This window comes from Nonomuraea sp. NPDC051941, from assembly GCF_044593615.1.
On the sequence record NZ_JBIUCF010000014.1, the window covers coordinates 169672 to 224359 of the forward strand.

General features: G+C 70.3%; 59 protein-coding genes, 1 tRNA gene and 1 riboswitch (2 of these 61 running past the window's edge). Of the genes, 27 read left to right on the forward strand and 33 right to left on the reverse strand.

Going from position 1 to position 54688, the window contains the following annotated elements; translation table 11 throughout:
• On the reverse strand, window positions 1–232 hold the 5' end (the start) of the coding sequence (locus ACIHFD_RS24315) for a FadR/GntR family transcriptional regulator (RefSeq protein WP_397368816.1). Its footprint begins 473 nt before the window's first position; the window shows 232 of its 705 coding nt (coding positions 1–232); its start codon is at window positions 230–232; its stop codon lies off the left edge, out of view.
• 124 nt (window positions 233–356) lie between these two features.
• Between ACIHFD_RS24315 and ACIHFD_RS24320 the strand changes: the two genes are divergently transcribed.
• The 4 genes from ACIHFD_RS24320 to ACIHFD_RS24335 are packed head-to-tail and all read left to right on the forward strand — an operon-like array spanning window position 357 to window position 4571.
• On the forward strand, window positions 357–1727 hold the full coding sequence (locus tag ACIHFD_RS24320; RefSeq protein WP_397368817.1) for a glutamine synthetase family protein: 1371 nt from the start codon (window positions 357–359) through the stop codon (window positions 1725–1727).
• A gap of 9 nt (window positions 1728–1736) precedes the next feature.
• Window positions 1737–3080, forward strand: a complete 1344-nt coding sequence (locus ACIHFD_RS24325; protein WP_397368818.1) for an aldehyde dehydrogenase family protein — start codon at window positions 1737–1739, stop codon at window positions 3078–3080.
• 2 nt (window positions 3081–3082) lie between these two features.
• Window positions 3083–3847 carry a 3-oxoacyl-ACP reductase gene (locus ACIHFD_RS24330; RefSeq protein ID WP_397368819.1) on the forward strand — a complete coding sequence of 255 codons (765 nt, stop codon included), beginning with the start codon at window positions 3083–3085 and terminating at the stop codon, window positions 3845–3847.
• A gap of 34 nt (window positions 3848–3881) precedes the next feature.
• Window positions 3882–4571: a gamma-glutamyl-gamma-aminobutyrate hydrolase family protein gene (locus ACIHFD_RS24335; RefSeq protein WP_397368820.1), complete on the forward strand. Its 690-nt coding sequence runs from the start codon at window positions 3882–3884 to the stop codon at window positions 4569–4571.
• Window positions 4572–4585: 14 nt separating this feature from the next.
• Here the strand turns inward: ACIHFD_RS24335 and ACIHFD_RS24340 are convergent, their stop codons facing one another.
• Window positions 4586–5416: a hypothetical protein gene (locus ACIHFD_RS24340; protein ID WP_397368821.1), complete on the reverse strand. Its 831-nt coding sequence runs from the start codon at window positions 5414–5416 to the stop codon at window positions 4586–4588.
• 94 nt (window positions 5417–5510) lie between these two features.
• A riboswitch (glycine riboswitch) is annotated at window positions 5511–5608 on the forward strand.
• Window positions 5609–5740: 132 nt separating this feature from the next.
• On the opposite strand from ACIHFD_RS24340, the gene gcvT reads away from it, so the two are divergent.
• From gcvT to ACIHFD_RS24355, 3 genes are read left to right on the forward strand one after another with little or no spacing between them, the layout of a single operon-like run.
• On the forward strand, window positions 5741–6826 hold the full coding sequence (gcvT, locus tag ACIHFD_RS24345) for a glycine cleavage system aminomethyltransferase GcvT (RefSeq protein WP_397368822.1): 1086 nt from the start codon (window positions 5741–5743) through the stop codon (window positions 6824–6826).
• Window positions 6823–7212 carry a glycine cleavage system protein GcvH gene (gcvH, locus tag ACIHFD_RS24350; protein ID WP_397368823.1) on the forward strand — a complete coding sequence of 130 codons (390 nt, stop codon included), beginning with the start codon at window positions 6823–6825 and terminating at the stop codon, window positions 7210–7212. Before gcvT ends, gcvH begins: the two co-directional genes overlap by 4 nt.
• Window positions 7213–7266: 54 nt before the next feature.
• The gene (locus ACIHFD_RS24355) at window positions 7267–8643 is read left to right on the forward strand and encodes an L-serine ammonia-lyase (RefSeq protein ID WP_397368824.1); all 1377 of its coding nucleotides are present in this window, start codon (window positions 7267–7269) and stop codon (window positions 8641–8643) included.
• A gap of 22 nt (window positions 8644–8665) precedes the next feature.
• Here the strand turns inward: ACIHFD_RS24355 and ACIHFD_RS24360 are convergent, their stop codons facing one another.
• Together ACIHFD_RS24360 and ACIHFD_RS24365 are read right to left on the reverse strand one after the other, a co-directional pair.
• Window positions 8666–9214, reverse strand: a complete 549-nt coding sequence (locus ACIHFD_RS24360) for a hypothetical protein (protein WP_350730146.1) — start codon at window positions 9212–9214, stop codon at window positions 8666–8668.
• Window positions 9215–9260: 46 nt separating this feature from the next.
• Complete coding sequence (locus tag ACIHFD_RS24365; protein WP_350730145.1) at window positions 9261–9860, reverse strand: DUF6286 domain-containing protein; 600 nt, start codon at window positions 9858–9860, stop codon at window positions 9261–9263.
• 136 nt (window positions 9861–9996) lie between these two features.
• Here ACIHFD_RS24365 and ACIHFD_RS24370 point away from each other — a divergent pair, with 136 nt between their 5' ends.
• Complete coding sequence (locus ACIHFD_RS24370; RefSeq protein ID WP_363962843.1) at window positions 9997–11190, forward strand: amino acid deaminase/aldolase; 1194 nt, start codon at window positions 9997–9999, stop codon at window positions 11188–11190.
• Window positions 11191–11214: 24 nt separating this feature from the next.
• On the opposite strand, the gene ACIHFD_RS24375 is transcribed toward ACIHFD_RS24370, so the two are convergent.
• The gene (locus ACIHFD_RS24375) at window positions 11215–11544 is read right to left on the reverse strand and encodes a DUF3618 domain-containing protein (RefSeq protein ID WP_364250990.1); all 330 of its coding nucleotides are present in this window, start codon (window positions 11542–11544) and stop codon (window positions 11215–11217) included.
• Window positions 11545–11696: 152 nt separating this feature from the next.
• Here ACIHFD_RS24375 and bcp point away from each other — a divergent pair, with 152 nt between their 5' ends.
• The 3 genes from bcp (at window position 11697) to ACIHFD_RS24390 (ending at window position 12835) form a co-directional block, all read left to right on the forward strand.
• Window positions 11697–12170 (forward strand): thioredoxin-dependent thiol peroxidase, encoded by a 474-nt coding sequence (gene bcp / locus ACIHFD_RS24380; protein ID WP_355207238.1) that lies wholly within the window; start codon window positions 11697–11699, stop codon window positions 12168–12170.
• A 342-nt stretch (window positions 12171–12512) separates the two neighbouring features.
• A complete protein-coding gene (locus ACIHFD_RS24385; RefSeq protein WP_397368879.1) occupies window positions 12513–12806 on the forward strand; it encodes an HNH endonuclease in 294 nt (97 codons plus the stop codon).
• Window positions 12760–12835: transfer RNA gene (locus tag ACIHFD_RS24390), tRNA-Leu, on the forward strand. The genes ACIHFD_RS24385 and ACIHFD_RS24390 overlap by 47 nt, the downstream gene beginning before the upstream one ends.
• A gap of 226 nt (window positions 12836–13061) precedes the next feature.
• On the opposite strand, the gene ACIHFD_RS24395 is transcribed toward ACIHFD_RS24390, so the two are convergent.
• The 4 genes from ACIHFD_RS24395 to ACIHFD_RS24410 form a co-directional block, all read right to left on the reverse strand.
• Window positions 13062–15551, reverse strand: coding sequence for an ABC transporter permease (locus tag ACIHFD_RS24395; RefSeq protein ID WP_397368826.1), 2490 nt, complete (start codon window positions 15549–15551; stop codon window positions 13062–13064).
• A gap of 4 nt (window positions 15552–15555) precedes the next feature.
• Entirely contained in the window at window positions 15556–16311 is a 756-nt protein-coding gene (locus ACIHFD_RS24400) for an ABC transporter ATP-binding protein (protein ID WP_350730133.1), read from the reverse strand.
• 91 nt (window positions 16312–16402) lie between these two features.
• A complete protein-coding gene (locus ACIHFD_RS24405) occupies window positions 16403–17098 on the reverse strand; it encodes a response regulator transcription factor (RefSeq protein WP_397368828.1) in 696 nt (231 codons plus the stop codon).
• Window positions 17099–17111: 13 nt separating this feature from the next.
• Window positions 17112–18284: a sensor histidine kinase gene (locus tag ACIHFD_RS24410; protein WP_397368829.1), complete on the reverse strand. Its 1173-nt coding sequence runs from the start codon at window positions 18282–18284 to the stop codon at window positions 17112–17114.
• A 176-nt stretch (window positions 18285–18460) separates the two neighbouring features.
• On the opposite strand from ACIHFD_RS24410, the gene ACIHFD_RS24415 reads away from it, so the two are divergent.
• Window positions 18461–18943 (forward strand): hypothetical protein, encoded by a 483-nt coding sequence (locus tag ACIHFD_RS24415; protein ID WP_397368830.1) that lies wholly within the window; start codon window positions 18461–18463, stop codon window positions 18941–18943.
• Window positions 18944–18948: 5 nt separating this feature from the next.
• On the opposite strand, the gene ACIHFD_RS24420 is transcribed toward ACIHFD_RS24415, so the two are convergent.
• The 5 genes from ACIHFD_RS24420 to rph form a co-directional block, all read right to left on the reverse strand.
• Window positions 18949–19218 (reverse strand): hypothetical protein, encoded by a 270-nt coding sequence (locus ACIHFD_RS24420; protein ID WP_350730129.1) that lies wholly within the window; start codon window positions 19216–19218, stop codon window positions 18949–18951.
• Window positions 19215–19865, reverse strand: coding sequence for a toxin glutamine deamidase domain-containing protein (locus ACIHFD_RS24425; protein ID WP_397368831.1), 651 nt, complete (start codon window positions 19863–19865; stop codon window positions 19215–19217). Before ACIHFD_RS24425 ends, ACIHFD_RS24420 begins: the two co-directional genes overlap by 4 nt.
• Before the next feature lie 495 nt (window positions 19866–20360).
• Window positions 20361–22127 carry a molybdopterin-dependent oxidoreductase gene (locus ACIHFD_RS24430; protein WP_397368832.1) on the reverse strand — a complete coding sequence of 589 codons (1767 nt, stop codon included), beginning with the start codon at window positions 22125–22127 and terminating at the stop codon, window positions 20361–20363.
• A 46-nt stretch (window positions 22128–22173) separates the two neighbouring features.
• Window positions 22174–22764, reverse strand: coding sequence for an RdgB/HAM1 family non-canonical purine NTP pyrophosphatase (gene rdgB, locus ACIHFD_RS24435; RefSeq protein ID WP_350730123.1), 591 nt, complete (start codon window positions 22762–22764; stop codon window positions 22174–22176).
• Window positions 22761–23480: a ribonuclease PH gene (rph, locus tag ACIHFD_RS24440; RefSeq protein WP_397368880.1), complete on the reverse strand. Its 720-nt coding sequence runs from the start codon at window positions 23478–23480 to the stop codon at window positions 22761–22763. Before rph ends, rdgB begins: the two co-directional genes overlap by 4 nt.
• Before the next feature lie 68 nt (window positions 23481–23548).
• Here rph and ACIHFD_RS24445 point away from each other — a divergent pair, with 68 nt between their 5' ends.
• On the forward strand, window positions 23549–24787 hold the full coding sequence (locus tag ACIHFD_RS24445; protein WP_364251015.1) for an MFS transporter: 1239 nt from the start codon (window positions 23549–23551) through the stop codon (window positions 24785–24787).
• On the opposite strand, the gene ACIHFD_RS24450 is transcribed toward ACIHFD_RS24445, so the two are convergent.
• The 3 genes from ACIHFD_RS24450 to ACIHFD_RS24460 form a co-directional block, all read right to left on the reverse strand.
• Entirely contained in the window at window positions 24772–25524 is a 753-nt protein-coding gene (locus ACIHFD_RS24450) for an MBL fold metallo-hydrolase (RefSeq protein WP_397368834.1), read from the reverse strand. The two genes, ACIHFD_RS24445 and ACIHFD_RS24450, sit on opposite strands and share 16 nt — an antisense overlap.
• Window positions 25521–26432, reverse strand: coding sequence for a glutamate racemase (murI, locus tag ACIHFD_RS24455; protein ID WP_397368835.1), 912 nt, complete (start codon window positions 26430–26432; stop codon window positions 25521–25523). The genes ACIHFD_RS24450 and murI overlap by 4 nt, the downstream gene beginning before the upstream one ends.
• A 104-nt stretch (window positions 26433–26536) precedes the next feature.
• On the reverse strand, window positions 26537–27328 hold the full coding sequence (locus ACIHFD_RS24460) for a thioesterase family protein (protein WP_364251024.1): 792 nt from the start codon (window positions 27326–27328) through the stop codon (window positions 26537–26539).
• A gap of 110 nt (window positions 27329–27438) precedes the next feature.
• Here ACIHFD_RS24460 and ACIHFD_RS24465 point away from each other — a divergent pair, with 110 nt between their 5' ends.
• Together ACIHFD_RS24465 and ACIHFD_RS24470 are read left to right on the forward strand one after the other, a co-directional pair.
• The gene (locus ACIHFD_RS24465; protein WP_397368837.1) at window positions 27439–27765 is read left to right on the forward strand and encodes a hypothetical protein; all 327 of its coding nucleotides are present in this window, start codon (window positions 27439–27441) and stop codon (window positions 27763–27765) included.
• A gap of 178 nt (window positions 27766–27943) precedes the next feature.
• Window positions 27944–29782 (forward strand): hypothetical protein, encoded by a 1839-nt coding sequence (locus ACIHFD_RS24470; protein ID WP_397368838.1) that lies wholly within the window; start codon window positions 27944–27946, stop codon window positions 29780–29782.
• 58 nt (window positions 29783–29840) lie between these two features.
• Here ACIHFD_RS24470 and ACIHFD_RS24475 read toward each other — a convergent pair whose 3' ends face one another.
• From ACIHFD_RS24475 to clpS, 5 genes are all read right to left on the reverse strand, one after another.
• Window positions 29841–30788, reverse strand: coding sequence for a PLP-dependent cysteine synthase family protein (locus ACIHFD_RS24475; RefSeq protein ID WP_397368839.1), 948 nt, complete (start codon window positions 30786–30788; stop codon window positions 29841–29843).
• A gap of 1 nt (window position 30789) precedes the next feature.
• Window positions 30790–31062 carry a MoaD/ThiS family protein gene (locus ACIHFD_RS24480; RefSeq protein WP_185071430.1) on the reverse strand — a complete coding sequence of 91 codons (273 nt, stop codon included), beginning with the start codon at window positions 31060–31062 and terminating at the stop codon, window positions 30790–30792.
• A gap of 207 nt (window positions 31063–31269) precedes the next feature.
• Window positions 31270–31680: a Mov34/MPN/PAD-1 family protein gene (locus ACIHFD_RS24485; RefSeq protein ID WP_397368840.1), complete on the reverse strand. Its 411-nt coding sequence runs from the start codon at window positions 31678–31680 to the stop codon at window positions 31270–31272.
• Window positions 31681–31689: 9 nt separating this feature from the next.
• Window positions 31690–32214: a DUF2017 domain-containing protein gene (locus tag ACIHFD_RS24490; RefSeq protein ID WP_185071428.1), complete on the reverse strand. Its 525-nt coding sequence runs from the start codon at window positions 32212–32214 to the stop codon at window positions 31690–31692.
• A 28-nt stretch (window positions 32215–32242) separates the two neighbouring features.
• Window positions 32243–32536, reverse strand: a complete 294-nt coding sequence (clpS, locus tag ACIHFD_RS24495; protein WP_185071427.1) for an ATP-dependent Clp protease adapter ClpS — start codon at window positions 32534–32536, stop codon at window positions 32243–32245.
• 46 nt (window positions 32537–32582) lie between these two features.
• On the opposite strand from clpS, the gene ACIHFD_RS24500 reads away from it, so the two are divergent.
• The 3 genes from ACIHFD_RS24500 to ACIHFD_RS24510 all read left to right on the forward strand — a co-directional run bounded on the left by ACIHFD_RS24500 (window position 32583) and on the right by ACIHFD_RS24510 (window position 35143).
• Complete coding sequence (locus ACIHFD_RS24500; RefSeq protein WP_397368841.1) at window positions 32583–33866, forward strand: nicotinate phosphoribosyltransferase; 1284 nt, start codon at window positions 32583–32585, stop codon at window positions 33864–33866.
• Between the two features lie 61 nt (window positions 33867–33927).
• The gene (locus tag ACIHFD_RS24505) at window positions 33928–34497 is read left to right on the forward strand and encodes a nicotinamidase (protein ID WP_397368842.1); all 570 of its coding nucleotides are present in this window, start codon (window positions 33928–33930) and stop codon (window positions 34495–34497) included.
• 133 nt (window positions 34498–34630) lie between these two features.
• Window positions 34631–35143: a hypothetical protein gene (locus tag ACIHFD_RS24510; RefSeq protein WP_397368843.1), complete on the forward strand. Its 513-nt coding sequence runs from the start codon at window positions 34631–34633 to the stop codon at window positions 35141–35143.
• Here the strand turns inward: ACIHFD_RS24510 and ACIHFD_RS24515 are convergent, their stop codons facing one another.
• Together ACIHFD_RS24515 and ACIHFD_RS24520 are read right to left on the reverse strand one after the other, a co-directional pair.
• A complete protein-coding gene (locus tag ACIHFD_RS24515; protein ID WP_350730101.1) occupies window positions 35144–35521 on the reverse strand; it encodes an STAS domain-containing protein in 378 nt (125 codons plus the stop codon). It lies immediately after the preceding gene.
• A 174-nt stretch (window positions 35522–35695) separates the two neighbouring features.
• The gene (locus ACIHFD_RS24520; RefSeq protein WP_357754735.1) at window positions 35696–35836 is read right to left on the reverse strand and encodes a hypothetical protein; all 141 of its coding nucleotides are present in this window, start codon (window positions 35834–35836) and stop codon (window positions 35696–35698) included.
• 478 nt (window positions 35837–36314) lie between these two features.
• Between ACIHFD_RS24520 and ACIHFD_RS24525 the strand changes: the two genes are divergently transcribed.
• The 3 genes from ACIHFD_RS24525 to ACIHFD_RS24535 all read left to right on the forward strand — a co-directional run bounded on the left by ACIHFD_RS24525 (window position 36315) and on the right by ACIHFD_RS24535 (window position 39065).
• A complete protein-coding gene (locus tag ACIHFD_RS24525) occupies window positions 36315–37409 on the forward strand; it encodes a helix-turn-helix domain-containing protein (RefSeq protein ID WP_363962824.1) in 1095 nt (364 codons plus the stop codon).
• Complete coding sequence (locus ACIHFD_RS24530) at window positions 37399–38538, forward strand: hypothetical protein (RefSeq protein WP_397368844.1); 1140 nt, start codon at window positions 37399–37401, stop codon at window positions 38536–38538. Before ACIHFD_RS24525 ends, ACIHFD_RS24530 begins: the two co-directional genes overlap by 11 nt.
• A 74-nt stretch (window positions 38539–38612) precedes the next feature.
• Window positions 38613–39065: a GNAT family N-acetyltransferase gene (locus ACIHFD_RS24535; RefSeq protein WP_397368845.1), complete on the forward strand. Its 453-nt coding sequence runs from the start codon at window positions 38613–38615 to the stop codon at window positions 39063–39065.
• Between the two features lie 9 nt (window positions 39066–39074).
• Here the strand turns inward: ACIHFD_RS24535 and ACIHFD_RS24540 are convergent, their stop codons facing one another.
• The 6 genes from ACIHFD_RS24540 to ACIHFD_RS24565 all read right to left on the reverse strand — a co-directional run bounded on the left by ACIHFD_RS24540 (window position 39075) and on the right by ACIHFD_RS24565 (window position 46266).
• Window positions 39075–40826, reverse strand: a complete 1752-nt coding sequence (locus tag ACIHFD_RS24540) for a DEAD/DEAH box helicase (RefSeq protein WP_364266342.1) — start codon at window positions 40824–40826, stop codon at window positions 39075–39077.
• A gap of 124 nt (window positions 40827–40950) precedes the next feature.
• Window positions 40951–41865 carry a hypothetical protein gene (locus tag ACIHFD_RS24545; protein ID WP_397368846.1) on the reverse strand — a complete coding sequence of 305 codons (915 nt, stop codon included), beginning with the start codon at window positions 41863–41865 and terminating at the stop codon, window positions 40951–40953.
• 82 nt (window positions 41866–41947) lie between these two features.
• Window positions 41948–43330 (reverse strand): MFS transporter, encoded by a 1383-nt coding sequence (locus ACIHFD_RS24550; protein WP_355207294.1) that lies wholly within the window; start codon window positions 43328–43330, stop codon window positions 41948–41950.
• Window positions 43331–43355: 25 nt separating this feature from the next.
• On the reverse strand, window positions 43356–44228 hold the full coding sequence (locus ACIHFD_RS24555; RefSeq protein WP_397368847.1) for a zinc metalloprotease: 873 nt from the start codon (window positions 44226–44228) through the stop codon (window positions 43356–43358).
• A gap of 89 nt (window positions 44229–44317) precedes the next feature.
• On the reverse strand, window positions 44318–44581 hold the full coding sequence (locus ACIHFD_RS24560) for a DUF3039 domain-containing protein (RefSeq protein ID WP_364840022.1): 264 nt from the start codon (window positions 44579–44581) through the stop codon (window positions 44318–44320).
• Between the two features lie 89 nt (window positions 44582–44670).
• Entirely contained in the window at window positions 44671–46266 is a 1596-nt protein-coding gene (locus ACIHFD_RS24565; RefSeq protein WP_350730085.1) for a DHA2 family efflux MFS transporter permease subunit, read from the reverse strand.
• 159 nt (window positions 46267–46425) lie between these two features.
• Here ACIHFD_RS24565 and ACIHFD_RS24570 point away from each other — a divergent pair, with 159 nt between their 5' ends.
• Window positions 46426–47034: a TetR family transcriptional regulator gene (locus ACIHFD_RS24570; RefSeq protein ID WP_350730083.1), complete on the forward strand. Its 609-nt coding sequence runs from the start codon at window positions 46426–46428 to the stop codon at window positions 47032–47034.
• On the opposite strand, the gene ACIHFD_RS24575 is transcribed toward ACIHFD_RS24570, so the two are convergent.
• Window positions 47035–47613: a YqgE/AlgH family protein gene (locus ACIHFD_RS24575; protein ID WP_350730081.1), complete on the reverse strand. Its 579-nt coding sequence runs from the start codon at window positions 47611–47613 to the stop codon at window positions 47035–47037.
• A 111-nt stretch (window positions 47614–47724) separates the two neighbouring features.
• Here ACIHFD_RS24575 and ACIHFD_RS24580 point away from each other — a divergent pair, with 111 nt between their 5' ends.
• Window positions 47725–48234: a hypothetical protein gene (locus ACIHFD_RS24580; protein WP_397368848.1), complete on the forward strand. Its 510-nt coding sequence runs from the start codon at window positions 47725–47727 to the stop codon at window positions 48232–48234.
• Between the two features lies 1 nt (window position 48235).
• On the opposite strand, the gene ACIHFD_RS24585 is transcribed toward ACIHFD_RS24580, so the two are convergent.
• Window positions 48236–48856 carry a TetR/AcrR family transcriptional regulator gene (locus ACIHFD_RS24585; protein ID WP_350730078.1) on the reverse strand — a complete coding sequence of 207 codons (621 nt, stop codon included), beginning with the start codon at window positions 48854–48856 and terminating at the stop codon, window positions 48236–48238.
• A gap of 159 nt (window positions 48857–49015) precedes the next feature.
• On the opposite strand from ACIHFD_RS24585, the gene ACIHFD_RS24590 reads away from it, so the two are divergent.
• Genes ACIHFD_RS24590 through ACIHFD_RS24605 form a run of 4 tightly spaced genes read left to right on the forward strand, consistent with a single transcriptional unit; the run spans window position 49016 to window position 53399 of the window.
• Window positions 49016–49768: an IclR family transcriptional regulator gene (locus tag ACIHFD_RS24590; RefSeq protein ID WP_397368849.1), complete on the forward strand. Its 753-nt coding sequence runs from the start codon at window positions 49016–49018 to the stop codon at window positions 49766–49768.
• 56 nt (window positions 49769–49824) lie between these two features.
• Window positions 49825–51297, forward strand: a complete 1473-nt coding sequence (gene glpK, locus ACIHFD_RS24595) for a glycerol kinase GlpK (RefSeq protein ID WP_363962816.1) — start codon at window positions 49825–49827, stop codon at window positions 51295–51297.
• Between the two features lie 17 nt (window positions 51298–51314).
• A complete protein-coding gene (locus ACIHFD_RS24600) occupies window positions 51315–52871 on the forward strand; it encodes a glycerol-3-phosphate dehydrogenase/oxidase (protein ID WP_397368850.1) in 1557 nt (518 codons plus the stop codon).
• A 36-nt stretch (window positions 52872–52907) separates the two neighbouring features.
• Window positions 52908–53399, forward strand: a complete 492-nt coding sequence (locus tag ACIHFD_RS24605) for a hypothetical protein (protein ID WP_397368851.1) — start codon at window positions 52908–52910, stop codon at window positions 53397–53399.
• Window positions 53400–53643: 244 nt separating this feature from the next.
• On the opposite strand, the gene ACIHFD_RS24610 is transcribed toward ACIHFD_RS24605, so the two are convergent.
• A protein-coding gene (locus ACIHFD_RS24610) for an allophanate hydrolase (protein ID WP_397368852.1) crosses the window boundary here: on the reverse strand, window positions 53644–54688 show its 3' portion. 647 nt of this gene lie beyond the right edge of the window; only the last 1045 of its 1692 coding nucleotides appear in the window; its start codon lies off the right edge, out of view; the stop codon is at window positions 53644–53646.

Sequence of the window (54688 nt, forward strand, 5' to 3'; positions counted from 1 at the left end):
TGACGAAGGCTCCCCCGTAGCGGCCCCTCCGCACGTCGAGGTAGCCCGCGTCCGACAGCGCGCGGATCGCCTCGCGCAGCGTGACCCGGCTGATGCCGAGCCGCACGGCCAGCTCGCGCTCCGGCGGGAGCTTGTCGCCGGGCGGGACCACACCGAGCTTGATGGCCTGGAGCAGCCGTTCCACCGTCTCCTCGAAGGCGTTGCCGGCCCGCACCGGGCGCAACACCGTCATCAAACGCGCCGACTCGTCCAACGTGTCCTCAGGTCTTGACAACGGATCCCGCGTACACATCAATGGTCTAAGACTAGCCCAATCAACGGGAAAGCGCCTCTGACCAGATCGGAGCGGGGATAGCGTGAGCGAGCGATCGAGCACCGGGTTCCTTTCCGTCAGCGAGCTGCGCGACGAGGTGGCGCTCGGGCGCATCGACACCGTGCTCCTCGCGATCGCCGACATGCAGGGCAGGCTGCAGGGCAAGAGGCTGTCCGCCCGCTATTTCCTCGAAGAGGTGCTGCACCACGGCTCCGAGGGGTGCAACTACCTGCTCGCCGTCGACGTGGACATGAACACCGTCGGCGGCTACGCGATGTCGTCCTGGGAGCGGGGCTACGGCGACTTCGTGATGAAGCCGGACCTCGCGACGCTGCGCAGGGTGCCGTGGCACGACGGGACCGCCATGCTGATGGCCGACCTCGCCTGGGAGGGCGGCGGCGACGTGACCGCCTCGCCCCGGCAGATCCTGCGCAGGCAGCTCGCCCGCCTCGCCGAGCGGGGGCTGGCCGCGTACGTCGGCACCGAGCTGGAGTTCATCGTCTACGAGGACAGCTACGAGGACGCCTGGAAGCGCGGCTACCGGGACATGTCACCGTCCAACCTCTACAACGTGGACTATTCGCTGCTCGGCACCGCCCGCATCGAGCCGCTGCTGCGGCGGATCCGCCAGAACATGGAAGGCTCCGGCCTGTACGTCGAGTCCGCCAAGGGCGAGTGCAACCTGGGCCAGCACGAGATCGCCTTCCGCTACGACGAGGCGCTCAGGACCTGCGACCACCACGTCATCTACAAGAACGGCGCGAAGGAGATCGCCGCCCAGGAGGGCAGGTCGATCACCTTCATGGCCAAGCCCAACCAGCGCGAGGGCAACTCCTGCCACATCCACATCTCGCTGCGCGGCGGCGACGGAGATCCGGTGATGGCGGGCGACGGGCCGTACGGGCTCTCCCCACTCGGCGCCCGCTTCATCGCCGGGCAGCTCGCCTGCCTGCGCGAGCTCACCCTCCTGTACGCCCCCAACATCAACTCCTACAAGCGCTACGTCCCCGGCAGCTTCGCGCCCACGGCCGTCAAGTGGGGTGTGGACAACCGCACCTGCTCGCTCCGGCTCGTCGGCCACGGCCCGTCGCTGCGCGTGGAGAACCGGGTGCCGGGCGGCGACGTCAACCCGTACCTCGCGGTGTCCGCGCTGATCGCGGCCGGGCTGCACGGCATCGACAACGAGCTGCCGCTGGAGAGCGCGTTCGAGGGCAACGCCTACGACTCCGGCGCCGAGAGCGTGCCCCACACGCTGCGGGACGCGCTGGCGCTGTTCGAGGGGTCGAAACTGGCCCGCGAGACGTTCGGCGAGGACGTGGTCGAGCACTACGCGAACAACGCGCGCGTGGAGCTGGCCGCGTTCGACGCGGCGGTGACGGATTGGGAGCTGTTCCGTGGTTTCGAGCGGATGTGAAAGAAGCACATGAAGATCGTTAATCCGGCGACGGAGGACGTCCTGGCCGACGTCGAACTGGCCGACGCCGCCGAGGTGGACCGGGCGGTGGAGCGTGCCAGGGCCGCGTACGCGACCTGGCGCGAGGTGTCGCCCGGGGACCGGGCGCGGCTGCTGCGCAGGTTCGCCGGCCTGGTGGACGAGCACGGCGAGGAGCTGGCGCGGCTGGAGCTGGCCAACTCCGGGCACCCGATCGGGAACGCCCGGTGGGAGGCCGGCAACGTCCGCGACGTGCTGCACTTCTACGCCGGCGCCCCCGAGCGCAACCACGGCAAGCAGATCCCGGTGCCGGGCGGCGTGGACATCACGTTCCAGGAGCCGCTGGGCGTCGTCGGCGTCATCGTGCCGTGGAACTTCCCCATGGTGATCATGACCTGGGGCGTGGCCCCGGCGCTCGCGGCCGGCAACACGGTGATCGTCAAGCCGGCCGAATGGACCCCGCTGACCGCGCTGAGGCTGGCGGAGCTGGCCCTCGCCGCGGGCCTCCCCGAGGGGGTGCTCCAGGTGCTGCCTGGGGCAGGGGAGGTCGCGGGGGCCCGGCTCGTCGAGCATCCCGGCGTGGCGAAGATCGTGTTCACCGGCTCGACCGAGGTGGGCAAGGAGATCGCCGCCAAGGCGGCCCGGCAGGTCAAGCGGGTCACGCTGGAGCTGGGCGGCAAGTCCGCCAACATCGTCTTCGCCGACGCGGACCTCGACAGGGCCGCGAGGACCGCGCCGTACGCGGTCTTCGACAACTCGGGCCAGGACTGCTGCGCCCGCTCCCGCCTCCTCGTCCAGGCCGAGGTGTACGACGAGTTCATGGAGCGCCTGACGGCGGCCGTGCGGGGCGTCACGGTCGGCGACCCGCTCGACGAGGGCACCGACATGGGCCCGCTGATCAGCGCCGAACACCTCGACCGGGTGCGCGGTTTCGTCCAGGGCACCCCCTACCTGCAGGGATCCTGCCCCGAGGGCAAGGGCTTCTGGTTCCCGCCGACCGTGCTGACGCCGGAGCTCACCGACCCGGCCTTCACCGAGGAGATCTTCGGTCCTGTCATGTCCGTGGTGCGCTTCGAGGACGAGGCGGAGGCCGTACGCATCGCGAACGACACCCCGTACGGCCTGAGCGGCTCCATCTGGACCCGCGACGTCGGGCGGGCGCTACGCGTGGCCAGGGCCGTCGAGTCGGGCGCGCTCTCGGTCAACTCGCACTCGTCGGTCCGCTACTGGACCCCCTTCGGCGGCTTCAAGCAGTCCGGTCTCGGCAGGGAGCTCGGCCCTGACGCCCTGGCGGCGTTCACCGAGACCAAGAACGTCTTCATCTCCTGGGAGTGAAAGTGCAGCGTTTGCAGGATCGGGTGGCCGTCATCACCGGCGCGGGCAGCGGCATCGGGCTGGCCACGGCACGCAGGTTCGCCGAGGAGGGCGCCAAGGTCGTCTGCGTGGACGTCGACGAGGAGGCCGGCGTCAAGGCCGCGAACGAGGTCGGCGGCCTCTTCGTCAAGGCCGACGTCACCGACGAGGACGACGTCGTCAGGATGTTCCGGACAGCCTTCGACACCTACGGCAGCGTGGACATCGCCTTCAACAACGCCGGCATCTCGCCGCCCGACGACGACTCGATCCTGGAGACCGGCATCGACGCCTGGCGCCGGGTCCAGGAGGTGAACCTGACCAGCGCCTACCTCTGCTGCAAGCACGCCATCCCGTACATGCGACGGCAGGGCAAGGGCTCGATCATCAACACCGCGTCGTTCGTGGCCGTCATGGGGTCGGCGACCTCGCAGATCTCGTACACGGCGTCCAAGGGCGGCGTGCTGGCGATGTCACGCGAGCTGGGCGTGCAGTTCGCCCGGGAGGGCATCAGGGTGAACGCGCTGTGCCCCGGGCCGGTGAACACGCCGCTGCTGCAGGAGCTGTTCGCCAAGGACCCGGAGCGGGCGCAGCGGCGGCTGGTGCACATCCCCGTCGGGCGCTTCGCCGAGGCCTCGGAGATCGCGGCGGCGGTGGCGTTCCTGGCCAGCGACGACGCGTCGTTCATCACCGGTAGTGAGTTCCTGGTGGACGGGGGCATCTCCGGCGCCTACGTCACGCCGCTCTAGCTCTGGTCCGGTCTGGTTTCTCGGGGGTCATATCGTGCAGCGTCCCGTCATCGGCATCACGTCGTACGTGGAGCCGGCGAAGTTCACGGTCTGGGACATGACCGTGGCGCTCCTGCCGTACATGTACGTGGAGCAGGTCGTACGCGCCGGCGGGCAGCCGATCGTGCTGCCGCCGGCCGGCGAACCCGCGCAGGTCGTCGGCCGCCTGGACGGCCTGATCCTGGCCGGTGGCGGGGACGTCGACCCGGCCCGGTACGGGCAGGAGCCTGGAGATCAAACCGGCTATATCCGCAAATTTCGGGATGAGGCGGAGTTTGGGCTGATCGCGGCGGCCCTCGACGCCGGCCTGCCGTACCTCGGCATCTGCCGTGGCCTCCAGGTGCTCAACGTCGCCCTCGGAGGCAGCCTCCACCAGCACCTCCCCGAGGTCGTGGGGCACACCGGCCACTCCCCCGCCCCCGGCCGGTTCGGCCCGCTGCCCGTCACGCCCGTCCCCGGCAGCCGCCTGGCCAAGGCGCTGGGCACGGAGCCCGTGACCGTCCCCCACTACCACCACCAGGCCATCGACCGGCTCGCACCCGGCCTCACGGTCACCGCCACCGCCGGCGACGGCACGATCGAGGCGGTCGAGCTGAACTCGGCCCCCTTCGCCGTGGCCGTGCAGTGGCACCCCGAGGCGGCCGAGGACGGCGCCCTCTTCGAGGCACTCGTCGAGGCCTGCTGATCAGCCGGAGCGCCTCACGCCACCGGTTTGAGCACGCCGTCCAGCGCCACGGCTCCGGCGCCGTGCTTGGCCTCGATGCCGCGGCGCTGCTCGTCGGTGGCCACCCAGACCAGCACGTCCACCTGGTTGCGCAGCACGTTGGTCGAGGCCGAGACGAGAGCGCCGCCCAGCTCGGCCTCGACCTCCCGCTGGATCTCCCGCAACTCGCTCTCGCTGCGCGCCGCGCCGCTGACGCACAGCGCGCCGCCCCACACCTCGCGGATCCACGCCTCACGACCGGACAGGTCGCCGGTGAACTTCAGGTTGAGCACCAGCCGCAGCGGGTCGTTGGCCTCGGGTGACTCCGCGGGCTTGCCCTCCATGTAGCTCTGGTCGATCCAGGCGCCCGCGAACTCCTCGACCGCGCCGGCCCGCGACATCGCCTGTTCCATCGCCTGCTGCGTGGCCCTGGCGGGATCGACGGGCCGCCAGCCGCCCTCCGGCGCCGGGCACGGGCTGGTGAAGTCCACCTGACGAGCAGGGGCCGCCTTCGCGGACGGGCCGGGCGGCTCGGTGAGCGTCAGCCGGGCGCCGTCCCAGGTGCCTACGACGCGGTAGTCGCCCCACTTCACGCCGCCCTGCGACTCGTGATCCACCTTGTTCCAGTCCCAGCCGACGACGTCCGGACCGCCGCACTGCGGTGGCAGCGACTCCATGATCATCATGCACAGCTGCGGCCCGTGACCGCCGCCTTCGAGCACCGTCAGGCTGGCCTCGTACCGGGGTGGGGCCGCCGCCTCCGACGCGCCGCAGCCCGCCAGGGCCAGGGTGGTCAGCAGGCCGAGGGCCGCCGTTCGCCGATTCATACCCCTTCGACGTCGGCGACCCCCGGAGTGGTTCATGAGTCCTCAGAACGCGACAACAACCCCATCGCGGCACTAGGCTGACGGACATCACCGGCGAAACCGTGCGGGAGAGTGCCCTGACAGCCGGTCAGGGTCCCTGAAGGAGCAAGCCCTCCCCGCAAACCTCTCAAGGCAAAGGACCGCACGGCCTATGGTGACCTCTGGAAAGCAGGCCCGCGGGGCCTCGCCGAAGGTGAAAGTCCGGCAAAACTCGGGCGAAGCTCTCAGGCATCGATGACAGAGGGGGAGGATGCTGGCATCCAATCCTGTCCAGAGGTGCGACAAATGTCCCGACCAACACCGCTACGAGACGTTCACGAGAGCCTCGGCGCCACGCTCACCGACTTCGCCGGGTGGCTCATGCCGCTCCGGTACGGGAGCGAGTCCGCGGAGCACAACGCCGTTCGCCAGGCGGCCGGGCTGTTCGACCTCTCCCACATGGGCGAAATCTTCCTGACCGGGCCGCAGGCCGGGCAGGCGCTCGACTACGCGCTGGTCGGCCACCTGTCGGCGCTGGCGACCGGGCGGGCCAGATACACGATGATCGTCAACGAGCGGGGCGGGGTGCTCGACGACCTCATCGTCTACCGGCTCGACGACGACGAGTTCATGGTCGTGGCAAACGCCTCGAACTACGAAAAAGTGGCAAAAGAGCTGATTGAGCGGTCGAAGGCGTATGACGTGCTGGTCGAGGACCGGTCGGACCAGTACGCGCTGATCGCCGTACAGGGGCCCCGGTCCCAGGAGATCCTCGCCACGCTCACCGACGCCGACCTCGACGGGCTCAAGTACTACGCGGGCCTGCCCGACCTGGTCGACGGGCGGCAGGCGCTGATCGCCCGCACCGGCTACACCGGCGAGGACGGGTTCGAGCTGTTCGTCGCCAACCAGGACGCGGTTCCGCTCTGGCACGCGCTCATGGCGGCGGGCGAGCCGCACGGCCTCAAGCCCGCCGGCCTGTCCAGCCGCGACACCCTCAGGCTCGAAGCCGGCATGCCGCTCTACGGCAACGAACTGAGCGTCGAACTGACCCCGTTCGACGCGGGGCTGGGCAGAGTGGTGAAATTCGACAAGCCGGGCGACTTCGTCGGCCGGTCGGCGCTCGAGGCGATCAAGGACGACCCGCCCCGGCGCCGGCTCGTCGGCCTGGTCGCGCGGGGACGCCGGGTGCCGCGCCACGGCTACCCGGTCACCAAAGACGGCGCCGTCGTCGGCGAGGTCACCAGCGGTGCGCCCTCCCAGAGCCTGGGCAGGCCCATCGCGATGGCCTACGTGGACACCGAGGCCGAGTCAGGCCTGGCCGTGGACATCCGGGGCAGCCATGAACCTATGGACCTGGTAGAGCTGCCCTTCTACAGGAGGAACAAGTGAGCAACATCCCTGACGACCTGAGCTACACCAAGGAGCACGAGTGGGTGGCCGGCCTCGACGACGGCCTCACCGTGACCATCGGCGTCACGGCCTTCGCCGCCGAATCTCTTGGTGACGTCGTCTTTGTGCAGCTCCCCGACGTCGGCTCGACCGTCGAGCCGGGCGACTCCATCGGCGAGGTGGAGTCGACCAAGTCGGTGAACGAGATCTACACCCCCGTCGGGGGTGAGATCGTCGAGGTGAACCAGGCCGTGGTCGACGACCCGAGCCTGGTCAACAGTGACCCGTACGGCGACGGTTGGATGTTCCGGGTGCGCGTCGAGGGCGACGCCGAGGACGTGCTCTCCGCCGAGGAGTACAAGGCACTCACCTCAGGCGATTCCTGACCTTTTGCCGGGGCCCTGCGACGGGCCCCGGCACCAGCATGAAAGGCGCCATCAATGGCGATCAGCGTCTTCGACCTCTTCAAGATCGGCATCGGCCCGTCGAGCTCCCACACGGGAGGCCCGATGGCGGCCGCGCACAAGTTCGCCCGCGGGCTGCACGACGACGGCCTGCTCTCCCGGGTCGCGCGGGTCGAGGCCATCCTGTACGGCTCGCTCGGCCTGACCGGCAAGGGCCACGGCAGCGACAAGGCGGTCCTGCTCGGCCTGTCCGGCGAGAAGCCCGAGCTCGTCGACGTCGACTCCATCGACGGCCGCCTGGCCGAGATGCGCGAGTCGGGCACGGTCAAGCTGTACGGGACGCACGAGATCCGCTTCGTCGTGGGCGAGCACCTCGTCTTCGAGCGCAAGATCTCGCTGCCCGAGCACCCGAACGGCATGCGCTTCACCGCGTACGACGCCGACGGCGGGCAGCTGAGGGAGAAGGTCTACTTCTCGGTGGGTGGCGGCTTCGTCGTCGACGAGAAGGCCACGGGCGCCGACCGCATCAAGCCGGACGACACCGTCCTGCCCTACCCGTTCACCACGGGCGAGGAGCTGCTCAAGCACTGCTCCAACACGGGCCTGTCGATCTCGGCGCTGATGCTGGAGAACGAGAAGGCGTTCGGCCGCACCGAGGAGGAGATCCGCTCGGGCCTGCTGCGGCTCTGGGCGGTCATGTCGGAGTGCGTGCGCCGGGGCATCTCCAAGGAGGGCGTCCTGCCCGGCGGTCTCAAGGTCAAGCGCCGCGCCAACCAGCTCCACCGCCGCCTGCAGTCGGAGCCCGCGGAGAAGGACCCGCTGCAGGCCATGGACTGGGTCGCGCTGTTCGCGCTGGCGGTCAACGAGGAGAACGCCGCCGGGGGCCGCATCGTCACCGCCCCCACCAACGGCGCCGCCGGCATCATCCCGGCCGTCCTGACGTACTACACCCGCTTCGTCCCGCACGCGGACGAGGAGGGCGTGGTCCGCTTCCTGCTGACGGCGGGCGCGATCGGCGTGCTGTTCAAGGAGAACGCCTCGATCTCGGGCGCCGAGGTGGGCTGCCAGGGCGAGGTCGGCTCCGCCTGCTCGATGGCCTCGGCCGGCCTCACGGAGGCCCTCGGCGGCACGCCCGAGCAGGTCGAGAACGCGGCCGAGATCGGCATCGAGCACAACCTGGGCCTGACCTGCGACCCGATCGGCGGCCTGGTCCAGATCCCGTGCATCGAGCGGAACGCGGTGGCCTCCAACAAGGCCATCACGGCCGCCCGGATCGCCCTGCGCGGCGACGGCCGCCACTTCGTGCCGCTGGATCGTGCCATCAAGACGATGCGGGACACCGGGCGGGACATGCTGGACAAGTACAAGGAGACCTCACGCGGCGGCCTGGCCGTCAACGTGATCGAGTGCTGACCTCACCCTGATGGCCGCCGGGTCAGCGGCGGACGTGCAGGCGGACGACGGTGCTCGCCTCGTCGTCGCGGACCTCGCGGCGGATCCTGCCGACGATGTCGTGGTCCAGCTTGCTCACCACCGCGCCGACGTCCGCGGTGGACGGGCACGTCAGGGTGACGCGCAGGCCGTTCTCGGTGACCCGCACCGCCGACCGGCCCAGCCCTTCCACGCCCTTCAGCCCGACGAAGAGCATCGCGGTGCCCGTGCCGTTGCGGGCGCCGCGGCGGCCCCAGCCGAGGCTGAGCAGGAGCCAGCGGAGCGAGACCAGCGACAGGAGCAGGAAGCTCAGGGCCAGCACCCACAGGGGCCAGGGCTCGTCGGCCAGCACCCGGCGGACCTGGTTCGGGAGGACCTTGGCGGTGGCGGGCAGGTCGAAGAAGCGGCCGTGGCCGCGGAGCCAGGCGTACACGCCCAGGCCCAGCAGGGTGCCGCCCACGATGGCCAGGCCGACGCGGTTGCCCGCGTACTGCCGCATCGCGGCCCCCTTGCCGCGCGGGGGTGTCCGTTGCGCGTCCGTACGTTCGGGCATCAGGCCCCCTCTCCGCGTGGCCGGGGCCTCTCGGCGCGTTCGGGCATCAGGCCCCCTTTCTGCGCAGCCGGACCACGACCTCGCCCGTGCCCAGCGTGCCCACGCCCGCCAGCCGGTCGCCCACCGCCGTGCCGACCTGCCTGAGCATCGTGCCGGAGCTCTCCGTCCCCGTCATGACCGTGACCTCGATGGTGCTCCTGCGCAGCCGTACCCGGGCCCGGTCCACCCCCGGCACCTGCTGGGCGGCCGCGCGGAGCGTGCGGCGCAGGCCCGAGCGGGTGATGCCGATGACGGTCCGCGGGTCGGACGTCTCCACCGGCACCAGCCTCGACTGGCCGGGCACGATCGCCAGCAGCAGCATGAACGTGCCCGCGCCCACCATGCCCGCGGCGGCGGTGGCCAGCTCGGGCCAGGTGGTCCTGCTTGCGAGCTCGACCAGTCTGTTCACGGGGACCCAGCCGAGCCGGTGGCCGAGCAGCCCTGACACGATCTCGGCCGCCGTCGCCCCCAGCCCGGCGGCCAGCGTGAGCGCGACGAGGGCTCCAGGGAGGGTTCGCGCCGGCCTGAGCGCCCTGCTCGCCCGGCGCAGCCCGGTGTGCCGCGCGGGGACGGCGGCGCCGGGGACTGTCTGCTGAAGCGTGGTCATCACAACGACACACGTACACGGGTCCCCCGGGGCCGGAACCGCGCCCCCGCCGCCCGTTTGCCCGAACATTACGGGGCGGCCAACAAGGTGAACAACACTCATATTCATTTGCCCGATATGCCGTTACGCTGCCCATATGGACGACCGCCAGCGCTATGACCGCGCCACAGCGGTCCTCGAGCCGCCGTTCGCGATCCTCGATCTGGCGGCCATGCGGGCCAACGCGGCGGACCTCGTACGGCGGGCGGCGGGCAAGCCGATCCGGGTGGCCAGCAAGTCGGTCCGCAGCCGCCCCGTGCTCGAACGCATCCTGGCCATGGACGGCTTCCGCGGCATCATGGCCTTCACGCTCCCCGAGGCGCTGTGGCTGGCCTCCCACGGGTTCACGGACATCCTGGTGGCCTACCCGACGGCCGACCGGCACGCGCTGGCCGAACTGGCCGGGGACGAGAACGCGGCCAGGCACATCACCCTGGCCATCGACTCGACCGCCCACCTGGACTTCACCGAGGCGGCCGTGGCCGGGGTGAGCCCCCGGGCCGAGATCCGGACCTGCATCGACATAGACGCCGGATATATCGCCTTTGGCGGGAAATTTCGGGCTGGGGTGCTCCGCTCGCCGATCCGCGAGCCCGACGAGGCCGCCGACCTGGCCGCCGCCGTCGCCAAGCGCCCCGGGTTCCGGGTGGCCGGGCTGATGGCGTACGAGGCCCAGATCGCCGGGCTCGGCGACGACCCGCCCGCGAACGCCGCCTACACCCGCGCCGTCCGCATCATGCAGGCCCGCTCGGCCAGGGACCTCATCCTCAGGCGCGGCCGCATCGTGAACGCCGTCCGCCAGATCACCGACCTGGAGTTCGTCAACGGCGGCGGCACCGGGTCCGTCGAGCGCACCGTACGCGAGAAGGCCATCACGGAGGTGGCGGCCGGATCCGGCTTCTTCCACCCGAGGTTGTTCGACTTCTACCGCCGCTTCACCGGGCACCCGGCCGCGCTCTTCGCATTGCCGGTGGTGCGCCGCCCGAGCGTGGACACCGTGACCGTGCTCGGCGGCGGTTATCTGGCCTCGGGCACGCCGGGCCAGAGCCGCCTGCCGCAGCCGTACCTGCCGGCCGGGCTGCGCTACGCCCGGGACGAGGGGGCGGGCGAGGTGCAGACCCCGCTGCTCGGCCAGGCGGCCCAGGACCTGCGGATCGGGGACCGGGTGTGGTTCAGGCATGCCAAGGCGGGCGAGATGTGCGAGCGCTTCGACGCGCTCCACCTCATCGACGGCGACACGCTGGTGGAGTCGGTGCCCACGTACCGGGGCGAGGGCCGGACCTTCCTCTGAGGGCCCCCGGCGAGCCCCTGCGGGTCAGCGGCGCCTGCGGCGGCGCCAGAGCATGACGGCCGCCCCCACGACCAGCACCGCGCCGATCCCGATCAGCACCGGCGCCAGGTCGGGCCGCTCCTCCTCCCACATCTCATCGGGATGCTCGCCGGCTTCGACCGGCCGCGACGTCACCCCCAGCGCGTCGCCCACGGACGCCACGAAGTGCGTGGCCCTGCTCTTGACGTCGGACACCGTGCGCTCGGCGACCCGCTTGGGGCTCACCCGGTCGGCTATGGCGTCGACCGTCTGCGCCAACTCCGCGCGTGTCCGCGCGATCCGCCGCTCCAACTCGTCCGGATCGGTGTCAGCCATGGCTCTCCTCTCGGCCTCATGCGTGGCCGCGCCCGCTCCGCGTGCCGTGCGAGCTCCGTCGTTCGTGGTGCTGATCAGTCTGTCAGGTCGGCGCGCCGTACGGCACGGCGGCCAGGCCGGTAGGTTGGCGGGAAGGAACTCAGGAGGGCCCATTGACCGAAACCAAGCTCGCGCCCGGCGACGCCGCGCCCGAGTTCACGCTACCCACCGCCGACGGCGAGGCCGTCTCGCTTGACGCCTACCGCGGCAAGCGGGTGATCCTCTATTTCTACCCTGCCGCGATGACGCCCGGCTGCACCAAGCAGGCCTGCGACTTCCGCGACAACCTCGGCCAGTTGACGGCCGAAGGTTTCGTCGTTCTCGGCGTGTCTAAGGACAAACCGGAAAAACTTGCCAAATTCGCCGAACGTGACGCCCTGACCTTCCCCTTGTTGTCCGACCCCGACCTGACCGTGCATCAGGCCTACGGCGCGTACGGCCCGAAGAAGCTGTACGGCAAGGAGGTCGTGGGGGTCATCCGCTCGACGTTCGTCATCGACGCGGACGGAAAGGTGGAGCAGGCGCTCTACAACGTGAAGGCCACGGGCCACGTGGCCGGGCTCAAGAAGAAGCTCGGCCTCAGCTGACCACCCGGCGGGCCCTCCAGGAGGGCCCGTTCCACAATAAATGTGGCAATTGCCCAGATATGACATCTCTTTAGGTCGCCAAAAAATGTCGGTCGCGTTTTCCAGGCTTGCGCCGTGGCAGCTTATATCAAGCATTCCCACGAGTTGCTCGCGGAGGCGGCGGCGAAGTCTCGCAGCGTCGCCGATGTGCTCCGCCGCCTCGGCATCAAGTGGACGGGCGGCAGCCATGCCCACATCAGCAGGCGACTGAGACACTTCGGCATCGATACGTCTCCCTTCGTCGGTCAGGCCCACGGCAAGGGACGTCGCTCCCCTACCCTGCGCCCCTACCAGCAGGTGCTCGTGCTTCGCCCACCCGGGTCCATCCGCGAGAAGGCACCCGTACTTCGCCGCGCATTGCGCGAAGCCGGGGTCTCGTACGCGTGCGCAAGCTGTAGAATCGAGGGTACGTGGCAGGGAAGGCCGCTGACGCTCCACGTTGACCACGTCAACGGCGATTGGCTCGACAATCGAAGGGAGAATCTGCGCTTCCTGTGCCCGAATTGCCATTCTCAGACCGGGAACTACGCAGGAAAGGGAAAGGCGAAAAGGGGTCGTAGCCCAATGGCAGAGGCGCAGTCTTTAGGTGGCTGTTAGTGTGGGTTCGAATCCCACCGGCCCTACCAGTGTGATGTCTCATTGCATCGAAAACCCTCGAACCTACGGGCTCGAGGGTTTTCTCTTGTTCTGGAGCCGGCAGTCGCGGATGGGGTTCGACAGTCAGCTCGCGGAAGAGTTCTTCGTGGCATCGACGACGCCACGCAGGTCGGCACCCAGGGGCATGACGTGCTTCGTCCGTCACCGATGCGGTGAAGCCCCTGGGCACGAGACCAAGACTCTTGATCGTCAGGGTCAGCCGGCGGCGAGCGAGCCGACGATCGAGGCGCGTGCCGCGCGGCGGGCCGGGAGCACGGCGGCCAGCACGCCGGCCGCCCCGGACAGCAGCACGAACAGCGCGATCTGCCCGGTGGGCACCGACAGGACGGCCCCGTCCAGCATCACCCTGATCGCGGCCCAGCCGAAGACCCCGCCGAGCACCACCCCCACCAGCGCTCCGATCAGCCCGAGCACCAGCGCCTCGACGGACAGCATCCGGCGCAGCTGCGGCCGGGTCAGGCCCAGGGCGCGCAGCAGCGCCGACTCCCGGGTGCGCTCGTGGACCGACAGGGAGAGCGTGTTGGCGATGCCCAGGAGCGAGATCAGGATCGCCAGCCCCAGCAGCCCGGTGATGATCATGAGCAGCATGTCCAGCGTCTCGTCGAACTGGCCGCGTACCTCCGTCGAGCTGGACACCTGCACGGTCGGGTAGGCCGCGACGGCGGCGTCCACCACCTTGCGGGCCCGCTCGGGCGCCACGCCGTCCTTGATGTTGATCAGGACGCGGGAGTCGGGCAGAGCGCCGAAGTACGTGTCGAACGCCGCCTCCGCGACCATGACCGACGGCAGCGTCGACTGGGCCCCGTCGAGCAGCGCCACCACCTTCAGCGAGACGACCCCGGCCTCCCTGGTCTTCATCGAGACCGAGTCGCCGAGCCGCACACCCCGCTCCGTGGCCACGTTGTCGGCCACCGCCGCCTGCCCGGGGCCGAAGCCCTTCATGGAGCCGGCGGTCACGGACGGGTCGATCGCCCCGCTGAACGTGCCGACCTCGAGCCGCCGGTCCGAGAATTCGGCCTTGGTGGCGCGCACCTGCGCCACGGAGGCCAGCTCCGGCCTGCCGCGCAGCTCCGTGGCCACGGACCGGGGGATGACCGCCTCGCGCTGCTGGCCGGCCAGCATGTAGTCGATCGGGAACTGGTCGTCCAGCTTGGCCGTCAACGTCAGCCTGGTGGACGCGGTGACCACCGAGATCAGCGTCATGAGCGTCACGCCGATGGTCAGCGCGACCGTGGTGGTCGCGGCCCGCTTGGGGTTGCGGCCCGAGTTGTCCACCGCGAGCCGTCCCGGGACCCCGAAGAGCCTGCCGGGGATCCAGCCGACCAGCGTGCTCAGCGGCTTGACCATCACCGGGCCCAGGATCAGCACGGCCAGGAACGTCAGCGCGCCCCCGGCCATGACGACGAAGAGCGAGATCTGCTGGCCGGGCGTGAGCGCGAAGACGCCGACGGCCGTCGTGCCGAGCCCCGCCACCAGGAAGAGCGCGGCGAAGACACCGCGTACGAGGCTCGCGCGGAACGTCTGCTCCTCGGCCTGGCTCCGCAGCGCCGCGATCGGCGCGACCCGGGTGGCCGACCTGGCGGGTAGCAGGGCCGCGCACATCGTGACCGCCAGGCCGACGGCCAGGCCGATCCCGATCGTGGCGGGGCTGAGGGTGACGGCCGCGTCCGTGGGCAGCGGGGCGTCGAACGAGGCCAGGACCATCAGGGTGAGCGAGGCCAGGCCGTACCCGATGACCAGGCCGAGCGCGGAGGCGATCAGCCCCACCACCGTGGACTCCAGCACGATCGAGCCGAACACCTGCCCGCGCGTGGCCCCGATGCACCGCAGCAGCGCCATCTCCCTGGTGCGCTGCGCGACGAGGATGTTGAAGGTGTTGTAGATGACCAGCGCGGCCACCATCATCGCCACGACGCCGAACATCAGCAGGCCCAGCGTGAACATGCGGGTCTCCACCCCGGCCGCCCTGGCCAGGTCGTCGGCCAGCTCGCCGCCGGTCTTGACCACGTACGCGCCGCCCACGGCCGCCGCGACGGCCTGCTTCAGCCCGGGGACCCGGCCCGCCACGTCGATCTCGCGGTAGCCCTCCGCGCCCGTCATCCGCTGCGCGGTGGCGGTGGTGAAGCCGACCGCGCCGGTGTAGGAGAGCTCCTGGTCCACGCCGGGGTCGAGCAGTCCGACCAGCCTGAACTGGTGCTTGCGCTGCTTGGCGTCGAGCACCGTGAGCGTGTCGCCGAGCTTGAAGCCCTGGGCCTTGGCGGTGTTCTTGTCGAGCACGGCGGCCTGGTCGTCGGTGCCGGGGCCGGTGCCCGAGACGATGTCGGTGCGGTCGAGCGGCCCCTGGACGATGGACAGGGCCGTGGTGGGGGCGTTCCCGACGGTCTTGCCGTCCTTGCCGAGCACGGGCGCGGCGGCGCGGATCAGGCCCTGCGCCTCGGTGACGCCGTCCAGGGCGCGCACCTGTTCCAGGACGCGCTCCGGCAGCACCGCGCCGGGGCCTTTGACCAGCACGACCACGTCCACCTTGCCCGCGTCGGCCGTGACGCGCTGCGCGAACCCGGCCTGCACGGTGTCGTTCAGCACGAACGTGCCCGCGATGAACCCCACGCCCAGCGTGATCGCCAGCGCGGTGAGCAGCAGCCGGAGCTTGTGTGCGCGCAGCCCGGCCAGTGCCGTCTTCAGCACCTCGTCACGCCCTTTCCAGCTGTACGAGCGTGTCCAGCACGGACTGCGGCGTCGGCGCGCCGATCTCGGTGACCAGCTCGCCATCGCGCAGGAACACCACGCGGTCGGCGTACGAGGCGGCCACCGGGTCGTGCGTGACCATGACGATGGTCTGGCCCAGCTCGCGTACGGAGGTGCGCAGGAAGGACAGGACCTCGGCGCCGCTGCGGGAGTCCAGGTTCCCCGTGGGCTCGTCGGCGAAGATCACCTGCGGCTTGCTGATCAGCGCCCTGGCCACGGCCACGCGCTGCTGCTGGCCGCCGGACAGCTCGCTCGGCCGGTGCCCGAGCCGGTCCTTCAGCCCGACGGTCTCGATCACCCGGTCGAACAGCTGCTGGTCCGCCTGGCGGGCGGCGATGTCCAGCGGCAGGCGGATGTTCTGCTCGGCGGTGAGCGTGGGCAGCAGGTTGAAGGCCTGGAAGACGAAACCGATCCGCTCGCGGCGCAGCAGCGTGAGCTGCCGGTCGGTCAGCCCGGTCAGCTCCACGTCGCCGATGTGCACGGTACCCGAGGTGGCGGCGTCGAGCCCGGCCAGGCAGTGCATCAGCGTGGACTTGCCGGAGCCCGACGGGCCCATGATCGCGGTGAAGGCCCCGGTGGCGAAGGACACGTTCACCGCGCGGAGGGCGTGCACCTGGGCGTCGCCTTCGCCGTACACCTTGGTCAGATCTCTGGCCACCACCGCGGGCGGGGCCTGGCGCCGGGTATCGGTGAGCGTCACTTTCACTCCTTGTCGCGGTTTTTCAACGCGAACCACGCTAGGAGTGGAAAGTTCAGGATTCGTGGGACCTGCGGATGGACTTCGTGTAGGACTACAGATGACTCCGGTCAGACTTTCGGCCGATGACTTCCGGCCGATGACTTTCGGGTCGATGCGACGGCACGATCAGCCCGGCCTCGTACGCGTACACCACGACCTGGGCCCGATCCCGCAGCCCCAGCTTGGCCAGCACCCGCCCCAGGTGCGTCTTCACCGTCGCCTCCGCCACCTGCAGGCGGCCGGCGATCTCCATGTTGGACAGGCCGCGGGCCACCATGAGCAGCACCTCCCGCTCGCGCGGTGTCAGGTCGGCCGTCGCCACCGGGTCGTCCGTCGGGAGCTGCGCGGCGAACCTGTCCAGCATCCGCCGTAACGTGCTCGGCGACACCACCGAGTCGCCCGCGTGCACGATCTTGATCGCGTCGACCAGGTCGGCCGGCGGCACGTCCTTCAGCAGGAACCCGGCCGCGCCCGCCTTGACCGCGGCGAACGCGTACTCGTCGAGGTCGAACGTGGTCAGGATCAGCACCTTCGGCCCCTGGATGCGGCTGGTGGCCTCGACGCCGTCCATGACCGGCATGCGCACGTCCATGAGCACGACGTCCACCTCGGTGGTCTCCAGCCGCTCCAGCGCCGCGGCGCCGTCGCCGGCCTCGGCCACCACCTCGATGTCCGGCTGGGCCGCGAGCACCATCCTGAACCCGGCGCGCAGCAACTCCTGATCGTCGACCAGCATCACGCGGATCACCCGGCCACCTCCTCTATGCCGCCTTGACCATGGGCAACCTGGCCAGCACCTCGAACCCGCCGCCCCGCAGGGGCTCCGCCGACACGGCGCCGCCGTACATGCCGACCCGCTCGCGCATGCCGATCAGGCCGTGACCGTCGGCGCTCCTGGGAGCCGCCGCGCCCCTGCCGTCGTCGGTCACGCGTACGACGAGCTCGGGGCCGCTGTAGTCGATCTCCACGAGCGCCTGGGCGCCCGGGCCGCCGTGCTTGAGCGCGTTCGTGAGGGCCTCCTGGACGATGCGGTAGACCGCGAGCTGCTGGCCCTCGGGCAACTCGACGGGCACGCCGCCGACCTGGAGCCGCGCGGGCACGGCCGAGCCGCGTACCAGGTCCTCCAGCTGGCCGAGCCCCGGCTGCGGGGTGTAGTCGGTGCCGTCCTGCTCGCCCTCGCGCAGGACGCCGACCAGCCTGCGCATCTCGGCGAGCGCGGCGCGGCCGGTCTTGGAGATGGCCCGGACGGCCTCGCGGGCCTGCTCGGGATCGCTGTCGAGGGCGTAGCCCGCGCCGTCGGCCTGCACCACCATCACGCTGACGTTGTGGGCCACGACGTCGTGCAGCTCCCTGGCGATCCTGGCGCGCTCGGCCGCGGCGGCCATCCTGGCCTGCTGGTCGCGCTCGCGTTCCGCCCGTTCCGCGCGCTCTTCGAGCCCTTCCAGGTATCGCCTGCGCGTGCTGGCGTACAGGCCGGTCAGCCAGACCGTCACGGTGAAGATCGAGGCGCTGAGGAACATCCCCAAGGTGGGCGTGTCCCACCTGGCCAGGGCCAGGAACACCCCCAGCTCCGTCACCAGGCCCGCGGCCAGGCTCCAGCGGAACGAGCACCGGTACGCCACCGCCCAGAGCGCGACCAGCACGGCGAGGTTGGCGGCCAGCGGGTTGACGCCCGCCAGCCACTGCCCGAAGCTGATCAGCGCGATCGCGGCGAACGAGGCGACCGGGCGGTCGCGCCAGAGCAGCGGCAGCAGCAGCATCGCCGAGAGGGCCAGATATCCGGCCACGCCGAGGTGTGGGCCAACGGTCGCGGTCGGGGAGACGGTCGCGTACGGGATCGCCAGGATCGCGCACAGCGTGGCGAGCGGGGCGACCCGGAGGACGCCCGCCAGCTTCTCGTGGCGTCTCGACCACGCCCGCACCTTGCCGAACACACCATCACGATATGTACCGCCGTCTGACCGTTGTTCCGCCTGTAGGTGGAAGTGCGTCTACGACCCAGGTCTTACGTGGCGGTGAACAGACCGGGGTCTTACGCCGGGCTTACGGTGACTTGGGCATTCTTGTCTCTGGGAGCGCCCCTCTAGTGGGCGAGTAAAGGGAGATCGTGATGGCGGATCATGATCGCGACGCCGGGTCGCGCGGTGAAGAGGAAGCACCGCGCGACCCGACCCCTGACGACGATCTTCACGAGTCCGGGGCGCGGAGCCGGCTGAAGTACGGCGAGGCCCCTCCGGGCCCCGGGTTCACCATGCCTCTCGCACCGCCTCGGCATCCCGACTCCTACCGGGAGTTCTTCCGGCAGAAGCAGGCCCAGGTCCTCGGCGCCGGACTCATCGGCCTCGTGATCGGCGCCCTGCTGGGCGGCACCGCCGTGGCGATGGTCAGCGGATTCGCGCACCGGGACGAGGTGCACGGGATGTACTGGCAGGAGCCGGACCGGATGCCCAGGCGTTTCCAGGTGCCCGAGCGCCTCGACTCCGCCTGCGAGGAGAACGGGAAGGACGGCGTCTTTTGCAGCTGGGTAGTGCCGAAGGCCCCGCGTTCTGACGTCCCACCGGCCCCGATCCCGGTCCCCACGAGCAGCGGCTAGACCGCTCAGCGTGGTGTGCGGCCGGGCCAGAGGTCGGCGACCGACTCGGGGTCGAGGAGCGGGCGGGCCACCACCTCGCCCGTTGCACGGTCGATCACGATGCACCCGCCCCCGATCGTCTCCGGCAGCGTGGCCGGGTCGTCGGGTTCGAGCTCGCGTACCCACGCCACATATCCGTCGCGGAACCCATGCACCCCCACCGGCACCGCCTCGTCGGACGCCAGCACGCCGTTGAAGTACTCCTCGGCCAGCGCCCGGGCCTGGTCGAGGTTCATCGCGGCCATCCCTGCCGGTCGAGGACCACGCAGAACACCCCGGTCACCGTCATATAGGCCGGTTCGACGGACATGTGCCCCCTCTGAGCGTCGATCCAGATCACCTCGCCGTCGTAGTTCACCGCGTTCCAGGCGTGGGAGCCGCCTCCGGGCCAGCGCACCACGATGGCGGCAGCGGCCCCGTGCCCGGCGTCGCGCAGCCGCCGCGCGATCATCGGATAGGCGTGCCGCCCCTGCCCCGCGCACTGGAAGCGCTGCCCGACCCACCGCTCGATCCTGGCCAGGCTCCCCTCCTCGCCGGTCAGCAGGGGCCGGCCGATCCGGTCGTACTCCGGGAATCTGGGCGCGGCCGCGGCGGGCTCGCCGTGCCAGGTGGACAGCACGGCCAGCGCGCAGTCGGCCGCGTTGGAGGCCCGGAACGGGTCGTCGGCGGGCCCGCCGCCGTTGATCAGCCGCACCCAGGTGCCGCGCGGGTCGGGGAAGCGATCGCCGGGCCGCAGCGCCTCGGCGAGGTCCTGCTCCACCTGCGGGTCCGGCTGTGCGAGCCCGCCCGGCATCCCGTACGGCCTGGAGTCGGCGAGCCTGGACGGCCGGCGCGTCCGGTCGAACCAGTCGCCCTCCTCGGCGTCGAGGAGGTCACCCGGCATATCGGATATGTCGGGGCGCTCGGACCGCTGATCACCGTCGGGCCAGCGATCGTGCCCGGACCGGCGATCGCGATCGGAGCGAGGATCACGATCCCCGGTCCGGTGGTCACGGTCGGATCGAGGATCATGGTCCTCCGTCCGGTGATCGCGGTCGGGCCGAGGGTCGCGGTCGGATCGGGGATCGGGACCGGTTCGGGGGTCGGCGGGTGCTTCGGGCTCTAAGGTGGCCGGGCCTCCCGAAGAGCGCGCGGGAGCGGTGCCGGTCTCGGCGGCGCGCTCGTAGTCGAGCCACCGCACCCCCTCCGCCACCACAGGGTTGTACTGTCCGTCTGGAAGGACCCACCGGACGCCCGGCTTGCGCTCGCGGAACACGTCCTACCCCCTGTCCTGCTCGACGACCGATCGTAGAGGGGTCGCCGGGGCAGGGAGGGGAAGTCGGCAAGATTCTCCGCCAGAACCATGGGCCGTACCTGCGGAAACAGGGACAAGCGGGGCTCAGGTCACCTTCACCGTGATGGTGTGCCAGCCGGTGGCGCCGTCGGGCGGGGGCGGGGCCCCCTGGTCGGTCTGGGTACGCCCGGCGGCGTCGGTCGCCCGCACCTGGATCGTGTGCTCCCCCGCCGTGGCGTCCCAGTCGATCGACCACTGCCGCCAGGTGTCGGGCCCCGGCACCTGGGCCAGCCTCGCCTGCCGCCACTGCCCCCGATCGACCCTGACCTCCACGGCGTCCACCCCGGTGTGCTGGGCCCAGGCCACACCGGCGATCGTGGCTCGCCCGGCCTTCAGGGAATCGCCCGACTTGGGCACGTCGATCCGTGACTGCGTCTTGATGGGCCCCTTGGCCGCCCAGCCGCGCGGCGTCCAGTACGCCTCGTCCTGGTCGAACCTGGTCACCTTGATGTCCACGACCCACTTGGTGGCCGACACGTACCCGTACAGACCGGGCACCACCTGGCGCACGGGGAAGCCGTGGGCCACGGGGAGGGCCTCGCCGTTCATCGCGATCGCGAACAGCGCGTCGCGGCCGTCCATGACCACGTCAACCGGGGTGCCGCAGGTGAAGCCGTCGGCCGAGGTGGACAGGAGCATGTCGGCGCCGGACCGGAGCCCGGCCCGGCGCAGCACCTCGGCCATGCGGACGCCGAGCCAGCGGGCGTTGCCGACGTACTCGCCGCCGACCTCGTTGGAGACGCAGGTGAGCGTGACGTCGGCCTCGGTGAGCGGCATGCCGAGAAGCTCCTGGTACGTGAGCTCGACGGGCCGGTCGACCATGCCGTGGATGCGCAGCGTCCAGGAGTTGGGATCCACCTGGGGGACGACCAGCGCCGTGTCGACCCTATAGAAGTCCCGGTTATTCGTAATAAATGGAGACAAGCCCCTGATGTGGAGGTCTGCGCCCGCCGGGAGGGGTTTGGCGGGGGTCGCGGGCCTGGGCAGCGCCACCCTCACCCGCGCGGCGTCCACGGCCCGCCGCCCGCCGAGCGCCTGCCCGAGCATGGCGCCGCCGATCGCGACCACCGCCCCACCGGCGGCTCCGGTCAGCAGCCGCCGCCGGTCGAACGTCCACAGGTCCGCCCCGGCCAGCATGACCGCAGGCCGCTCCACGCCGTCACGGGCCGCACCGCTGCCGTCCCTCCTGGCACCGGCGGACTCGGTGGCACCGGTGGGCCGGGGAGCGCCGGTGGGCTCGGTGGCGTCAGTGGGCTCGGTGGACTCGGTCGCATTGGCGGACTCGGCGACACCGGCGGACCCGATCGCGGCGGTGCTGGGGGGCTGGGTGGCGTGGGCGGGCGGGGACGCCGGAAGGGTGAGGGGCTCGCCTGCTGCCCGCCGTACCAGCCATCGCAACGTCCAGGCGCCGGCCGCCACCCCCACCAAGGTCGGCAGCGCGTCCAGGATCCCGGCCTCCGGCCGGGTCAGCACCGCCGCCAGGCCGATCGCCGCGAAAACGGCCAGCCCGGCGAAGCCGTAGGCGAGCCTGCGGACGGCCAGCGTCCCGATGAGAGGCGCGATCACGCCGAGCACCACGATCAGCACGCCCGCGATGAGGACCGTCTTGTCGTTCTCGCCGAACGTCCTGATCGCGAAGTCCTTGACCGGAGCGGGCGTCAGGTCGATCGTCGCGTCGCCCACCGCCACCACGGGCGACGACTTGGCCCCGGCGAACGCGGCCACGAGCTGCGCGATCCCGAGGGCCACGCCCCCGGCCACCAGCCCCATCAGGGCCCGCGCCCAGGCGGGCACCACCGAATTACTCTGCACAGTCCGACGTTACGCCGCCCGGCCCCGAGCGGTTCTTACACGGTGGTTACGAGCTGAGCAGATCGCGCACGACGGGCGCCAGCGCGCGGAAGGCCCGGCCCCGGTGGCTGATCGCGTCCTTCTCCTCCGGCGACAGCTCGGCCGTCGTGCGCTCCTCGCCGTCGGGCACGAAGATCGGGTCGTACCCGAACCCGTTGGACCCCCGGCGGGCGGAGATCAGATGGCCCTGGAGCGCGCCCTCCACCACCCGGGACTCCCCCGAGGGCAGCGCCAGCGCGGCGGCGCAGGCGAAGTGCGCGGTCAGCTTGTCGGCGGGCACGTCGGAGACCTGCGCGAGCAGCAGGTCCAGGTTGGCCTGGTCGTCGCCGTGCCGCCCCGACCAGCGGGCGGAGAAGACGCCCGGCATGCCGCCCAGCACGTCGACGCAGAGCCCCGAGTCGTCTGCCACCGCGGGCAGCCCCGACCCCTGAGCCACGGCGTGCGCCTTGAGCAGCGCGTTTTCCTCGAACGTGACGCCGGTCTCGGCGACGTCGCCGATCGAGGGGAACTCCTCGAGCCCGACGATGTCGAACCCGGACAGGATCCGGCGCAGCTCCGCGATCTTGCCCGCGTTGCGGGTGGCCAGCACGATCCTCATGAGCCCAGGGCTTCCTGCTGGATCAGCGTGAGCTCCTCGCAGCCGGCCGTCGCCAGGTCGAGGAGCTGGTCGAGCGCCGCGCGGTCGAAGGGGGCGCCCTCGGCGGTGCCCTGCACCTCGACGAAGCTGCCCTCGCCGGTCATCACGACGTTCATGTCGGTCTCGGCGGCCACGTCCTCGGTGTAGCAGAGGTCGAGCAGCGGCACCGAGCCGACCACCCCGACGGACACGGCCGCGACCGAGCCGATCAGCGGCTCGCCCGGGCACATGCGGCGCTCGCGCATCCAGGCGATCGCGTCGGCGAGCGCGACATAGGCACCGGTGATCGCGGCGGTCCTGGTGCCGCCGTCGGCGTCCAGCACGTCACAGTCGAGCAGAATGGAGTTTTCCCCCAACGCCTTGTAATCGACGCAAGCGCGGAGGGAACGCCCGATCAACCGGGAAATCTCGTGGGTCCGGCCGCCGATTTTGCCGCGGACCGATTCGCGATCGTTACGAGTATTGGTCGCCCGGGGCAGCATGGCATATTCGGCCGTAACCCACCCCTGGCCGCTGCCCCTTCGCCACCGGGGCACGCTGTCCTGGACCGAGGCCGCGCACAGCACCCGCGTGTTGCCGAATTCGACCAGCACCGATCCCTCGGCGTGAGCGAGCCACTGCCTGGTGATGGTTATGGGACGTAGCTGGTCAGGGTTGCGGCCATCCTGTCGGGACATGCAGATCACCCTATCTCCGCGCCACGACACTCTTGACCAAATGTGTCCGCCACATGGATCCTTACGCAATGACAACGGGGGTGTTGCGTAACCCTGACTTCCTGCGGTTCCTCAGTTCGCACGTTGCCAGTGAACTAGGCGCGAATATCTCCCGTGTTGCGCTTCCGCTGGCGGCCGTGCTCGCGCTGAACGCCGGTCCGGTGGAGATCGGGGTCCTGTCAGCGCTGCAGACGACGGCCTTCCTGCTGATCGGTCTGCCCGCGGGGGTGTGGGTCGACCGGATGCGCCGGCGGCGCGTGATGCTGGCCTCCGACCTGGCCAGGTTCCTGCTGCTCGCCAGCATCCCGCTGGCCGCGGAGCTGGGGCTGCTGACGATCGGCCTGATGTTCGCCATCGCGCTGCTGGCCGGCGTGGCCCAGGTCTTCAACGACGTGGCGGACCAGACGTACCTGCCGGAGCTGGTCGGCACCGGGCAGCTCACCGACGGCAACTCCAAGCTGGAGATCGTGCGGTCGGGCTCGTTCCTGTCCGGGCCGGCCGTGGGGGGCGCGCTGGTGCAGCTGCTGGGGGCGCCGCGCACGCTGTTCGCCACCGCGCTCGGCGCGCTCGCCTCGGTGGTCTTCCTGGGCACGATCAAGGCCCCCGACAAGCCGCCCGCCGTCACCGAGCGCACCCCGCTGCTGCGCGGCATCCGCGAGGGCCTGTCGTTCCTGTGGCGCGACCGGCTGCTGCGCATGTTAGCCACCTCGACGGTGGCCGGAAACCTGTGCACCAGCGCCGTGCTCGGCCTGTCGGTGCTGTTCCTGGCCCAGGTGGTCAAGCTGCCCCCCAGCACCATCGGCCTGCTGCTCATGTCGGGCGGCATCGGCGGCCTGATCGGCGGCTTCACCGGCTCCTGGCTGTCCAGGCGGTACGGCACCGCCAGGATGACCTGGCTGGCGGTCATCCTGGGCTCGCCCTTCGGCCTGCTGCTGCCGATGACGCAGGCCGACTGGCGGGTGGTGTGCTTCGCGATCACTTCGATCGCGCTCACTTGGAGCGCGACATTGTTGAACGTGGGCCAGGTCACCTACCGCCAGACCGTGACCCCCGAGCATCTGCTCGGCCGGGTCAACGCGTCGGTGAGGTTCATGACCTGGGGCATCATGCCGCTGGGAGCGCTGTTCGGCGGGCTCTTGGCCCAGCAGATCGGGGTGCGCGAGGCCCTGTGGGTGATCATGGGGGCCCGGCTGCTGACCTTCGTGCCGCTGCTGTTCTCCCCGTTGCCCCGCATGCGCGACTTCACCCAGGCTCAGGCCAGGTCGTAGACCGCGCCGCTGCGGGCCAGCTCGATCGGGCCGTCGAAACCGCCTCCCATCGCCTCCTCGAGCACGGTGGCCTGGTCGTTCCACGGGACGAGGTGGGTGAGCACGAGCCGTCCGACGCCGGCCTCGGCCGCGTGCCGGGCGGCCTGGCGGCCGGTCAGGTGCAGGTCGGCGGGCAGGTCCGGGCCCTCCACGAACGACGCCTCGCACAGCAGCAGGTCGGCGCCCGTGGCCAGCTTCACCAGTTCGCTCGACTCGCCGGTGTCGCCGGAGTAGGCCACGCACCGGCCGCCGCCGGTCACGCGGAAGCCGTACGCCTCGACCGGGTGGTTGACCAGCCCGGCGGTCAGCGTGAACGGCCCGATCTCGAACGAGCCCGGCGCCAGCGGCACGAAGTCGAACGCGGTCTCCAGGCCCGGCTCGTCCGGCATCCCGTACGCGGCCGACAGCCGGGCGGGCGCGTCGGCCGGCGCGTAGACGGGCAGGGTGGGGTACGGCGCGCCGGGCCCGTACGTGCGGACCACGTGGTAGGAGCACAGGTCGAGACAGTGGTCGGCATGCAGGTGCGACAGGCAGATCGCGTCCACGTCGCACACGCTGATGTGGCGTTGGAGCGCGCCGAGCGACCCGTTGCCGAGGTCGAGCAGCAGCTTGAACCCGTCCGCCTCGATGAGGTAGCAGGACGCGGGGCTGTCGGGCCCGGGGAAGCTGCCCGAACACCCAACGATGGTCACCTTCATGTGGGCTCCTTCCCGATGCGACGCTCCGCGTCGCTACCCGGCCGCCGGAATCCGGTGTCGTCGCTCGTCAGTCCCGACACCGGCGCGGCCGAGTGGCCGTTAGAGGTAGTACCCCCCACTGGTGCGACTTCGACCGCATCGATCTCCGGCCCCAGGAACCGTCGCCCGAGCCGGGCGAAGAGCAGGGAGTCGCCGGTGGCGCGGAAGCGGTGCCGGGGGGTGGCCTCGCCTCCTGCCGCCAGATCGCGGTCGTGCAGGATCCGGTAGACGTCCTTGGCCGTCTCCTCGGCGCTGGAGACCAGCGTGACACCGTCGCCGACGACATAGGAGATGGCGCCGGTGAGCAGCGGGTAGTGGGTGCAGCCGAGGATGAGGGTGTCGCACCCGGCGGCCCTGATGGGCTCCAGGTACTCGCCCAGGACCTCGATGAGCTCGTCGCTCATCGTCTCCCCGCGCTCGACGTACTCCACCAGGCGTGGGGCGGCCACGCCGGTGAGCTGCACGTCGGGCGCCGCGGTGAAGGCGTCGTGGTAGGCCATGGACTCGATGGTGGCCCTGGTGGCGATCACGCCGACCCTGCCCGTACGGGTGGCGCGCACCGCCCGCCTGGTGGCGGGCTGGATCACCTCGACGACCGGCACGTCGTAACGCTCGCGGGCGTCGCGCAGCACGGCGGCGCTGGCGCTGTTGCAGGCGATCACGAGCATCTTCACGCCGTGGTCGACGAGGTGGTCCATCACCTCCAGGGCGTAGGCGCGGACCTCGGCGATGCGTTTCGGCCCGTACGGCTGACGGGCCGTGTCGGCCACGTACGTAATGGACTCATAGGGCAACTGGTCGATGATCGCGCGCGCGACCGTCAGGCCGCCGACCCCGCTGTCGAAGATCCCAATACTCGCGTCCGGCACGCTCTAGAGGGTAGGCGACCTGCACGATCAACTCTGCGTAAGAATGCTCACAGGTACGACACGGCGACGTGCGAGGGGTGTTGTCTTGGTCACATCCGGGCCGGTCAGCCGCGTCCGACCCGGGCGAGCTGGCGCGACTGGGCCACGAGGCGGCCCGTGGAGTCGCGTACCTCGACCTCCTCGTCGAACCAGCCGTCCGAGACCAGCCGGCCGCTGCCGAGCAGCGTGAGCCAGCCGGGGGCGGGCAGCGCCCGCAGGTGCCAGGTGAGGTCCACGGTCGGCGCCCAGCCGCGCGCGCCCGCCGAGAACACCACCGGCGGCAGCGCGTCCACGGCCAGCGCCAGCACGTACGGGTCCGGGTCCTGCGGCTCGGCCATCCTGAAGTACGCCCGCGACTCCGGCCTGCCGGAGGGCTCGCCCTTCAGCCAGCCGATCGTGGGCGGGTCGAAGAGCAGCTCCATCCGGGCGTTCAGGTTCATGCCCGACTCGGGCTTGGGGTCGGGGAGCTTGGCACAGTCCTCGATGCCGGGCATGTCATACGCCGATTTTTCGGCATAAATCGGCTCGACCTCGTGCAACGTGGCCGTCGTGATCAGCCCCTCGATGTGCGCCACGTCGTCCTGCACGAGTGTGGCCCTGGCGAACGCGGCCGTCCTGCCCGCCTTGAGCGGCTCGATCCTGATCTGCGCGGGCCCGGCGACCGGCGCCTTCAGGAACTGCGCCGTCGTGCTCACCGGATGCTCGAACGGCGAGGCGTCCACCGCCGCGCGCAGGATCACGGCCATGAGGTAGCCGCCGTTGAGGGGGCCGCCGATGGCGTATCCGGGGTCGAGGCACACGTCGTACGTGCCCTCGTCGATCCTGATCGCCTGAGTCGCCTCGTCGAACTTGGTCATCCGCGCCCGCCTCAACTCCGGAATTATGTTCTAGCGCCCGCATAGTCTATGGCATCCCCCTATCAGCGTGCCTACCTGCGAAAACATGATTCGGTTGAGAAAGTTCGATCATGGCAAGTGTCACCGAACTCCTCGGTCAGTCCGTTTGGGACTCCGACGGGATATGGGTCGGCCACGTGGTCGACATCCGCGTGATCAAGCACAGGGGCGAGCTCCAGAAGAGCCACACCGTCTACGGGCTGATCGTCTCCAGCCGCCGCGCGCCGCTGCTGCTCGGCCTCACCCGGGAGAACCAGGGCCGCGCGTCCTGGTTCTCCCGCTCGCTGTCCCGTCTGGTCTATGTGGGCTGCACATTCGTGCCGTGGTCGTGCGTGATCGACTACGGAAGCGGCGAGGTCCACATCAATGCGCTCAGAAAGGAACTCAGCAGGGTCTGAATCTCACTTCAGCACATTGCAAGCGCCCGTCTAGCAACATCAGCTAACTTCTCTGTGGTCAAAAGTCCACATTGTGAGTTGAGTGATGTCTGCGAATAATCCCCCCTACGGCCAAGATCCTGACCGGACCACGGCGTACAACTGGAACCAGGGGCAGCAGCCGGAGAACCCCCCGACGATGCCTCAGTCATCGGGACAGCCGTACCCGCCGCAGCAGCCCCACCAGCAGGGGGGCTACGGCCAGCAGGCGTCCTACGGACAGCAGCAGCAGCCGTACAACCCTCAGCAGGGGTACGGGCAGCAGCAGCCGACCTACGACGCCGGCTACGGCCAGCAGGGCTCGTACGGCCAGCAGCAGAACTGGCAGCAGGGCCAGCAGCAGGGCCAGCAGCAGAGCCAGCAGGCCCAGGGCGGCTGGCAACAGCAGCAGCCGCAGCAGGGTTGGCAGCAGGAGCAGCAGGGCTGGCAACAGCAGGGCCAGGGCTGGCAGCAGGAACAGCAGCAGCAAGGTTGGCAGAACGACCAGTACGCCCAGAGCGGCTGGCAGCAGCAGGGGCCCGAGGGGTTCGGCCCGGCGCAACCGGCCAAGAAGGGCCGCAAGACCTGGATCATCGCCGCGGCCGCCGCGCTCGCGGTGATCCTGCTCGGCGGCGGCACCGTGTGGGCCATGGGCGCCATCGGCGGCGGCGGTACGCAGCCGAACGAGGTCCTGCCCGCCAACTCGATCGCCTACGCCCGGCTCGACCTGGACCCGGCCGCGAACCAGAAGCTGGCGCTGTTCCAGATCGCCAGGAAGTTCACGGTCACCAAGGACTCCTTCACCGGCGAGGACCCGCGCAAGGCGCTCTTCGACACGATCAACTCCGACTCCGACTCCAAGGTCGACTTCGCCAAGGACGTCGACCCCTGGCTCGGCAGCAGGGTCGGCTTCGCCGCCGTGCCGTCGGGCAAGGAGGATCCCGACTTCGCGGTGGCCGTCCAGATCAAGGACGAGGCGCAGGCCAAGGCCGGCATCGCCAAGCTGATGAAGGGCGAGAAGTACGGCCTCGCCTTCCGTGACGACTACGCGCTGCTGAGCTCGACCCAGGCGCTGGCCGACAAGTTCGCGAAGTCCGAGGGCAGCCTGGCCGACAACGCCGAGTTCAACGACGACATGGGCGCGGTCGGCGAGCAGGGCGTGCTGTCGTTCTGGGCCGACATGGGCGGGCTCATGGAGGTGGCCAAGAAGGAGGTCCCGGCCGAGCAGGCCGCCCTGGTGGACCAGGTCAAGGACGCCAGGTTCGCCGGCGCGCTGCGCTTCGACAGCGCGTACGTCGAGCTCGCCGGCCTCGTGCGCGGCGCCAAGGGCATGACCCCCGAGGGTGACCTGCCCAAGGCCAACCTGGGCACGCTGCCCGCCACCACGGCGGGCGCGGTGTCGATCTCCGGCCTCGACCAGATGGTCACCAAGCAGTGGGACCAGATCCAGAAGCAGGCCGCGGCGAGCGGCGGCGCCGAGGTCAAGCAGATGCTGGAGTCGGCGCAGAGCCAGCTCGGGATTCAGCTGCCCGGCGACCTGGCCACGATCTTCGGCAAGAACTTCACGCTCGCCGTGGACAGCCAGGGCCTGGGCGGCGACCAGATCAAGGGCGGCGTGCGCATCGTCACCGACCCGGCCAAGGCGCAGGCCATCGTCGACAAGGTCCAGCAGGCGCTGACCTCCCAGGGTCAGGGCGCGCCGCAGATCGCCAAGGTCGCCGGCGACGGCGTCTTCACCGTGGCGACGTCGGACGAGTACGCCAAGCAGCTGGCCGGTGAGGGCACGCTGGGCGACTCGGAGACGTTCCAGACGGCGATCCCCAACGCGGACGACGCCAACTACGCGGTCTTCGTGGACCTGGACAAGGTGGAGAGCCTCTACCTCAAGTCCATGCAGGGCGACGACAAGGCCAACCTCCAGGTGCTGCGGGCCGTCGGGATGAGCGGCACGCAGACCGACACCGAGGCGACGTTCTCGCTGCGGGTCCTGTTCAACTGAGCGACGAACGGAACAGGCGGCCGGCCCTTTGTGGACCGGCCGCCTGTTTCCTGCTGTCTCAGGCCCAGAGCTGGCCTTCGAGGCGCTCTTCCGCCTCCTCCAGGGTGCCCTCGTAGGCGCCCGTGGACAGGTATTTCCAGCCGCCGTCGGCCACCACGAACGCGACGTCGGCGCGCTCGCCCGCCTTGACCGCCTTCTTGGCCACGCCCAGCGCCGCGTGCAGCGCCGCGCCGGTCGAGACTCCGGCGAAGATGCCCTCGGAGGCCAGCAGCTCGCGCGTGCGCCGCAGCGCGTCGGCCGAGCCCACGGAGAAGCGGGTGGTCAGCACGGACTCGTCGTAGAGCTCGGGGATGAAGCCCTCGTCCACGTTGCGCAGCCCGTAGACCAGCTCGCCGTAACGCGGCTCGGCGGCGACGATCTGCACGCCGGGCACCCGCTCGCGCAGGAACCGCCCGACGCCCATCAGCGTGCCCGTCGTGCCGAGCCCGGCCACGAAGTGGGTGACGGTGGGCAGGTCCTCGAGGATCTCCGGGCCGGTGGTCTCGTAGTGCGAGCGCCAGTTGGCCGGGTTTCCGTACTGGTAGAGCATCACCCAGGAGGGATTCTGGGCCGCCAGCTCCTTGGCCACGCGCACGGCCTCGTTGGAGCCGCCCGCCGCGGGCGAGGAGATGATCTGCGCGCCCCACATGCGCAGGAGCTGACGGCGCTCCTCCGAGGTGTTCTCGGGCATCACGCAGATCAGCTTGTAGCCCTTGAGCTTGGCCGACATGGCGAGCGAGATGCCCGTGTTACCGCTGGTGGGCTCGAGGATCGTGCAGCCGGGCGTGAGCCGGCCGTCCTTCTCGGCCTCCTGGATCATCCACAGGGCGGGCCTGTCCTTGATCGACCCGGTCGGGTTGCGGTCTTCGAGCTTGGCCCAGATCCGCACGTCGGCGGAGGGCGACAACCTCGGCAGCCCCACGAGGGGCGTGCGGCCGACCGAGTCGATCAGCGAGTCGAACCGCATGTCACCCGCCGGCGACGGCAGGCAGCACGGTCACCGTGTCGCCGTCGGACAGCGGCGTGCCCAGGCCGCCCAGGAAGCGCACGTCCTCGTCGTTCAGGTAGACGTTGACGAAGCGGCGCAGGCTGCCCGCGTCGACCAGGCGCTCCTTGATGCCGGGGTGGCGCGACTCCAGATTGCTGATCAGCTCTTCGAGGGTGGCGCCCTCGGCGTCGACGGCCTTGGCGCCGCCGGTGTAATTACGCAGGATGGTCGGAATGCGAACCTCGATGGCCATCGCGCTCAGTCTCCTCAGATCAGGTCGTCGTCCCATCGGCAGCAACGCCGATGGCTACATGCGGATTCCGCGGGATCTTCCGGTAAGAAACCTGCTCGTCAGGGCTGCCGCCTTAGCGGCAGTGGAGCTGCAGGTCTCGCATGCGACAGTCGTAGACGACGACGGCAGGAGTATGCGCGAAGAGGAAACTCTGCACCGGCCTGACCATCATGGGAGAAACCTTACCTCTTCCTCGGTAATCACTCCGTCGAGGATCCGGTACGAGCGGAACTCCACCTTGTCCTCGTCGTCCTCGTCCCGCGTGGAGACCAGGACGTAGTGGGCGTCCGGCTCGGAGGCATAGGAGACGTCGGTGCGCGACGGGTACGCCTCGGTGGCCGTGTGGGAGTGGTAGATCACGACGGGCTCCTCGTCGCGGTCGTCCATCTCACGCCAGACGCGCAGCTGCTCCATGGAGTCGAAGCGGTAGAAGGTGGGCGAGCGTTCGGCGTTCTCCATCGGGACGAACCGCTCGGGGACACCGTTCCTGCCGGCGATCACCCCGCACGCCTCGTCGGGGTGGTCGGCACGGGCATGGGCGACGATCTTGTCCACCAGTTCCTGCGAGATCGACAGCATGCCCGGAAGTTACCAGAGCGCCCGGACCAGGCTGTCCTGGAGGTAGGTCAGCCAGTCGTAGGTGAGGTAGGCCGGGTAGCGGGGGTCGTCCTCGGACATCACGGCGATCTCGTCGTGGACCTCCTCGGTCACGTCGAGCTTGGTGCCGAGCGTCAGGCGCACGTCGTTGAGCGAGCGCAGCCAGGCCTGGGCCTGCTCGGGCGTGAGCTCCGCGCGGCCCGACCTGGCGGTGTCGAAGACGGTCTGCGCGTCGGCCCGCTTGCCGTCGCGCAGGGTGGCCTCGGTGTAGCGGCGGAACTCCGCCGAATCCTTCTCGTCCTCGTACGCCGACGGGAACAGCCTGGCCAGCACCGGGTCGGTCGGCGCCTCTCCCCCGCCGATGCCCAGCGCCCGCTCCAGCGGGTCGTCGCTGGTCCGCCCCGGCTCCACGATGCCCAGCATCATCGACACGAGCGAGCGCAGGAGGGAGACCTCCGCGGCCTCGAACTCCGCGACGACGACGCCGCCCTTGCCCGACGAAAACCCCGATGTCACGCGTGCCGCCTCACTGACCTCATGTGCCTCACTTGACCGAGTCCGGCTGGACCGTCGCCCACAGGCCGTAGGAGTGGAGAATCTGCACATCGCGTTCCATCTCTTCCCGCGTGCCACTGGACACGACGGCCTTGCCCTTGTGGTGTACGTCCAGCATGAGTTTTTCGGCCTTCTCTCTCGTGTAGCCGAAGACCGATTGGAAGACATAGGTCACGTAGGACATGAGGTTGACCGGGTCGTTCCAGACGATGGTCACCCATGGCAGATCGGGCCGGACGTCCGATGACGGACGCTCAACGGCGATTGGAGCGGTGCTACCCACATCCCCGAGTCTGCCCTATCTGGGCCGTAGTCTTCGAGTCGTGACAATGACCATGAGCACTGCGTTGCTCACAGATCACTATGAGCTGACGATGCTGCAGGCGGCGCTCCGGAGCGGAGCGGCGCACAGGCGCGCCGTTTTCGAGGTGTTCGCCAGACATCTGCCGGGTGGCAGGCGCTACGGGGTTGTCGCCGGGACCGGACGTGTCCTGGACGAGCTAGAACGCTTCCGTTTCAGTGAGGAAGAACTCACCTATTTGCGGAAGAGGCAGGTCGTCGACGACGACACTCTGGCGTTTCTCGCCGATTACCGGTTTTCCGGGAACGTCTACGGCTACCGCGAGGGCGACCTCTACTTCCCCGCCTCCCCGATCATGATCGTGGAGGGGACCTTCGCGGAGGCCGTGCTGCTCGAGACCCTCACCTTGTCGATCCTGAACCACGACTGCGCCATCGCCTCAGCGGCCTCCCGCATGACCAACGCCGCGGGCAAGCGGCCGATCATCGAGATGGGCTCGCGCCGCACCCACGAGGCCGCCGCCGTGGCCGCCGCCCGGGCCGCGTACATCGCCGGTTTCGCCTCCACCTCCAACCTCATGGCCGGGTACGCCTACGGCGTGCCCACGGCCGGCACGGCGGCGCACGCGTTCACGTTGCTGCACGACTCGGAGAAGGACGCGTTCGAGGCCCAGATCGCCTCGCTCGGCCGCAAGACGACGCTGCTGGTGGACACGTACGACGTGGCCGAGGCGGTGCGCACGGCCGTGGAGCTGGCGGGGCCGGAGCTGGGCGCGGTCCGCATCGACTCCGGCGACCTGGCCGCCGCCGCGCAGGAGGTGCGCGAGCAGCTCGACGCGCTCGGGGCCTTCGAGACCCGCATCCTGGTCACCTCCGACCTGGACGAGTACGCCATCGCCGCGCTCGCCGCCGCCCCCGTCGACGGTTACGGCGTCGGCACGTCCCTGGTGACCGGGTCCGGCGTCCCCACGGCGGCCCTGGTGTACAAGCTGGTGGCGAGGGAGACGGCCACGGGCAAGCTGGAGGCCGTGGCCAAGCGCTCGGTGGGCAAGCCGTCGCGCGGGGGCCGCAAGCAGGCGTACCGGCTCCTGGACGACGTGGGCAACGTGGAGACCGAGCTGATCACCACCGGCGGTCTGGCCCCGGAAGGCGGCGTCCCCTTGCTGCACGAGCTGGTGCGCGACGGGCAGGTCGTGGGCAGGGAGCCCCTGCCCGCCGCCCGCGAGCGCCACGCCGCCGCCGTCGCCACCCTCCCCCAGGAGGCCCTGCACCTCGGCAGGGGGTACGCGGCCATCCCCACGGAGTTCGCCTGACCCTCCCCGCGGCAGCGGGGCGACGGGCCGGACGGCGGGCCCTGTTATTAGAGTGCTGAATATGGGGACCGCACTGATCATCGTCGATGTGCAGAACGACTTCTGCGAGGGCGGCAGCCTGCCCGTGGCCGGCGGCTCGGAGGTGGCGGCGGCGATCACTCGCCACATGGCCGAACACGGCTATGACCACGTGGTGGCGACCCGCGACTACCACATCTCGCCCGGCGACCACTTCGCCGAATCGCCCGACTACGTCTCCAGGTGGCCGGCGCACTGCGTGGCCGGGACCCCGGGAGCCGACTTCCACCCGTCGTTCGACGTGGCGGAGGTGGAGGAGGTGTTCAGCAAGGGCGCCTACGCCGCCGCGTACAGCGGTTTCGAGGGCCTTTCGAGCGACGGGGTCCCGCTGGCCGAGTGGCTCGGGCAGCGCGGGGTGCACGAGGTGGACGTGGTCGGGATCGCCACGGACCACTGCGTGCGCGCGACGGCGCTCGACGCGGTCAAGCACGGGCTGGCGGTGCGGGTGCTGCTGGACCTGACGGCCGGCGTGGCCCCGACGACCACGGAGGCGGCGCTGGCGGAGCTGAAGGACGCGGGCGCCACCCTCCGGGGGGCGCCCGTTCTGGGGTGACCGGGATCACCATTGATCACGAGGCGTATGCGGTAGGCAACGCTGCGTTCATGTGATATTCAAGAGGACGAACCCCCTCCGGAGCCGTAGTAATACGGAGAGTCACAAACTCCTTTTCGCGGGAGGTAGATTCATGCTGGCCATCTCCCTGGGTGCGGCCTGGCTCGTCCTCGGTCCTCTCTGCCTGTGGCTGCTCGTCCGGGGGAGCGCCGGCGAGCGGGTGGCCGCGGTCGTCACGCTGGCGCTGCTGGAAGGCGGGACGATCGCGATGGGCGCCGAAGAGCGGCCCGCCCCCGCCCCTCCGGCGATCGTGGCCAACCTCGTGGCCTCCTGCCAGGAGCGCGTCCCGGTCCCCCATGCGGCGAAGGTGGCCCACGAGATCGTGCTGACCTGGGCGGCGGCGCCGCAGGAGTGCGGGGCGGCCGAGGTCGTGGTCCGGGCCGAGGGGCGCAGACTGCGTCTATGGCTGTACGAGGGGCCCAACGTCGGCAGCCACCCGGCCGCGCTCACGGGCCACCACCAGCGCGTGTTCACGCTGCCGGTGCGCGTCGAGAGCGGCCGGGCCGCGCTGAAGCTTCCCCTGCGGGAGAAGCCGGATTACGTCCTGACCGATGGCCGCACCGGGCGGCGCATCCCCCAGACGTAGTCAGGGCTTGGCCACGGCGAGCCGCAGCGCGTCGTCGAGCCGGGCGAAGACCTCGAACGCGTGCCGCAGCCCGGTGATCGACAGCACCCTGGCCATGACCCCCTGAACCCCACCGAGCAGCAGCCGGGTCCCTCTGGACTCGCACCGCTGCATGACGCCGACGAGCTCGTTCATCCCCATGGAGTCGCAGAACGAGAGCTCGCCCAGGTCCAGGATCAGGAAGGGCTTGGGAGGAAGGGCCCAGACGGGTTCGAGGTGCTCGCGCAGCACCTGCAGGACGTTGACGTCGAGCTCGCCCTCGAGCTTGAGGATGACGGCGTTTCGCGAGAGGCCGGAAGTCACGGTCAGCATCGGCTTTCTGGTGACCTCAGACGACATGGGCAAAGTCCTTCTGCGTATCCCGAGACAAGCCAAGAGTGGTTGTTGCCTCTTCCGTCGAGTTTCTAACAGATGAGCGCCGCTCTGTGGCCAAACGCACAGAGTCACCCATCGTCACACGCGACCGGCACGCGCGCAGCGCCGGGGGGCGGAGCGCCGCGCGCGACGGCTCCCTCAGGCTGTCCCGAAGGTGATCACGTAGGCGGCGAGCAGCACGGACAGGACGATCACCAGGACGCCCGTGCCACTGATCACCATGACGACGTTCGCCCGCTTCACCGTCCAGCGGATGGCCGCCGCTGCCAGTGTGATCAAGGTCGTCAGGAGGAAGAGGGTCAAGGCTCTGGTATCGGTTGATGTTGGTATTGCCACCGAGAGGTGGAGGACTAGTGTGGTCATGAAGGTTTTCCCTGGTGCGGAGACGCGCTCTGACAGAAACCTCGCTCGCGGGCACCTCCGCCGATGATTGGGCTCGTCGCGGGGGTGTTCCGCTGTCTTTCTGCATGGGGATGCCGCTCCTGCCGGGTGTGGCTCATCGGACCCTCGCCACGAACCACCTCCACCCATATTCAGCTAACTTCAGTGAATCTTCTCCAATTAGAGGTTTACCCCGACTGAACCGCCCTATTCGTACACGGCGGTGACAGCTGAATGGTTAGACTGATGGCTCTTGTGCTCACCCGTTTGTGCACGTTGGCTGTTCTGTTAGGCCTTAGCTGCGGATTCTTCATCGATTCCGCCGCCAGGTTGATGTTCACTAGAGATTACTGAAGTTCACACCAATGGGGCTGGCATGAGCGGCGTCAATTCCGCGCTGGCGCGCCGACTGCGCGAGCTGCGCGAAAGCCACTGGCCTGACCGGCGCGTCACCCAGGCACAGCTGCGCGAGGCGTTCCAGGTCAGCGTCGCGCTGATCTCGTCGTGGGAGTCGGCTCATGCGAGCAAGATCCCGCCTTTACACCGGCTGGAGAAGTACGCCGCGTTCTTCGCGACCAAGCGATCGATCTCCAACGGGACGGCACGCGTGCTCCCCGTGTCCGACCTGACGGCGGGCGAGCTCGAGGACCACCGCCACCTGCTCGCCGAGCTGGACCGGCTGCGCCAGGCCGCACTGAAGTCCCAGGCATCGGGTGAGAACGCCGAGCCGGCGGCGCGGGACGCGCTCCAGGCCGGCCCCTGGCACTTCCGCGACGGGGAGCCGATCACGGTCATCTGCTCGCAGGTCCCGGAGGAGGACCGGACCAAGATCCCGTACGCGGACCCGTCGAGCCCCGACTACATCGAGCTGTACAAGTACTCCGACCTCGACTCCCTCTTCGAGCTGTGGGGCCATCTCCGGGCCGCTAATCCGCGCAGCCCGGTGAAGCTGGTCTCCACCGAGGATCTGCGTTCCGACGACCTGACGACGCACGTGGTGCTCCTGGGCGGCGTCGACTACAACGCGGTGACCGGGGCGGTGCTCGCGCAAGCAGAACTCCCGGTGCGGCAGGTGCCCGACTGGGAGGGGGAAAAGGGTCCGTATTTCGAGGTCATCGAGGGGGGCGACACGCGCCGGCACTACACCGTCACCGCCGGGTCCGGCGATAATCTGCAACTCCTTGAGGACGTCGGGTTCTTCTACCGCGGCGTCAATCCCGACAATGTCGAGCGCACGTTGACCATTTGCAATGGGATGTACGGCAGAGGCGTCTACGGTGCGGTGCGGGCCCTGACCGACGAGCGATTCCGCGACCGCAACGCCGTCTATCTGCGGGCACGTTTCGGCACCGCCGCGGCCTACAGCATTCTCACGCGCGTCAGGATCAGGGACCGCGTGGTCGTCACTCCTGATTGGACCCTGAACACGTTCCGGCTGCATGAGTGGTCGGAGCCCTCTCGTGGGGACTGAGGTCGGATCGGAGCATCACCACGGCTCCCACCGGGATCTGATCGAGGTCTACCCGCGAGTCGCGAAGTCCGGCCGCGTCGACGCCATCGTCGTGCCGACCATCAGGCATCCGGTCTGGCTGAGCCACGCGATCCGGCTGGCGATCGCCCTGGACTGCCCCCTCGTGACCCTGCACAGCAAGTGGAGCAAACCGGACCTCCTCCTGATGCCGGCCGGCCTGCAGTTCATCTCCGTGGACATCGACAACGTGGCCCGGCTCAACCTGCCGGACTTCGCGACCACGGCCCTGCTGAAGGGCACGCCGTTCGCCCGCGCGACCGACCTCAGCGCCAAGCGGAACACGGGGCTGCTGCTGGCCCGCCTGATGGGCTGGCGGCGCATCGTCTTCCTGGACGACGACATCGAGGTCGGCGGGCACGAGGAGGTCGCGCACGCGGCCGCCCTGCTCGACTCGTACGACGCCGTGGGCATGCACATCGGCGGCTACCCGGACAACTCGGTGGTGTGCCACGCCCACCGGCTGACCGGCGGGCATCAGGAGTCGTTCGTGGGCGGCGGCGCCCTGGCCGTCGAGACGACCCGCGGCCCCTCGTTCTTCCCGAACATCTACAACGAGGACTGGTTCTACCTGCTGGGCGAGAAGTCGGTGCGCCCGCTCGCGGTCACGGGCATGGTCAAGCAGCGCCCGTACGACCCTTTCGACCGCCCCATGCGCGCGCGGGACCAGGAGCTCGGCGACGTGCTGGCCGAGGGCGTCTACTGGCTGCTCGACGGGGGCGAGGGCACGGGCTGGCAGGCCGCCGCCGATCCGGCGTACTGGGTCGGCGCCCTCGCCAGGCGCGGCGACTTCGTCAAGGACGTGCTGCGCCGCGTCAGGGAGCTCCCGCCGGACGCGACGACGAGCCGCCGGGCCATGGAGGAGTCCCTGCTGGCCGCGCTGGGCCGCCTCAACCGCATCACGCCGCAGTTCTGCGTCAACTACCTGGAGGCGTGGGCGGCGGACCGCGACCAGTGGGCCGATCACTTCGCCAGGATCCCGCAACTCGGGCCGAGCGTGGCCGATGCCATGAAATGGCTGGTCAGACCTGGTGCACCACTATTGCGCCAGTGGACCTCATTTGATTCATAAGTGGGCGAACCGGGAATCTGTCGTCCGTGGGGCCACGTGATATCCGTCAGGCCGTCCATACGGACCTCCCTGCGATGGTCGACTCGCTCGGGCAGGAGGGCTACTTCACCGACCGGCTCGCCAGGCAGGACTCCGGTCACGGGGCCCTGCTCGTCGCCTGGGAGCGCGGGACGGCGGTCGGCGACGTCTACATGTGGCTGGGGCCCGCGGAGGAGCCCGAGCTGCGTACCCATTTACCGGGCGTGGCGCTGCTCACGCACCTGGAGGTCGTGCCCTGGATGCGCAACCGGGGCATCGGCACCGCGCTGCTCTGGGCCGCCGAGGAGCGGCTCCTGGCCGACGGCCACGACCAGGTCGCCCTCGGCGTGGGCCTGGACAACCCCGACGCCCTGAGGTTGTACCAGCGCCGCGGCTACGCCGAATGGCCGCACGGCGAGGTGGCGACGACCGACGTCGTCTACCACCCGAACGGCGGGCTCGAGCTCCGGCCCGAGCTGTGCCGCATCCTCGTCAGAAAGCTCGGCTGAGCGCGCCGGCTAGCGGCGCTGGGTGGCCCAGCGGCGGATGGTGTCGATCCGCTCCTGGATCTGCTCCGCCGTCGCCTGCGCGATCGGCGGCCCGCCGCACGAGCGGCGCAGGTCCGAGTGGATGACCCCGTGCGGCTGACCCGTGCGGTGGTTCCAGGCGCCCACCAGGCCGTTGAGCTCGCGCCGCAGGTCCGCGATCTGCTCGTGCGGCGCCAGCGTCTCGCGCGGCTGCTCCTCCTCCTGCTTGCGCCTGGCCGCCTGCTGGTCGGACTGCCGCTTGCGCAGCAGCGTCGCCACCTGGTCGGGCTCCAGCAGCCCGGGCAGGCCCAGGAAGTCCTCTTCCTCCGCCGAACCGACCGCCGCGCCCGTGCCGAACTCGCCGCCGTCGAACAGCACCCGGTCGAACGTGGCCGACGTCTCCATCGTCTCGAACGGGAGCTCGTCACCCAGGACGTCGGGATTGTCCTTCTGGCGGTTGGCCTGCTCCAGGAGGCTGTCGTCGAGCCCGTCCTCGGGAGGCCGCTTGTTGAGCACGTGGTCGCGCTCGACCTCCATCTCGTTGGCCAGCCCCATGAGCGTGGGCACCGAGGGGAGGAAGACCGAGGCGGTCTCGCCGCGCTTGCGGGCCCGCACGAAGCGGCCCACGGCCTGGGCGAAGAAGAGCGGGGTGGAGGTGGAGGTGGCGTAGACGCCCACGCACAGGCGGGGGATGTCGACGCCCTCCGACACCATGCGCACGGCCACCAGCCAGCGGTCCGGCGAGGCCGTGAACTGCTTGATCTTCTTCGACGCGCCGGGGTCGTCGGAGAGGACCACGGTGGCGCCCTCGCCGGTGATGTTGCGCAGGTGGCGGGCGTAGGCCCGGGCCGTCTCGTGGTCGGTGGCGATGACCAGGCCGCCCGCGTCGGGCACGCCCCTGCGCACCTCGGTGAGCCGCCGGTCGGCGGCCTGCATGACCTGGCGGATCCAGTCGCCCTTCGGGTCGAGCGCGGCCCGCCACGCCTGCGAGAGCTGGTCCTTGGTGAGCGGTGTGCCGAGCGTCGCGGCGATCTCGTCGCCCGCCCGCGTGCGCCACTTCATCTCGCCGGAATAGGCCAGGAAGATGACCGGGCGCACGACGCCGTCGTCGAGCGCGGGGCCGTAGCCGTAGGAGTAGTCGGCGACGCTGCGCTTGAGGCCCTCGGCGTCCTCCTCGTAGCCGACGAACGGGATCGGGTTGTCGTCGGACCTGAACGGCGTGCCGGTGAGCTGGAGGCGGCGCGTGGCGGGCTCGAACGCCTCGCTCACGCCGTCGCCCCACGACTTGGCGTCGCCCGCGTGGTGGATCTCGTCGAAGATCACCAGCGTCTTGCGCGCCTCCGTGCGCGCCCTGTGCAGCGCGGGGTGCATGGCGACCTGCGCGTACGTCACCGCCACCCCGGTGTAGTCGCGCGAGGTCGTGCCCTGGCTGTTCTTGAACTCGGGGTCGATGCCGATGCCGACCCGCGCGGCGGCGTCGGCCCACTGCCGCTTGAGGTGCTCGGTGGGCGTGACGATCGTGATCGACCTGATCACGCCGTTGGCGAGCAGCTCGCTGGCGATGCGCAGGGCGTAGGTCGTCTTGCCCGCGCCCGGAGTCGCCACGGTGAGGAAGTCACGCGGCTCGCGCCTGAAGTAGAGGTCGAACGCCTCCTGCTGCCACGCGCGGAGCTTGGGGGCGGTGCCCCATGCTGCTCGGTCGGGATAGGAAGGCGAAAGGTGGGACGCGGCGAAGGTGCTCACCGCATCACCTCTGGGGTTAGTGTGCTTCGCTCTCTCACAGTGACCCGATAGTAATCGGGCCGACCGACAAGACGTGCCGTGAGTTGAGGATTCTGGCCAAGCTCTTCCCCGCGTGCTATGCGGGTCATTTGATCTTCGTCATGACCGTGTCGAGGGCCTGTCTGCGTGCGGTTTCCTCGGGTTGGAGCAGCCCGAGGAGCATGACCGCGGAGCCCGCGCGAGTGAGAAGCGTCACTCTCAGGAAGGCCGGCCGGTTGGCCACATCCTGATATTCCGCCCGCAGCGCCCGGGTGTGTCCTCCGGGGAGCTCCTTGTCCTCGACGACGGTCACCCGGTCTCCTTTGAGCAGCAGCCGGGAGTAGAGCTCCGCCGCCTCCGCCGTGGCCTTCTTGGCGTCCGCCACGGCCCCTGTGACCGGCCTGGCCATGACGAGCCCGCCGCCGCCGTCCCTGGCCACGGAGGTGAATCCCGTCACGGGCGGCACCGGCGCCTGGCTCCACCCCTGTGGCAGCGCCACCGACACCTTGGCCAGGGAGTCGCTCAGCTGCCCGCTCTCCGCCGAAGGCGCGGTGATCCGCAGCACCACGACGGTCGCCCCCACCACCAGGCCCACGCCTGCCAGCAGGGCCACCGACACGACCGCCCAGCGCCGCAGCGTCCTCCCGGACACGCCCGTGCGCCGCCCGGGGTCCGCCGGAGAGCCGTAGAGGCGCGCGGACGGGGGAAGCGACTCCCAGGGCTCGAACTCGCGGTCCAGGCCGTACGAGGCCGTCCTGCGGATCTGCGGGTTCCACGGCTCCTCGGGCCCGAGGTCCAGCGGGTCGGGCTCGCCGCGGACCGGCTCAGGACCGCTGGACCGGGCATGCCGCCGTACCGGCTCCGGGTCGGGGTCCGGCACGGCCTCAAGAGGGCCCGTGCGCCCCCGCCGCGGCTCCTCCGCGTGGGGCGCGCCCCACGCGTACCGCGGAGGAGTACGGCGATGCCTGGGAGCGGGCTGAGGCGGCCAGACCCGGCGGTCGTCCTCGGTGTCATCCTCCATGGCACCTCCCTGACCGCTGTCCTATCACCCCGCGCGGCGATGGTCAGGAGAACCGTGATCGGTGTGACAGGAGGGGCGGAAATCAGCGGGTGCGTCCGGCGAGGAGCGTGGCGCCGAGGGCGACGGCGGCCATGAGGAACGAGATCACGACGAACCCGGTGGCGATCTCGTCCGGGGCGTGACCGATCAGATTGACCAGCGCGCCCCCGACCCCGATCGCCAGGGCGGACCCGAGCATGTCCGTGACCGACAGGGCGGCGGAGTTCGCCCCCTGCTCGTTCAGAGGGGACTGCCGCAACGCGGTGACGCTGACCGTGGTCATGCCGAACCCCATCCCGAACCCGGCCACGATCCACGCGGGCACCGCGACCCACCCGGTCACCCCGGGAACGACGCACAGCATGCAGATCAGGATCGAGACGGTGACGCACCCCGCCCCCAGCCGGATCCGCCTGTACGCCTCCCCCTCCCGCCTGCTCTGCAGGAACGACCCCGCGGACCACCCCAGCGCCCCGGTCGTCAGCGCGATCCCCGCGAGCTTGAGGTCGAAGGACTTCACCTCCTGCAGCGCGAGCGGGATGAAGGAGTTCACCCCGAAGAAGGCGGCCGAGAAGAAGCCCCGCATCAGCACGGTCGTGGGCAGCCCGCGCGCGAACCGCAGCGCGTCGGGAGGCAGCAGCCGGTACAGCCCGTAGACCAGGAACGCCAGGCCCGCGACGGCCTCCAGCGCCCCGACCACGGGGCGTCTGTGCAGGAGGTCCACGCCCTGCAGCAGCGCCCCGGCCCCGCCCGCCGTGGCGGTGGCGGCCAGCGTCATCGCGACCGGCCTGGAGCGCGGGCCGGTCGACGGCTCATGGGAGGAGGACGGCATGCGCAGCGCGGGCACGAGCATCACCAGCGCGGGCACGACCAGCGGGATGATCCCGTAGAAGACGTACCGCCAGCCCCACTGCACGGCCACGAACCCGGCCACGGCCGGCCCCACCATGGCGGGCACCACCCAGGCCGCGGAGACGGCCGCGAAGACCTTGGGCCGCAGGGCCTCCGGATAGACCCGCGCGATCATCACGAGCAGCGCCACGATCGAGGCGCCCGCGCCCAGCCCCTGCACGGCCCGCGCCACGAGGAACATCCCCGCCGAGTGCGCCGCCCCGGCCAGTGCCATCCCCGCCACGAACAGCACCACCCCAGACAGGAACGGCAACTGGTAGCCGCGGCGGTCCGACCAGAGGCCCGCCACCACGTTCGCGAAGAGGCTGGCGATGAGGAAGGCGGAGAAACTGATCCCGTACAGGTCGAGGGCGTTCAGCTCGTGGGCCACCGCCGGCATGACGACCCCGACGGACATGCCCTCGAAGGCGACCAGGGTGATCGTCAGCACGATACCGACTGTCGCGACGCGGTATTCGGGGCTGAGGATGCGGGTGGATTCGTAGGGAGTGTCGAGTGCCTTTGGACCTGTCACCTACATATCGTAATTTGCCGGAAATCTAGGCTGCCGGGGTGGTCGCGGTCCGGTACACCGCCCACATCTGGTGCATGCGCTCCGCCTGCCCCGCGGTGAACTCCGACATGCACTTGTCGTGCGCGTAGTCCATGAAGTTGTGCGCCGGGTCCAGGCCGGGGTGCTGCGCGCAGCTGTCCTTGTCCGCCGGGCAGGCCTCGGTCGGCCGGGCTTCCATCGGGGTGTCGGCGATGCCGTCGCCGGGCAGCTCGCAGCCGTTCTCGAACGTGTGGAAGAGGCCGAGCCAGTGCCCGATCTCGTGCACGCCGGTGAAGCCGCGGTTGTAGTTGGTCATCGCGCCACCGGGCAGGCTGCGCCAGTCGATCACGACGCCGTCCAGCCTGGGCGTCTCGTCATACCAGTACGGGTAGCTGGCGAAGCCCAGCATCTGCTCGCTGAGCTGGGCGATGTAGAGGTTGAGCGTGTCGGCGCCGCCCTGGTGCAGCGCCACCTTCATCGGCCGCTCGTTGCCGACGGGGTCGTTGAACCACAGGGCGTTGTCGGTGACCGAGATGCCGTCCAGGCGGAAGCGCACGCCGGTGTCGACGCCGCCGTAGGTGCCGCCGTACGCGGAGTTGAGCGCGCCGATCTGGGCCTTGACGTCGTCGTCGGTCACCTTGCGCTCACCGCGCGTGATGACGTGCACGCGCGTCGGCACGGTGACCTGGGTGGGCGTCGTCACGCCGGCGAGCCGCTTGCCCAGCTCGACGAGGACCTTGGCCACGTCTTCGGGCTTGGGTGAGCGCGGCCCCGTCCTGCGGGGGACGTGGCCCGCGCAACGCGACGCCTGCGCCGCCTCGGTACGGAGCGGCGGCGTGAACCCGACCGCGAGCAGACATGCCAACGAGACGGCGGTCACGCGCCGGACCATGCAATCCCCCACTACGTATCGAGCCGGTCTGGCTACCGACCGTAGCTTGACCTGGGGAGATTACCGGTCAGCAACACTCACTGCTTGTTGTCGCCGCCGTCGCCGCCACCCGGGGGCAGGCCCTCGTAGATCTCCTTGCACTCCGGGCATACCGGATATTTCTTCGGATCGCGGCTGGGCACCCAGACCTTGCCGCACAGCGCCCGGATAGGCGTGCCCGTGACCATGCTCTCCGTGATCTTGTGCTTGTCCGCGTAGTGGGCGAACCGCTCGTGATCGCCGTCGCCGTGCGACGTCCGGGGCGTGGTCTCCTGCTCTGGGAGGATCTTCGTCGTGCTCACCCCACAGAGTTTATGCCCGACGACGACCAGGTCCCCCATATAGCGATACGGCCCCCGCCGCGTGGCGAGGGCCGTACGTGGGATCAGGCTCAGCCCATGTGGACGGGCGCGCCCTCGGTCTTCCTGCCGGCCTTGACGAACAGCGTCAGTACGGCCGTCAGCACCGCGATGCCGGTGCTGACCAGGAAGGCCACGTGCATGCCGTCCATGAAGGCGTTGTGCACGGCGTCGCCGATCTGCTGCGGCACGCCGGGCGGGACGGTGCCGAACGCGGCGGCCTTCTCCAGCCCCGTCAGCTGGGCGGGCGGGATGGCCTGGGCCGCCGGGCCGAGGTAGCCGGGCAGCTTGTCGGAGATCTCGCCGGCCATCACGGCGCCCAGGATCGCGGTGCCGAGCGCGCCGCCGACCTGCATGGCCGACTGCTGCACGCCACCCGCGACGCCGGTCAGGTTGACCGGGGCGTTGCCCACGATGATCTCCGTGGCGCCCACGAACACCGGCGACATGCCGAAGGCCAGCAGCAGGAACGGGATGCCGCTCTCGATGAACGACGCGTCGATGCTGAGCTGGGACATGAGGAACATCGAGAACGCGGTGATCAGCAGGCCCGTGGCCATCGTGATCTTCGCCCCCAGCCTGCCGATCGCCATGCCCGCCAGCGGCGAGGCGACGATCATGCCGGCGCTCATCGGCAGCATGCGCAGGCCGGCCTCCAGCGGGGACAGGCCGTGCACGCCCTGGAAGAAGAAGCCGAGGAAGAACATCGCGCCGAACATGGCGAACGCGACCATCATCATCAGCACGGTGCCGATGGAGATCGAGGCGTTCTTGAACAGCGACAGCGGCACCAGCGGCTGGCTCGCCCGGCTCTGCCAGAAGATGAACGCGCCGATCAGCACCACGAACAGGCCCGCGAAGGTCAGCGTCGTGCTGTCGCCCCAGCCCCACTCCGGAGCCTTGATGATCGTCCAGACGAGCGAGAACATCGCGCCGGACAGCAGCAGCACGCCGAGCCAGTCGATCCGCGCCAGCGTCTGCGCGCGGTTGTCCTTGATCAGGATGGTGCCGAGGACGAGGGCGGCGAGGCCGACGGGGGCGTTGATGAAGAAGACCGTCTCCCAGCTCGCGTTCTCGACCAGGAGGCCGCCCACGATCGGGCCGGCGGCGCTGGACAGGCCGATGATCGCACCCCAGGCGCCCATGGCCTGGTTGAGCTTCTCACCCGGGAACGCTCCACGCAGCAGCGCCAGGGCGGCCGGCTGGAGCAGCGCGCCGAACAGGCCCTGCAGCACCCGCAGGGCGATCAGCGCGCCCACCGGGGAGAGGCCGGGAATGATGTCGGCCAGCTCGGCGCTGAGCCCGATGCCCACCGAGGAGATGGCGAACCCCGCCACGCCGATCAGGAAGACCCGCTTGTGCCCGAACAGGTCGCCGAGCTTGCCGGCGGTGATCAGGAACACCGCCAGCGCCAGCAGGTAACCGCTGGTCACCCACTGCAGGTCGGACAGCGAGGCCTTGAGGTCGGCCTGGATCGACGGGTTGGCGATGCCCACGACCGTGCCGTCGAGCATGACCATGATGACGCCCAAGCTGACCGCCAGCAGCACGAGCCAAGGATTGCCGCCGGCCCCCGTTTTCACCGGGCCGTGCGATGACGGCGCATCCACCGCCTTCGCGTGAGCCATGAAGTCCCCCTAAGTACACGAACCGCCCCATACCGGGGCATAGATCTCGTAAGCCTCAGGTAATCTATGACAGTCGCTGACTAATGACAAACGAGTTTTATTCGTCGTCGTATGACTTATGGCACACTGTGACAGAAAGGTTTCGAGGGAGTGACTGCTGTGGGTCTACGGGAACGCAAGAAGGAGAAGACGCGCCTGGCGATCCTCGACGCCGCGCTCGACCTGTTCCTCGAACAAGGGTACGAGTCGACCACGGTGGAGCAGATCGCGGGGGCCGTCGAAATCTCCCCGCGCACCTTCTTCCGCTACTTCAACAGCAAGGATCACCTGGCGCTGTGGCACCACGACCACGGCGAGGAGATCATGCTCGAGACGCTGGCGTCCCGCCCGGAGGATGAGTCGTCCTTCACCTCGCTCATGCACGCCATGCGCGCGGTCGTCGGCGACCTGGAGGGTTCAACGGGCGAGGACAGGGCGAGGTTCCTGAAGCTGCGGCGGCTCATGGAGGACCACCCGAGGCTGGTGGGCATGTCCGTGGCCAGGGGCGCGGCGACCGAGCGCCGCCTCATCGAGGTGATCGCCGCACGCAGGGGCGTGGACCCCGACGAGGACATGCTCACGCCCTTGATCGTGGCGTTCGCCGCCTGCACCCTGCGCGTCGGCTTCGAGTGCCCGCGCCGCGACAGCGGCCTGCCGGAGATCACGCAGCGGATGGCGGAGACCATCGAGCTGGCCGAGCGCTCGCTGCGGCCCGGCTGGGACCGCTAGTCAGTTCATCGTCGGGTCGTCCGGGCAGGTCGCCACGAAGGCCAGCTCGCCGGGCTGCCGCCGCAGCACGTGCCGCCAGAGCGCGCGGGGATCGGCGTGGAAGGTGTCGCCGACCTCCGAGTCGACCACGTACCAGGCGCCTTCGGCGATCTCGCTCTCCAGCTGGCCCGACGACCAGCCCGCGTACCCCGCGAAGATGCGCATCTGCGCGATCTCCCCCTGCAGGATCTCGGGCGGCGCGTCCAGGTCCACCGTCCCGATCCTGGAGACGGCCGGGGTGCCCGCGTGCAGCCTGCGCCAGCCGAGCGGCTCCTCGCCGCTGGGGACCGCCGCCAGCGCGAGCGCGCTGTCCGTCTGCACGGGCCCGCCCTCGAAGAGCACGGAGGGCCCGGTCACCAGCGGATCCCACACGGGCAGCACCTGGGTCACGGAGATGTCGCTCGGCCGGTTGAGCACCACCCCCAGGGTGCCGCCGTCGTGGTCGTGTTCGAGGATCAGCACGACGCTACGCCGGAAGTTGGGGTCGTCGAGAAGCGGCGTCGCCACCAACAAACCGCCGACGTAGATCGCTTCCGCCATACCTCCATCATGAAGGGTTCGCGAGGCTCGCGCTCCCCCAGTGCGTCGATGTTACTTTTCGTGGTCACTTGGGCACCTTCTGTAGCAAAGATCACTCGTTGGGGGGAGCTCATGCATATCAGGACACGTCTCGTGCTGGCCGCACTACCGGTCTGTGCGGTCCTGTTCCTCCCCCAGAGCGCGCAGGCGTGGCCCTGGCATGAGGATCACGGCGACCCGTTCACGATGACGGTGGACGACGTTCACTGCCGTTCGGGACGCGCGCACGTCACCCTGCACAACCTGACCCAGGAGGCCGCCCGCTTCGACGTCCAGGCCGACGGGGTCAGCGTGGCGAAGGGGGCCATCCCGGCCCACAAGTCGATCGTCAGGCAGGTGCCGGTGGCCAAGGGCAGCACCGCGGACGTGGAGGCGTACTCGCTGGGTGACCCGCAGCGGGAAACGCTCGTCGAATCCAGCCGCGTCAAGAACGACTGCCCCTGGGGCCACCACCTCGACAACCTGCCCTTCACCGGCCCGCCCGCCGACCTCATGGGGAAGCTGGCGACGGCGGGCGGCCTGATCGTGGTGGGCGGCATCCTGTGGTGGTACGGCTCCATCTGGCCGCGTTCGACCCCGTGAGCTAGGGCTCTTCCACGACGAACGCGCCGGCCCTGGCGGCGGCCAGCGTGCGCGCCACGGACCGTTCCGCGTCCTGCTCGGTCACCGGCTCCCTGGTGACCACCAGCCGGTAGTAGAGCGGGGCGGAGATCGCGCGGATCACCTCCGCGCCGTCGGTGCCCGCGGGCAGCTCGCCCCGCTTGACCGCCAGGTCCACGACGTTGGCCCACTCCGCGATCCTGCGCAGGTAGAAGGCGCGCAGCGCGCCGGCGGCCTGCTCGTCGCTGGTGGCGGCGGCGATCACCGCCTGGAACGTGGCGCCGAGCCGCCCGTCGTTGATCGCCCCCAGTACGGACAGCGCGTTGGCCCGCAGGTCGGCCTCGACGCCGCCCGTGTCGGCATGGGGCGTGGACTGGTTGGCCAGCTCGGTCATGAGATCGGTGACCAGGCCCGCCCTGCTCCCCCAGCGCCGGTAGACCGTGGTCTTGCCGACGCCCGCCCTGGCCGCCACCTGGTCCATGGTCAGGCCATGGAAGCCGTGCTCGACCAGCTCGTCCTGCGTGGCCTCCATGACGGCCGCGCGCACCCGCGCCGTGCGGCCCCCTGGCCGCACGGTTCCCGCCGAACGGGAAGGTTGGTCCATCTACGCTCCTTGTCGCAACGTTCCATTTTAACGGAACTGTCATCCCATTAAGGATTGACGGCGCATTTCCCCCACCTTCTGGACGCGGCCATGCGAAGATCGGTTCCATCCCTTCGACCGTTCGGCAATACCGAACGAATCTGCGCTATGGTGCGGGCTGTGGGAGAGACGATTCAGTCGGTCGAGCGGGCGGCCGCGATCCTGAAGCTGCTGGCCTCGGGGCCGCGCCAGCTCGGGGTGGCCGAGCTGGCCAGGGCGCTGGGCCTGCCCAAGGGCACGCTGCACGGCATCCTGCGCACGCTGGTCCACGTCGGGTTCGTCGAGCAGGACCCGGCGAGCGGGAAATACCGGCTCGGCGCCACGCTGCTCCATCTCGGCAGCAGCTATCTCGACGTCAACGAGCTGCGCACCCGCGCCATCAACTGGGCCGACGCCCTCGCGGGGCGCAGCAGGGAGAGCGCCTGGATCGGCACCCTCCACGAGGGCCACGTGCTGGTGATCCACCACGTGTTCCGGCCCGACGACAGCATGCAGACGCTCCAGGTGGGCACATACCTGCCGACCCATGCCAGCGCGCTCGGCAAGGTCCTGCTCGCCCACGACCCGTACGGCGAGCCGCCCGCGCCGCCGCTGCAGCCGTACACGAAGAACACGATCGTCGACCCCGCGGCGCTGGAGAAGGAGCTCGGCCTGGTCAGGACGCGCGGCTGGGCCTCCGAGACGGAGGAACTCACCGAGGGCGAGGTGGCCATCGCCGCGCCCATCAAGGACCCGCGCGGCCTGGTGGTGGGCGCCATCGGCATCCGCGGCGCCGTCGAGCGGCTGGCCCCCGACGGCGCCCTGCACATGGAGTTCGTCTCGTACGTACGGGACGCCGCCCGCGCGATCACCCGCTCACTTGAACATCCCTAAGACCACGAAATAGCATTCGTTCGGCATTGCCGAACCAGAACCAAGCGAGGAACCCCGTGCCTCGAACTCAATACGTCGCCGCCATCGACCAGGGCACCACCTCCAGCCGCTGCATCGTCTTCGACCAGGCCGGCAACATCATCTCCGTCGCCCAGCGCGAGCACCGCCAGATCTTCCCCAAGCCCGGCTGGGTCGAGCACGACGCGGCCGAGATCTGGCAGGCCGTGCAGGGCGTGCTGGCCGAGGCCGTCAGCGGCGCCGGCATCGAGGACGGCCAGATCGCCGCGCTGGGCATCACCAACCAGCGCGAGACCACCGTGCTGTGGGAGCGGGCCACCGGCCGGCCCGTCTGCCCCGCGATCGTCTGGCAGGACACCCGCACGGATCAGCTGACCCGGGCGCTGGCCGAGCACGAGGGGCTGTTCAAGGAGAAGGCCGGGCTGCCGCTGGCGACGTACTTCTCCGGGCCGAAGATCCGCTGGCTGCTGGACGCCTACGGGCTGCGGGAGCGGGCCGAGCGCGGCGAGGTGCTGTTCGGGACGATGGACAGCTGGCTGCTGTGGAACCTCACCGGCCGCCACGTCACCGACGTGACCAACGCCAGCCGTACGATGCTGATGAACATCCACACGCTGGCCTGGGACGACGAGCTGCTCGACGCGCTGGGCGTGCCCCGCGCGATGCTGCCGGAGATCCGCCCGTCCGCCGAGGTCTACGGCCGCACCGCGGCGGGCGTCCCCGTCGCCTCGGCGCTCGGCGACCAGCAGGCGGCGCTGTTCGGCCAGACGTGTTTCGCGCCCGGCGAGACCAAGAGCACCTACGGCTCCGGCAGCTTCCTGCTGATGAACACCGGCCACGAGCCCGTCGTCTCCAAGCACGGCCTGCTGACCACGGTCGGCTACCAGATCGGCGAGGGCCCGGCCACGTACGCGCTGGAGGGCGCGATCGCGGTCACCGGGTCGCTGGTGCAGTGGCTGCGCGACAACCTGGGCCTGATCTCCAGCGCGGCCGAGATCGAGACGCTGGCCAGGACGGTCGACGACAACGGCGGCTGCTACTTCGTACCGGCCTTCTCGGGGCTGTTCGCGCCGCACTGGCGCTCGGACGCGCGCGGCGTGATCGCGGGGCTGACCGGGTTCGTCACCAAGGGGCACATCGCGCGGGCCGTACTGGAGGCCACGGCGTGGCAGACCCGCGAGGTGGTCGACGCGATGAACGCCGACTCCGGGCTCGACCTGACCACGCTGCGCGCCGACGGCGGCATGACCGCGAACAACCTGCTCATGCAGACCCTCGCCGACGTCCTCGCGGTGCCGGTGATCCGGCCCATGGTGGCCGAGACCACCGCCCTGGGCGCCGCCTACGCCGCCGGGCTGGCGACCGGCTACTGGCCCGACGTCGACAGCCTGCGCGCCAACTGGCACAAGGCCGCCGAGTGGCGCCCGGCCATCGACGAGGCCGCGCGCGAGCACGAATACCGCAACTGGAAGAAGGCCGTGGCCCGGACCCTCGACTGGGTCGAGCAGTAGGTCAACAGGTAGGGAGCATGGCAATGACGACGACGACCGCCGCAGACCGCGCGCAGACCCGTGAGGAGCTCTCGCGCACCGCCTACGACCTGCTCGTGATCGGCGGCGGCATCCTCGGCACCTCCGTGACCTGGATGGCCGCGCAGGCCGGGCTGCGGGTGGCGATGGTCGACGCGGGCGACTTCGCCGGCGCGACCTCCAGCGCCTCCTCCAAGCTCGTCCACGGGGGCCTGCGTTACCTGCAGACCGGCAACGTCCGGCTGGTCGCCGAGAACCACCGCGAGCGCCGCGCCCTGGCCGCCGACATCGCGCCGCACCTGGTCAAGCCGCTGACGTTCCTGGTGCCGATCTACAAGGGCGGGCCGCATGGGGCGGCCAAGCTGGGCGCGGGGGTGTTCCTGTATTCGGCGCTGTCGGTGTTCGGCGACGGCATGGGCAAGGTGATCACGCCCCACCAGGCGCTGGCCAAGGTGCCCGCGCTGCGTACCGAGGGGCTGCGGGCGGCCGCCGTCTACGGCGACCACCAGATGAACGACAGCCGCGTCGCGGTCATGACCGTACGGGCCGCCGCGGACGCGGGCGCGGTCGTGCTCAACCACGCCGAGGTCGTCGGGCTGCGCAAGACGGGCGGCACGGTCACGGGGGCCGACCTGCGCGACCGGCTCGACGGGGCCGAGTTCGGGGTCTCCGCCCGGCTCGTCCTGAACGCCACCGGGCCCTGGGTGGACCACCTGCGGCGCATGGAGGACCCGGACGCCGCGCCGAGCATCCGGCTGTCCAAGGGCGCCCACCTGGTGCTGCGCCGCCACGAACCGTGGAAGGCGGCGCTGACCACGCCGATCGACAAGTACCGCGTGTCGTTCGCCATCCCGTGGGAGGACCACCTGCTGCTCGGCACCACGGACGAGGCGTACGAGGGCGATCCGGGCGGGGTGCGCGCCACCGAGGCCGACATCGCGCAGATCCTCGACGAGGCCGGCCACGCCGTACGCGACGCCCAGCTCAGCCGCGAGGACATCACCTACGCCTTCGCCGGGCTGCGCGTCCTGCCCGGCGGCCCCGGGCAGGTGACGGCCGCGAAGCGGGAGACCGTGGTGACCAGGGGGTCGGGCGGCATGCTCTCGGTCGCGGGCGGCAAGTGGACCACCTACCGCCATATCGGCAGGCACGTCCTCGACACGCTCGCCCACCTGCCCGGCCGGCCCCTGGGCGACGACCTGGCCGACATCCTGCCCGCCGTGCCCCTGCCGGGCCTGGCCAGCCCCGACGCGGTGGCCCTGCGGCTGTGGACCGACCGCGACCCGGGCGCGCGCATGGATCCGCTGGTGGCCAGGCACCTGGCCACGCACTACGGGTCGATCGCGTTCGACCTGGCCCGGCTCATCCGCGAGGACCACGCCCTCGGCGAGCGCATCCACCCGGACGGCCCCGACATCTGGGCCCAGGCGGTCTACGCGCGCGACCGCGAGTGGGCGGCCACGGTGGACGACGTCGTACGCCGCCGCACGACGCTGACGGTACGCGGGCTCGACACGCCTGACGTGCGCGATCGCATCGCCGCCCTGCTCACCTGACCCGGATCTGGGCAGGGGGTAGTCATGTGCACTCCGATGAACGAAGCCCTGCTCAGGCACTTCCGCGACCTGCGTGACGGCGACCACGGAGGGGCCGTCACGCGGGGGGACAAGGAACACGTTTTCGCCACGGCGGCCGAGCTGCTCGACCCGGTGGCACGCAGAGCCCTCGACGAGCTCAACGCCGACCTGCTGCTCGGCACCGGTGAGGTGGTGGCCAGCGGGGTCACCCGGTCGCGCGAGGGCGGGCTCAACGCGATGTGGTCGCTGACGTGGCCGGAACAGCGCGCCACCCACAACCAGCCGATCGCGATCGTCGCCCACTACGGCTGCGACTTCCACCACCCGCATTTGCGGGGCAACACGGTCGGGGACTGGCCGCTGAACGTCTTCGGCCGTGCGGACGCCGAGGCCCAGCTCGACACGCTACGCGCGATCGCCGCCGGCGACGCCCACAACCTCGTCTTCCAGGAGAGCTACCACCTCATCCCGGCCATCACCGCCCAGGCTCCGAACCAGCCCGTCTGACACCGCTTCGGCCGACCACTCCACGGGGGGCACGACGGCCCGAACGGGCACCACTGAACGGGCGCACCACCGGCCACACCCGGCCACCGGACGCCCACGCCTCCAGGCGGACGCGACCATCCGACGGGCACACCATCCCACGCGCGCCACCGGCGGATCACGGGTCAACCACGCCCCACCAACCACTCACGTCGCCGACACCACGAGCGCCGCTGCGGTGAGCAGTCGATGCCTCGACGAACGCTCACCCCGCTGCCAGGTAGGCTCGCCAGCCGCCGTGAACCGTGATGTCGGTCGCACCGGCCAGGCCATCCGGCGTGCACACGAAGCCGGTCGCCGTGCTGCCGCCGGCCAGCTCGACCTGGCCGAGCGCGAGAGGCCGGGGAACCTCGGCGAGCAGGCTGCCCAGGCCGTCGGGTGGTAGTTCCCACACCTCGACCTCGATCGGCGCTCCGCCCTCGGCCGTGCGGACCAGGCCCGGCTTGGGCGGGGTGGTCGGTAGGGCGTACAGGCGGTAGGCCGAGGCGGTGGTGGTGGTGACGACGAGACCGGCGCCGCGTTCGGTCAGCTGGTGATTGAGTGGCTGGCCGCTGAGGTGAGCGCCCACGACGGCCAGGCGCAGCGGCAGGTTGAGAGTTTCGGCGATCGCCGCCAGGTGGTCGTCGGCGTGTGGACGGCCCAGCAGCATCACGCCGAAGGGCAGCCCGCCGGCCGTGCCGGCCGGCACGGCCAGGGCGGACAGGCCGAACAGGTTGGTGGAGTTGGTGAAGCGGCCGAGCCTGGAGTTGGCGGTCAAAGGCTCGGCCGCCACCTCGGCGAGCGTTGGATGGCCGGGGGTCGTGGGCAGCAGGAGGGCGTCCGCGTCCCCGAGGTTCGCCATGGCCTGGGCTCGCAGGCCCGCGAGAGCTTCCTGGTCGGCGAACAGCCGGTGTGCGGGGATCGCAGCGGCGGCCGTGATGATCCCCGCGACGGTGGGGTCCAGGTCGGGACCGCCCTTGGCGACGAACTCGCCGACCGCGCGGTAACGCTCGGCGACGAAGGCGCCCTGGTAGAGCAATTCGGCGGCCTGCAGGAAGGGAGCAGGGTCGATCGGGAGCAGTTCCACGCCGCGGAACGAGCGGGCCGCGCGCTCGAAGGCCTTCGCCCAGCCGGCGTCGAGCTCGCCGAGCGCGTCCACCGCCGGCACGGCCACTCGCCAGGGCCCCGGCCGCCTGGGCGGCACGGCCACCTCGCCGGCCGCCGCGGTGCCCGGCGAGGCGGGCGCGGCCGTCACCGACGAGGCGGTCATG

What these genes read in the sequence shown, in the direction of transcription:
- ACIHFD_RS24480 (WP_185071430.1), bottom strand. Translation starts at nt 31,062, where the DNA reads ATGGCCATCGAGGTTCGCATTCCGACCATCCTGCGTAATTACACCGGC.
- ACIHFD_RS24355 (WP_397368824.1), top strand. Translation starts at nt 7,267, where the DNA reads ATGGCGATCAGCGTCTTCGACCTCTTCAAGATCGGCATCGGCCCGTCG.
- ACIHFD_RS24600 (WP_397368850.1), top strand. Translation starts at nt 51,315, where the DNA reads ATGGCAATGACGACGACGACCGCCGCAGACCGCGCGCAGACCCGTGAG.
- ACIHFD_RS24485 (WP_397368840.1), bottom strand. Translation starts at nt 31,680, where the DNA reads ATGCTGTCGATCTCGCAGGAACTGGTGGACAAGATCGTCGCCCATGCC.
- rdgB (WP_350730123.1), bottom strand. Translation starts at nt 22,764, where the DNA reads ATGAGGATCGTGCTGGCCACCCGCAACGCGGGCAAGATCGCGGAGCTG.
- ACIHFD_RS24575 (WP_350730081.1), bottom strand. Translation starts at nt 47,613, where the DNA reads ATGGCGGAAGCGATCTACGTCGGCGGTTTGTTGGTGGCGACGCCGCTT.
- ACIHFD_RS24445 (WP_364251015.1), top strand. Translation starts at nt 23,549, where the DNA reads ATGACAACGGGGGTGTTGCGTAACCCTGACTTCCTGCGGTTCCTCAGT.
- ACIHFD_RS24565 (WP_350730085.1), bottom strand. Translation starts at nt 46,266, where the DNA reads ATGGCTCACGCGAAGGCGGTGGATGCGCCGTCATCGCACGGCCCGGTG.
- ACIHFD_RS24450 (WP_397368834.1), bottom strand. Translation starts at nt 25,524, where the DNA reads ATGAAGGTGACCATCGTTGGGTGTTCGGGCAGCTTCCCCGGGCCCGAC.
- gcvT (WP_397368822.1), top strand. Translation starts at nt 5,741, where the DNA reads ATGTCCCGACCAACACCGCTACGAGACGTTCACGAGAGCCTCGGCGCC.
- ACIHFD_RS24340 (WP_397368821.1), bottom strand. Translation starts at nt 5,416, where the DNA reads ATGAATCGGCGAACGGCGGCCCTCGGCCTGCTGACCACCCTGGCCCTG.
- ACIHFD_RS24585 (WP_350730078.1), bottom strand. Translation starts at nt 48,856, where the DNA reads ATGGACCAACCTTCCCGTTCGGCGGGAACCGTGCGGCCAGGGGGCCGC.
- ACIHFD_RS24370 (WP_363962843.1), top strand. Translation starts at nt 9,997, where the DNA reads ATGGACGACCGCCAGCGCTATGACCGCGCCACAGCGGTCCTCGAGCCG.
- ACIHFD_RS24470 (WP_397368838.1), top strand. Translation starts at nt 27,944, where the DNA reads ATGCCTCAGTCATCGGGACAGCCGTACCCGCCGCAGCAGCCCCACCAG.
- ACIHFD_RS24580 (WP_397368848.1), top strand. Translation starts at nt 47,725, where the DNA reads ATGCATATCAGGACACGTCTCGTGCTGGCCGCACTACCGGTCTGTGCG.
- rph (WP_397368880.1), bottom strand. Translation starts at nt 23,480, where the DNA reads ATGTCCCGACAGGATGGCCGCAACCCTGACCAGCTACGTCCCATAACC.
- ACIHFD_RS24535 (WP_397368845.1), top strand. Translation starts at nt 38,613, where the DNA reads ATGGTCGACTCGCTCGGGCAGGAGGGCTACTTCACCGACCGGCTCGCC.
- ACIHFD_RS24505 (WP_397368842.1), top strand. Translation starts at nt 33,928, where the DNA reads ATGGGGACCGCACTGATCATCGTCGATGTGCAGAACGACTTCTGCGAG.
- ACIHFD_RS24460 (WP_364251024.1), bottom strand. Translation starts at nt 27,328, where the DNA reads ATGACCAAGTTCGACGAGGCGACTCAGGCGATCAGGATCGACGAGGGC.
- ACIHFD_RS24375 (WP_364250990.1), bottom strand. Translation starts at nt 11,544, where the DNA reads ATGGCTGACACCGATCCGGACGAGTTGGAGCGGCGGATCGCGCGGACA.
- ACIHFD_RS24475 (WP_397368839.1), bottom strand. Translation starts at nt 30,788, where the DNA reads ATGCGGTTCGACTCGCTGATCGACTCGGTCGGCCGCACGCCCCTCGTG.
- ACIHFD_RS24415 (WP_397368830.1), top strand. Translation starts at nt 18,461, where the DNA reads ATGGCGGATCATGATCGCGACGCCGGGTCGCGCGGTGAAGAGGAAGCA.
- ACIHFD_RS24465 (WP_397368837.1), top strand. Translation starts at nt 27,439, where the DNA reads ATGGCAAGTGTCACCGAACTCCTCGGTCAGTCCGTTTGGGACTCCGAC.
- ACIHFD_RS24545 (WP_397368846.1), bottom strand. Translation starts at nt 41,865, where the DNA reads ATGGAGGATGACACCGAGGACGACCGCCGGGTCTGGCCGCCTCAGCCC.
- ACIHFD_RS24365 (WP_350730145.1), bottom strand. Translation starts at nt 9,860, where the DNA reads ATGACCACGCTTCAGCAGACAGTCCCCGGCGCCGCCGTCCCCGCGCGG.
- ACIHFD_RS24420 (WP_350730129.1), bottom strand. Translation starts at nt 19,218, where the DNA reads ATGAACCTCGACCAGGCCCGGGCGCTGGCCGAGGAGTACTTCAACGGC.
- ACIHFD_RS24360 (WP_350730146.1), bottom strand. Translation starts at nt 9,214, where the DNA reads ATGCCCGAACGTACGGACGCGCAACGGACACCCCCGCGCGGCAAGGGG.
- ACIHFD_RS24515 (WP_350730101.1), bottom strand. Translation starts at nt 35,521, where the DNA reads ATGTCGTCTGAGGTCACCAGAAAGCCGATGCTGACCGTGACTTCCGGC.
- ACIHFD_RS24525 (WP_363962824.1), top strand. Translation starts at nt 36,315, where the DNA reads ATGAGCGGCGTCAATTCCGCGCTGGCGCGCCGACTGCGCGAGCTGCGC.
- ACIHFD_RS24510 (WP_397368843.1), top strand. Translation starts at nt 34,631, where the DNA reads ATGCTGGCCATCTCCCTGGGTGCGGCCTGGCTCGTCCTCGGTCCTCTC.
- ACIHFD_RS24425 (WP_397368831.1), bottom strand. Translation starts at nt 19,865, where the DNA reads ATGCCGGGTGACCTCCTCGACGCCGAGGAGGGCGACTGGTTCGACCGG.
- ACIHFD_RS24325 (WP_397368818.1), top strand. Translation starts at nt 1,737, where the DNA reads ATGAAGATCGTTAATCCGGCGACGGAGGACGTCCTGGCCGACGTCGAA.
- ACIHFD_RS24500 (WP_397368841.1), top strand. Translation starts at nt 32,583, where the DNA reads ATGACCATGAGCACTGCGTTGCTCACAGATCACTATGAGCTGACGATG.
- ACIHFD_RS24605 (WP_397368851.1), top strand. Translation starts at nt 52,908, where the DNA reads ATGAACGAAGCCCTGCTCAGGCACTTCCGCGACCTGCGTGACGGCGAC.